Source organism: Gordonia sp. HS-NH1 (assembly GCF_001418765.1).
In the GTDB taxonomy this organism is placed as follows: Bacteria; Actinomycetota; Actinomycetes; order Mycobacteriales; family Mycobacteriaceae; genus Gordonia.
This window is the reverse complement of the sequence record NZ_LIYC01000008.1, coordinates 114,214-159,283: the sequence shown is the minus strand read 5'-3', so window position 1 is coordinate 159,283 and position 45,070 is coordinate 114,214. Positions and strand designations below refer to the sequence as shown.

The window sequence follows — 45,070 nt, the reverse complement described above, 5'->3', positions numbered from 1 at the left end:
TCGTCGACTGTGCGTCGATTGTCGTCGCCTGTGCGTAGACCGTTGACAGTGGTGAACTACCGTCACACCCGTTTCGCCAAACCGGCCCGAATGGGGGCGCATTTCAGGGTGAGTAGCTCCGCCGGTTGCATCGGTGTGCTTCTCTCTGTCGAGCGCGAAAGCCTTCCGGTGTCCCGGGTGGCCGTGTCCGCGCCTCGGGGTTGTTTCGCCCGGCCGTCGAGGCTCATCGACCTGGATGCGCTCCTTCGTCGCCTGCTCGGCCCGGCGGCTTTCGATCCTCGCGCCCAAGGGGCTCAGCGAATACGAACTCGCGGGTGATCAGTCGGCGACAAACTACGCACAGTCGACGACAAACGGCGCACGGTCGACGGGTGGGCTCAACGGAACGTCGCAACACTCCTAGTGAACGGGGTTTGTGATGAGAGGGTTGAGGCGCGGGCAGGCCATGCCGGAGGTGCCGGTGTGGGAGTTCTGGCAGGCACGGGCGGCGGGGATGACGACGGGGCAAGCTGCCCAACACGCCGGGTTCTCGGTGCGGTTGGGGCAGAAGCTGATGGCCAAACATGGTGGTGTGATACCCGTTGTGAGCAGGCCTGCGGTGATCGACGAGCATGGTGGTGGTCCGCAGTCGCGGTATTTGTCTGTTGATGAGCGTGATCTGATCGCGAACAAGTTCAGTGCCGGCATCTCGATCCGTCAGATTGCGCGTGACTTGCTGCGTTCGCCCTCCACGATTAGCCGCGAGCTGCGGCGCAATGCTGCCGTGGGTGGCGGTTATGGCGCTGCGTCGGCCCAGCGGCATCGGGCGCGGCCCAAGCCGCGCAAGCTTGAGGTCAACGATGTGCTGCGCGCCCACGTGTGGGACAAGCTCACCTGTGACGAGCATTGGTCACCCGAGCAGATCAGTGCCCGTCTGGTGGAGGATTTCCCCGATGATGAAAGCATGCGCATTAGCCATGAAGCGATCTATCAATCGTTGTTCGTCTTCCCGCGTGGGGAGATGAAAGCCCAGGTCAAGGCGTCGTTACGGACCGGGCGGACCGCGCGACAGAGGAGGACAGCGCACCGCGGGTCGAGTATCGTGCCGCGGGAGTTGCTGATCGCCAACCGCCCGGCCACGGTCGCTGACCGTGCGGTGCCCGGCGACTGGGAAGGTGACTGCATCGTGGGTCGGGACGGACAGTCCCAGATCGGCACGTTGGTCGACAGGTTGACCCGGTTCACGATCCTGCTGCACTTGCCGACCACGCGGACCGGTGAGGATCTGCGTGAGGCACTCAAGATCGGAATCGGGGACCTGCCCGCGCACCTGCGTCGTTCGATCACCTGGGATCAGGGTTCAGAAATGCGTGGGGTGCACGCCGACATCGCGTTGGATCACGAGCTTCAGGTGTGGTTTTGCGATCCGCATTCGCCATGGCAACGTGGAACCAACGAGAACACCAATGGCCTTCTGCGGCAATACTTCCCGAAGGGAACGGACCTGTCGGTCCACTCCAGGGAGCACCTGGACCACATAGCTGGGGCATTGAACAATCGGCCCCGAGCTGCACTGGGATTCCGCACGCCCGCCGAAGCCTTCACCGAAATGCTAGCCTCCGCCCATCAGCCATAGGTGTTGCGTCGGCTGGTTGAATCCGCCACGAGAAAAGACGCACGGTCGACGGATATCGACGCACGGTCGAAACCGTCGGGTGTCGCCGAAGCCGCCACGCAGTGTCTGCCCCTGGCGACTCCTGACCCCTGCAACTGAAGAAACCCCACGCCAGAAGCACATCGCGCCCGATTCGTATGCATCCGGCGGGAGTTTTCCTCTCGACGAGGAAAACTCTGGTCGCGGGGGATCGCGATGTCTAGACATGCACGGTGACCTTGTTTGTGGACATCACCCCGGAAGAAGCGGGTGGTGGGGCGGAGCGCACGTCGCCCGGCGGTTCGTCTCGCGTGCGATCACCGCTGACACGGGTGGGCCTCCCGCTGCTCTCGGTGGTGGTGTTCGCCGCGGCGTGGCAGCTCGTCGCCGTCAGCGGGATCTGGAGTGAGACCTTCGTGCCGCGCCTGGGCACCGTGTGGCAGGCCTTCGTCGACATGTCCACTACGCACGACGGAGTCCGTGGTTACGCCGACTACTACTGGTGGGAACACCTGTACATGACGCTGCGCCGTGTCTTCGCGGGTGTCGCGATCGGCGTGATCCTCGGCGTACTGCTCGGATTGGCGATGGGAACCGTGGGGTGGCTTCGACGCCTGCTCGAACCGTGGCTCACGTTCCTGCGCGCACTGCCGCCGCTGGCCTACTTCTTCCTGCTGGTCATCTGGCTCGGCATCGACGAGGCTCCCAAGATCACCCTGCTGGCACTCGCCGCGCTGCCGCCCGCGGCCGTGGCGACCACCGCCGCCGTCAGTGCCGCGCCGGTGGGTCTCATCGAGGCGGCACGCGCGCTCGGGGCGTCGCGGTCGGAGGTGATCCGCGACGTCGTCGTACCGTCGGCCCTGCCCGAGACCTTCACCGGTGTACGGCTTTCGGTCGGCATCGCCTATTCCTCGGTGGTCGCGGCCGAGCTGTTCAACGGCATCCCCGGAATCGGTGGCGTGGTCAAGGACGCCAGCAACTACAACAACACACCCGTCGTCCTGGTCGGCATCATCGCCATCGGTCTGTCCGGACTGATCATCGACGGGCTCCTTCGAACAATCGAGCACCGAGTGGTGCCGTGGCGCGGAAAGGTCTGACAGACATGAGAATCACACGTGGGGTGCCCGGTTCGGGCCGGTTGCGCCGCTCGCGGTTCGGTGCGGTGCTCGGGGTGATCGCCGCAGCGACGCTGGTGCTCGCCGGGTGCTCGGTCGACAACTCCGAAGACGACAGCAAGCCGACGATCCGGCTCGCCTACCAGTCCTTCCCGAGCGGCGACCTGATCGTCAAGAACAACGGCTGGCTCGAGGAAGCCCTGCCGGACTTCAACATCAAGTGGACCAAGTTCGACTCCGGTGCCGACATCAACACCGCGTTCGTCGCCAAGGAGGTCGACTTCGCCGCCATCGGTTCCAGCCCGGTGGCCCGTGGACTGTCCGCGCCGCTGAACATCCCGTACCAGGTGGCCTTCGTCCTCGACGTCGCCGGTGACAACGAGGCACTCGTCGCGCGCAACGGAACCGGCATCGACACCGTCGCCGATCTCAAGGGCAAGCGGGTGGCGACGGCGTTCGCCTCCACCGCCCACTACAGCCTGCTCGCCGCGCTCGACCAGGCCGGGGTGAACCCGAAAGACGTGGACCTCATCGATCTGCAGCCGCAGGCCTCCCTGGCCGCCTGGCAGCGAGGCGACGTCGACGCGGTGTACACCTGGCTGCCCACGCTCGACGAATTGCGCAAGGACGGAAAGACTCTCATCGCCAGTCGACAATTGGCCACGGCCGGCAAGCCGACGCTGGACCTCGGTGTGGTCTCCAGTGAGTTCGCCGCGGCGAATCCCGAGGTCGTGAACACCTGGCGCCAGGTCCAGGCCCGGGCGCTCACCCTGATCAAGGACGACCCGCAGGCCGCGGCCGACGCCGTCGCCGCACAGCTGGGTACGACGCCGAAGGATGCGGCCAACCAGCTGAAGCAGGGCACCTTCCTCACCGTCGCGGAGCTGACCAGTCCGACCTGGCTCGGCACACAGGGCAACCCGGGGAATCTCTCCGAGAATCTGCACAGCGCAGCGGTGTTCCTCGCTGAGCAGCAGCAGATTCCCGCCGCCCCGCCGATCGAGACGTTCCGCGAGGCCATCTACACAGAGGGATTGCCGGGTGTCCTCGAACAGCAGTAGTCCGCCGGCCGCGGGCCGCTCCGCTGCGACGACCGAGGTCCGACCCGCGGGGCAACGCGGCTCGATCCGGCTGCGCAACGTGTCCCAGAGATACGGGACGGGTGCGGGCACGGTGACGGCGGTCGGTCCGGTCGACCTGGACGTCCCGCCGGGGGAGTTCCTGGTGCTGGTGGTCGCATCCGGGTGTGGCAAGTCCACACTCTTGCGACTCATCGCCGGCTTCGAACCCGCGACGGTGGGCGACGTGGAGGTGTCGGGCGGTGCGCCGGTGCCGGGGGTGACCTCCGGTGTGGTCTTCCAGCAACCGCGCCTGTTCCCGTGGAAGACCGTGGGCGGCAACGTCGATCTCGCACTCAAATATGCGAAGGTCCCCAGGTCCGAACGGGCGGCACGCCGGAACGAACTCCTCGAACGAGTCGGCTTGGACGACACCGCCCATCGGCGCATCTGGGAGATCTCGGGTGGGCAGCAGCAACGCGTGGCGATCGCCCGGGCGCTGGCCGCCGAGACATCCCTGCTGCTGCTCGACGAGCCGTTCGCCGCGCTCGACGCGCTGACCCGGGAACGGTTGCAGGAGGATGTGCGGGCGGTGAGTGCGGGCAGTGGACGCACCAACGTCTTCGTCACGCACAGCGCCGACGAGGCCGCGTTCCTGGGCAGTCGGATCATCGTGCTCACCAAGCGTCCGGGACGTGTCGCGCTGGACCTCTCCTCGACGTTGCCGCGTACCGGCGTCGAACCCGACGAACTACGCGGCTCCCCGGAGTACGCGGCGCTGCGGGCCGAGATCGGCGCCGCGGTCAAGGAAGCCGCGGTGGCATGACGCAGCGGGTCTTTTCCTCAGCGTGGGCTCAACCCTGTCCGGTGACCCGGTGGACGGTTAGACAGTAGGGGTGTATTCCGTCCCCGCGTCTCCCGCCACGATGGCGGCTTCGACTCGGCTCGTCGACCTCGACGCGCTCCTTCGTGGCTTGCTCGGCCCGGCGCCTGCGAGCCTCACCGGCTCGGTCAGCGGGAAAGCCGGGCTCGTCGCCAGGCACGACAGCGGAACCACGGGCACTCTCCACTCGATGAACTGGGCGGACGGATCGCATCACGGTTCGCCGCCGGCGCACCCCGCTCCCGCCCCCGCCTGCTTCGACCTGGAGAACAACCCTTATGACAACCACCTCGCAATCCGTCGGCTCCGCAACCCGTCCTGACACGGCACTTCGCCCGGACGCCGGAACCATCTCCGGCGGAGTCGAATTCGATGTCGACGAGTTCGGTCCGCACTTCGGTGCCGAGATCCGCGGCGTCGACGTGGCCACGGCGTCCGACGCACAGATCGCCGCGCTGCGCCGGGCGCTGATCGACTACAAGGTCATCGTCCTCCGCGATCAGCACCTCGACGACGAGGCGCACATCCGCTTCGGAAACCGGCTGGGCGACCTGACCTTCGGGCATCCGGTGTGGAACAGCGGCGACGTCCCCGGTGAGGTCTACTCACTCGACAGCGCCGACAACGGATTCGCCGATGTCTGGCACACCGACGTCACGTTCATGCCGCGCCCGCCGATGGGCTCGATCCTGCGTCCGGTTGTGTTGCCGCGCAACGGCGGTGACACCAACTGGGCGGACGCCGAACTCGCGTACCGGTCGCTGTCGGAGCCGGTCCGCCGGATGATCGACGGACTCAGTGCGGTGCACGACGGGAACCGCGAGTTCGGCTACTACCTCAAGCAGCGGCGCAACGGGCGCGGCAACACCTGGGACGGCGAAGAGGTCACCGAGCTGGTGCCCGTCACCCACCCGGTGGTGCGCATCCACCCGGAGACCGGCCGCAAGTCGTTGTTCGTCAATCCCGGATTCACCTCGCACATCGACGGTGTCTCCGACGCGGAGAGCCGCGGCATCCTGGATCTGCTCTACGCGCATCTCACCAAGCCCGAACACATCGTCCGGCACCGCTGGCGCCTCGGCGACCTGGTGCTGTGGGACAACCGGAACACGCTGCACTACGCGAACCGCGACTACGGTGACGCCCGCCGTGTGATGCACCGGATCACCCTGCGCGGTGAGGCACCCATCGGGCCGGCCTGACCCCGCCCCGGCGACGCCCGGACCCCCACCCGACTCCCGGACTCCCACCCGACTCCCACCTCGGCTCGCCCGCCGACGGTGGGAGTCGTCGTCGTGGGGCCGTTCCACCACGCCGAGTTGCGGAACCAGCGTATTCAACCAAGGGGTTGACAACGGCCTCGGCAGGGCGCACGATCGTATTCAACCAATCGGTTGAGGAGTTCGAATGGCAGATGAGTTGTCCAAGGTGTTCGCCGCACTCGCGGACCCCACGCGGCGCGACATGGTTGCGCGGCTTGCGGTCTCGGATGCGACGGTCAGTCAACTCGCCGAACCGTACGACGTCAGCATCCAGGCCGTCTCGAAGCATCTGAAAGTGCTCCAGGATGCCGGTCTGGTGACCCGAACCCGGGAGGCCCAAACCCGTCCGGTCCATCTGGAAGCAGAGGTGTTCGACCTCATGACCAAGTGGATCGAGCGGTATCGCAAGCGGGCGGAGGAGCGCTACCAGCGCCTCGACACGCTGCTCGCCGAGATGAACGACGGCCCCGAGGCCCAGCATCCGTCGGAACCCGAGGTCGAACAACCACTCCACCAGGAAGGAAAGGTGTCATGACCGCAACCCAGACCCGCTATCCCGAGGCTGCCATCGAGGCCGACAAGGAGGTGCCCGTCATCCGTATCACGCGGGACTTCCGCGGGACGCCCGCGCAACTGATGAAAGCCCACACCGACCCCGAGCTCTTCGTCCGGTGGATCGGGCCGGACGCCATCAGCAGCCGGATCGTCGAGTGGGACGTCCGCGACGGTGGCAGCTGGAGCTATGTCTCCACCCACGATGGGCAGGAGTTCGGATTCCGTGGCTGCTTCCACACCGTGGGCGAGGACAAGATCGTGCAGACGTTCACCTTCCTCGGCATGCCGGACGCGGTGTCGCTGGAAACCCTCTGGTTCGAGGACCTGGGCGACGGCACGACGCGGCTCCACGCCCAATCCCTGTGCGACAGTTTCGAAGCGCGCGACGGTTGGCTCGCCTCCGGCATGGAGGTCGGCGTCAACGAGGGCTACGCGGCCCTCGACCGCATGCTGTCCGACGGCACGGTCTGAGCCGTCGGACATGACCATCGCAGATCTGAGTGCCGGCGCACGGCATCGCGAAGTCACCGCAGGCTTCGCCGACGTGATCGCCGACGTCTCCGACTGGAACGCCCCGACGCCGGTCGACGGGTGGGTGGCGCGCGACGTCGTCGCCCACCTCGTCGACTGGTTCACCGGCTTCCTCGCCGCCGGTGGCGTCGAACTCCCGGCCGGTCCGGCCGTCGCCGACGACCCGGGCGCGGCGTGGTCGGCGCACACGGCGGGGGTACAGGCCCTGCTCGACGGGCCGCCGGCCGAGAACGCCTTCAGCCATCCCATGGCCGGGGAGCACCGTCTCGCCGATGCGATCGACCGGTTCTACACGGCCGACGTGTACATGCACACCTGGGATCTGGCCCGATCCCAGGGCGCGACCCCCGCCCTCGACCCCGGATTCGCCGAGCAACTGCTCGCGGGCATGGCGCCGATCGACGACATCCTCCGCAGCTCGGGTCAGTACGGTCCGAAGGTCGAGGTGGGCGCCGACGCCGACGCGGTGAGTCGCCTCATGGGATTCATCGGCCGCGACCCGACCTGGACGCCGGCGGCGGCGGACAGTGACGACGCGCACGCGCTCCGCAACGCGGAGTAGCCTCGATGAGGTGCCAGAGGACAACTTCACCACACATGGCTCCCAGTCGACCGAAACCCGGCATCCGTCACCCCGCACCTTGGGTGAACTGCGTGCCAGCGGTCATGTCCAACGCAGTGTGCGCGACGAGATCCGCAACAACCTCCTGTCCGCACTCCGCGAGGGACGTGATCCGTGGCCGGGCATCGTGGGCTTCGAGGCCACGGTCATCCCGCAGCTCGAGCGGGCGCTGATCGCCGGCCACGACGTCGTCATGCTCGGGGAACGCGGTCAGGGCAAGACGCGAATCCTGCGCACCCTGGTCGGGCTCCTCGACGAGTGGACGCCGGTCATCGCCGGTTCCGAACTCGGCGAGCACCCGTACGAACCCATCACCCCGGGGTCGATCAGGAAGGCCGCCAACCTCCTCGACGATCTGCCGATCGAGTGGCGGCACCGTTCGCAGCGTTACAGCGAGAAGCTGGCCACGCCGGACACCTCCGTCGCCGACCTCGTCGGCGACATCGACCCGATGAAGGTCGCCGAGGGCCGCAGCCTCGGCGACCCGGAGACCATCCACTTCGGACTCATCCCGCGTTCGCACCGCGGCATCGTCGCCATCAACGAGCTGCCCGACCTCGCCGAGCGAATCCAGGTGTCCATGCTCAACGTGATGGAGGAGCGCGACATCCAGGTCCGCGGTTACACCCTGCGACTGCCGCTCGACGTCCTGGTGATGGCGAGCGCCAACCCGGAGGACTACACCAACCGCGGACGGATCATCACCCCGCTCAAGGACCGCTTCGGCGCCGAGATCCGCACCCATTACCCACTCGAGCTCGACGACGAGGTGTCGGTCATCGAGCAGGAGGCGGATCTCACCGCCAGCGTGCCGACGTTCATCACCGAGATCCTGGCGCGTTTCACCCGTTACGCCCGCGATCACCCGTCCATCGACCAGCGGTCCGGTGTGTCGGCCCGCTTCTCCATCGCCGGTGCCGAGACCGTCGCGGCCGCGGCGCTCCACCGGGCGACGGTGACGGGCGAGGATCAGGCGGTGGCCCGAGTGGTCGATCTCGAGTCGGTGATCGAGGTGCTCCGCGGCAAGATCGAGTTCGAGTCCGGCGAGGAGGGGCGTGAACTGGAGATCCTCGAGCACCTGATGCGCAAGTCCATCGCCGACGCGGTGCGTGCCCACCTCGGTGGCATCGACATGGCTCCGCTCGTCGACGCCCTCGAGAACGGCGAGCCGGTGGTCACCGGTGACCGGGTGCGCGCCGCCGATCTGCTGGGTTCCATCCCGTCGCCGGACGCCACCGCCGGCGTCCTCGACCAGATCGCCGAGCGCCTCGAGGCCGACACCGAAGGGGAGCGCGCCAGTGCCGTCGAACTCGCGCTCGAAGGGCTCTTCCTCGCCCGCCGGATCGGCAAGGAAGCCGACGAGAGCGGTCAGACGGTCTACGGCTGACAACAACTAGGAGAACACATGGCGCGCAAGAGCTTCCATCGTTCGCGCTACCAGCGTTACAGCGGCGGCCCCGATCCGCTCGCGCCTCCGGTCGACCTGCGCGAGGCGCTGGAGACGATCGGCGAGGACGTCATGGCCGGAGCGTCGCCGCAGCGGGCGCTGCGGGAACTGCTGCGCCGCGGCACGCCGGACATGCGGGGGCTCGACAAGTTGCGCGAGCAGATCAACCGCCGCCGGCAGGAGCTGCTCAAGAAGCGCAATCTCGACGGCACGTTCGCCGAGATCCGCGAACTCCTCGACCGCGCGGTACTCGAGGAGCGCAAGCAACTGGCGCGTGACCTCGACGACGACGCCCGGTTCGCCGAGATGCAGATCGGGAGTCTCCCGCCGTCGACCGCGCAGGCCGTCGAGGAACTGTCGGAGTACAACTGGCGCAGTCCGCAGGCGCGCGAGGACTACGACAAGATCAAAGACCTGCTCGGGCGGGAGCTGCTGGATCAGCGCTTCGCGGGGATGAAGGAAGCCCTCGAGGGCGCGAACGAGCAGGACCGACAACGCATCTCGGAGATGCTCAAGGACCTGAACAAGCTCCTCGAGGCGCACAATCGGGGTGAGGACACCACCGAGGCGTTCGACGAGTTCATGGACGCACACGGCGAGTTCTTCCCGGAGAACCCCCGTAACACCGAGGAACTGATCGACTCCCTCGCACAGCGGGCGGCCGCGGCGCAGCAGTTCTACAACTCGCTGACTCCGGAGCAACGGGCCGAACTGGACCAGCTGGCCCAGCAGGCTTTCGGTTCGCCCGACCTCATGAACCAACTGGCACAGATGGATTCGCAGCTTCGGGCGGCACGACCGGGTCTCGACTGGGACGACGCGCAGTCGTTCTCCGGCGATCAGCCGATGGGACTCGGTGAGGGTGCCGCCGCGCTGCGCGACATCTCCGAACTCGACGCACTCTCCGAGCAGTTGTCACAGCAGTACGCGGGCGCGCAGATGGACGACATCGACCTCGATGCGCTCGCCAGGCAGCTCGGCGACGACGCGGCGGTCGACGCCCGGATGCTGGCCGAACTCGAGAAGGCGTTGTCCGAACAGGGATTCTTCGATCGCACCGCCGATGGTCAGCTGCGGCTGAGTCCCAAGGCGATGCGCCAGCTCGGCCAGTCGATCTTCCGGGACATCGCCGAACAGCTGTCGGGGCGTCGAGGCGACCGCCAGACCCGCCAGACCGGACTACTGGGCGAACCGACCGGCGCCTCCCGTGAGTGGGAGTTCGGCGACACCGATCCCTGGGATGTCACTCGAACGGTCTCGAATGCGGTGCTGCGCACCGTCTCCGAGACCACCGAGCCGTCTCTGGCGACCTCGGAGATGGCACGGTCGGGTGTGCGCATCGATGTCCGCGACGTCGAGGTCTCGGAGACCGAGAGCCGTACACAGGCGGCGGTCGTGCTTCTCGTCGACACCTCGTTCTCGATGGAGATGGAGGGGCGGTGGACGCCGATGAAGCGCACCGCGATCGCCCTGAATCACCTGATCTCCACCCGTTTCCGCAGCGACGAACTGCACCTCATCGCCTTCGGCAGGTATGCGCGTTCGATCGACATCGCGGAGCTGACGGGTCTGCAGCCGCGCATGGAGCAGGGCACCAACCTGCACCACGCGTTGCTACTCGCGCAGCGGCACCTCCGACGGTTCCCGAATGCTCAGCCGGTGGTCCTGGTGGTCACCGACGGAGAGCCCACCGCGCATCTCGATCCCAGCGGAGAGCCGTTCTTCTTCTATCCGCCGCACCCGCAGACCATCGCGCTCACGGTCCGCGAACTCGATCATGTCGCGCGAATCGGCGCACAGGTCACGTTCTTCCGGCTCGGCGAGGATCCCGGGCTGGCGCACTTCATGGACCAGATCGCCCGCCGGATCGGCGGGCGCGTCGTGGCACCGGACGTCGACGGTCTCGGCGCCGCCGTGGTCGGCGACTATCTTCGGGCCCGAAAGGGGCGTCGCCGCGGCTGATCTCGGCTCAGCGGAGAGGTTGCGGGGTCGAGGCCGTCAGACCGTCTTCGGTTTCCGGCCGGCGATGATCCAGAGCACGATGCCCACGATCGCGAGCAGACCGCCGAATCCGCCGCCGAGGACCGCGAGCAGCACACCTCCGACGCCGCTGAAGATGCCGGACGCGTCGAGCGATGCGACGACGGCGGGCGAATCGCATCGGAAGGAGTAGGTCCCGGATTCGACGACCTCGAAGGAGTCGAACGACTCGACTCCGGAACCGTCGAAGGTGAACTCGGTCGTCGTGTTCGTTCCGGGTGACAGCGCGGCGGGGCCGGTGATCTCACAGCCCGGCACGCCGTTCGAGGCGCTGGTACTGAACAACTGGAACTCGTCGCCCGCGTCGTAGTACTGCTCGGCGGTCGGATTCACCTCGAACGCCTTGTCCGCCTGGTCGACCACAGTGCCGATGCCGGCGACTGCGAGAACCACTCCGACCGCGACCGACAGGACCAGGATCAGGACGCCGACCATGGTCAGGATCTTGCCCCACCGTCGCATCCCGGCCCGGTCCTTGCGCGGGGGAGGAGGCGGTGGATAGCCGCCGTATGACCCGGGTTGTCCGAAGCCTCCCGACGGTGCGTACCCGCTGTCCGGGAATGGCGACTGCGGGGGATTCGGCTGGCCGTACGGCGGCTGGTATCCCGAGGGTGTCGGTCCCGGCCGGCCGGCACCGGGCTTGCCCGGATCGTAGGGCTGGTTCATCTTCGCCTCCGATGTACGCCGGTCGGCTGTCCCGCCCGGACGCGATGAATTATGCCGTTCGGCGCGGTCTTTCGTCGGGCAGTTGCGCAGAGGGTCGTCGAAACGAGATCGCAGATGAGCGTCTCTCGGGGTCGACTCCGGGGGAAAGATCAGGGTGGTTCAGCCGGACTCGGCCAACTAGGGTCTGCAGACGTGACCCAACCCGGTGAACCATCGACTCCCGACGACCGTCGAGCCCGGCTCCGTGCCGCGGACGCGGACCGCGAACTGGTCCACGAGATCCTCTCCGCCGCCATGGCGCACGGCAGCCTCTCTCCGACCGAATACGAGGAGCGTGCCGGAAAAGCGGTGCTCGCCAAGACTTTCGGTGACCTCGATCTCCTCACCGACGACCTCCCGGTGGCTCAGCTCGGCGTCGCGATGCCCGCGGCCAGCCTGTCCCCGGGGCCGCGCGTCACGGGCGGGAGCGGGGATGTGGCCGTTCGCCACCGATTGGCGATCATGTCCGGCAGCGAGTTGTCGGGGACCGCGGTGGTCGCCGATCAGCTCACCGCCACCGCCATCATGGGCGGGGTCGAACTCGATCTGCGAGAGGTGGAGTTCACCGCGCCGGTGCTGACTCTCCAGTGCGTGGCGATCATGGGCGGCGTCGAGATCAAGGTGCCCGACGGGGCGACCGTCGAGATCGGGGGACTGGGCATCATGGGCGGTTTCAGCGGCAGGTCGCAGAAGGCATCCCGGCCCGGCGCACCGGTCGTGCGGGTGACGGGACTGGCGCTGATGGGTGGCGTCGACGTCAAATACGTGTCCCGAGACGAGCCGGACGTCTGACCGTTCAGGCCAGCACGAGGGCGATGACCATGATGGTCGGTATCGACGCGAGCGTCGTGATCAATGCCGTGTCCCGGGCGAGGATCTGGCCGCGCCGATAACGGGTGGCGTACACCAGGACATTCTGTGCGGTGGGCAACGCCGCGATGACCACCTGCGCGAACAGCGCCTCGCCCGTCTGTCCGAAGCCCCAGCGGGCGACGGCGTACACGGTGAGCGGCATGGCGACCATCTTCAGGATGCTCGCCAATGCGATGTCGCGGCGCGGGCTCTGTCCCTTCTTGAACACCGCCACACCGGTCAGGGACAAGCCGAACGCGAGCAGGGCCGCCGGCACCGAGGCATCGCCCAGCATCTTCAGCGGTGACATGACCGCGGCCGGAGGCGTCCAGCCGATCAGCGAGATCGCCAGACCGGCGAGTCCGCCGACGACGATCGGATTCGTGATCGGGGCGACGAGGGAGTCCCTCAGCAGTGAGCGTCCCGAATCACGGTCGAGCGCGGTGAGATCGAGCGCCAGCAGTGCCACCGGTGAGTAGATCAGGATCTGGAACAGCAGCAGCGGAGCGATGAACGACGCGTCGTCGAGGACGAAGATCGCGATCGGCAGTCCGAGATTCACGCTGTTCACGTACGACGCCGACAGTCCGCCGATCACGAGTTCGGGGACCGCGCGCCGGAGCCAGAGCCTGGCGATCACCACGTAGACGGCACCCATGAGGAATGCGCTGCCACCGGCGATCACGGGCGTCGCCGAGAAGATGACCGACAGGTCGGAGGTGACCATCGAATGGAACAGGAGTGCCGGGGTGAAGACGAAGAACACCAGGCGGGACAGGACTTCGTGGGCATGGTCGCCGATGACTCGCGTGCGCCCGAGGACGTAACCCACCCCGACTACAATGAAGATCACCGTGAAGCCGGAGATGACGCCAGACACCGGTCGAGTCTAGTCGTTAGGCTGGTGAACACATCGTGTCGGACCTACATGGGGGTTGTGCGTGAGTTATCCACCGGGACAGGGCTCGGGCCAGGGCCAGGACGACTGGGGGACGGTGCCGAGCTCGGGCTCTTCGGGTAACTCGGGTCCCAACCTCAGCAAGGGTGACCAGGGCCAGGGCGCCGCCCCGGAGTACGCGCCGACCGAATACGGCCAGACCTACCAGCCGGGCCCGTCGTCGGACCCCTACGGCCAGAATCCCTACGGTCAGAATCCGTACGGGCAGAGTGCCTATGGCCAGGACCAGTACGGCCAGAGTCCCTACGGATCGCCGTCCGGCAACCAGGGATACGGGACGCCGAGCCAGGATCCCTATGCGCAACCCCCGGGCGGGTCCTACGGGCAGTACAACGATCCGTACCAGGCCGGCCAGGCTCCCGCCTACGGCAGTGCTTACGGGTCGCAGAATCCGTACGGCGCCGCACCCTACGGCGGCGGTTACGGATACCCGGCGCCGCAGAAGAGCACCAACGGCAAGGCGATCGGGGCGTTGATCTCGGGAATCGTCGGTCTGGTCATGCTCGCCGCGTGCTTCCTGATCTCGTTCCCGGTCGGCATCGCCGCGGTGGTCCTCGGCTTCATGGCCCGACGCGAGGTCGAACAAACCGGTGATACGCAGACGGGATCGGGAATGGCGCTCGCCGGGATCATCACCGGCGCGCTGGCCATCGTGGGCGCGATCGTGTGGGTGGTCATCTTCATCGTCATCATCGCGGCCGGCAATTCGACGGACTCCGTCTACTACTACTGAACGAATATCGGGCCGATCGAGCGCCATGATCATCGACTTCGGCCCAGTTCGGAGCCCTTTTCACTAGGCTGTGCAGAATGCACGGCCGGGTGTGCGTGCACGCATCCACCCTGCGTCGCCCCGCTGCGCGCACAGCTCGTGAAAGGCACCTGATGACCACTCCGACCGGAGGTGGCGATCCGACGGATCCGGCCTCATCACCCACCCCGCCGTCGGACGCCTCGGCAACCGACCCGTCGCCGTGGGAACCGACCCAGAAGTCGGCCGTCCCCGATGCCGAGCCGGACTCCGTACCGGTGACCTCGACACCAGGGGCCGGACCCGACGACACGGAGATTCCCGAGTCGCACAGTCCGGCCGACGGCGTCACCCGTGTCATCCGTACCGGACCTGCCTCGAATCCCCCCTCTGCGCAGCCGGTTTCGCCGCCGCCGGGGACAGGCGCTCCCGGGGCGGGTGGTGGTCGCGGGCCCGGTGGCCCGCCCCCGTCGGGTTACGACTCCACGCGCGTGATCTCGACGCGGCCGCCGGCGGGACCGCCACCCGGGCAGGCGCCGCCACCGCCTCCCCGGCAGGGCCACGGTCCGCAGCAGGGGTTCGGTCAACCGCAGGGATACGGTCAGCAACCGCAGGGCCCCGGGCAACGTCAGGGTTACGGCCAAGCGCAGGGTTACGGGCAACCGCAGGGCCATGGGCAACCCGGCTCCGGCCAACCGGGGTACGGCCCACCGCAGGGATACGGTCGACCCCCTCAGGGTCCGATCCCGGGCCGGCAAGGCCAGCAGTTCACACCGCCCGGCGAGGGCCGCCCTCCTGGATCGGAATCCGCTGAACCCGGCTCCGCCGAGACCACCGGCGACGACGCCGGCGGCTCGTCGACCAACACACTGGCCGTGGTAGCGCTCGTCGCCTCGCTGCTGGGCCTCCTGTGCAGTGGGATCGGCGGCCTCATCGGGCTGGTGCTCGGGATCGTCGCACGCAAACAGATAGCGGCGTCGGGCGGCAGGCAGACCGGGGACGGTGTTGCGCTGACCGCGATCATCATCGGTGCGTTCATCATCGTCGTCTGGGTCGCGTACTGGCTGGTGATCGCGCTGACCGACCTGCAGTCGCCGTGGAGTTACCTCTGAGAAGTGCGCTCACGGATGTCGCCGGATCGGCCATTTTGGAGCTGGACGTCCCCGCCAGGTAGTCTGGTCGGGTTGTGTGCCACGGCCGCGTCGGGTCGAGGGGTGCACTGATGGGGCCGACCCAGTGATGCATGGCGTCACCATCGGCCACGCAGACCACAGTAGGAGAAGGGCTCAACCATGGCTGTACCGAAGCGCCGGATGTCGCGGGCGAACACCCGTAGCCGTCGTTCGCAGTGGAAGGCGGAAAACCCCGCACTGCAAGAAGAGAAGGTGAACGGCGTCCCCGTGCGGATTCCGCGTCGTCTGGTCAAGGCGGCCCGCGCCGGTCTCATCGATCTGGATCGTCGCTAGCCTCGTCCGGTCGCCGTTCCGGCACCGCATTGACGTACCGATGACCGCCTCCGGTCCGACCGGGGGCGGTCATTCGTGTGCCGGCGGTCTTCCCCGTCCCTGATCCTGAGGTGATCCGTGCTGCTCGACGTGCTCAACTTCGCGGGTATCGCGGTATTCGCGGCGTCGGGTGCCATGCTCGGGGTCCGCAAGGACTTCGACATGTGGGGGATCGTCACCGTCGGCGTGCTCACCGGTGTCGGCGGTGGCGTCTTGCGCGACGTGCTGCTCGGCATCACCCCGCCCGCGTCGATCAACGGATGGGGTCCCATCGTCACCGCGACCGTCGCCGGCCTCGTCGTCTTCTTCTTCCATCCCGCATTCACCGCGCTGCACCGATCGATTCTGGTGCTCGACGCGTTCGGGATGGGGCTCTTCGCCGCGACCGGCGCGAGCATCGCCCTCGACGTCGGAGCGAGTGCCTTTGCCGCGACGACCGTCGGTCTGCTCACCGCGGTCGGCGGTGGGGTGCTCCGCGACGTGATCGCCAACGAGGTCCCGCTCCTGCTCCAACCGTTCGACCTCTACGCCGTGCCCGCGGTGCTCGGTGCCGCCATCGTCGCGGTCGGCGCCACCTATACGTCCGCGCCGCACTGGATCTGGCTCGTCGTCGGATCGGTTCTCGCGACCGGACTGCGCCTGGTGAGTCTGCGGTACGCGTTGCGGCTCCCGACCGCACGACGCTGACCGCCACGTAAACCCACCCCTTTTCCGTGAACCCACCCGGTCCGAGCGCGGTGGATTTGCGGAAAAGGGGTGGGTTTGCCGGTCACTCGATGCCGCCGAATCGAAGCGCCTTCTTGATCTGCGCGTAGAAGCGCGCCTTGTCGGCGAGGTCCGGCCATGTCCACCGCACGACGATGTACCCCTGCGCGCGAAGCTTGTCCTCACGCGCCTTCTCCTTGACCACCGTCTGCCAGGCGGGCTCGGTGCCCAGGCCGCCGCTGTACTTGACCATGCCGTCGAACTCGCCGATCACCCTGTTCGCCAGCAAGAAGTCGACGCGAGCGATGAACCTGCCGTGGTCGTCGACGATCTTCACCTGTTGTCGCGGTACCGGTAGGTCGGGAAACTCGAGCATGACTGCACGACTGAGGGACTCGCCGACACTTTCCGACGATGCGTTCGCGTGCGCCAGCGCGCGGCGAAGCATCTCGACCCCTTTGAACCCTCGGCACGAGTCGAGGATCTGTCTCATCCGGTCGGGATCGGCGTCGCGCTGAAGCGCGGCATCGAGCACCGCGAGGGCCTGCCGGTTGGTTCCCAGGCGGGCGACATCACACGCCGTGCGCTCGATGGATGTCACCGTGACCCCGTCGACGACCTCGATGTCCGGCGGATCGACGATGGCCTGATGTCTGACGATGTTCGTGGCCCGTTTCCCGACTCTCGGCGACGTCACATGAACCTTCGACAGGTCGGGCCACAGCATCGGCAACCTGTGCATGGCAGCCGAGGACACGTGACTGAAGATCCGACCGGGTCGTCCCGCCTTTGCCGCAGCGATGACGGTCAGACGGTGCCTCTCGATGGCGTGGAGTTCGCTGACCACGGTGAAGTCGGCCATCGCGCCCGGCCAGAGCCGGGCGAGGGTCTTGGTGCTGACCATGCGCCGCAGCTGTTCGTCGCTGATGAGGGTGCCGGCGGTTTCGCTGCGCAGGATCAGGCCGTGCGGGTCGGTGGGTAGGTCCATACGAGTCAGACGCACAAACGCCCCGTCCGGACCCACCTACCGACAAACCCACCCTTTTTCCGCAAACCCACCGAGTCCGAGCGGGGTGAATTTACAGAAAAAGGGTGGGTTTGCGGGTTCGGGACTACTGGGCGATGTACTTGTTCACGGTCCGGTTCAGGAAGTTCGGGATGAACTTGGCGGCGTTCTGGAGGACGAGGGTCTGCGCGCCGACGGAGTAGCTGGTGCGGTGCAGCAGCTTGTCCTGGCGGGTCGGGTGGACCGACTCCCAGATCTTGTCGGCGACCTGCTCGGGGGTGATGCGGATGCCGAGGGTCTTGGTCGACTTCGCGCCGCCGGTCGCGAGTGCGGTCTTGGCCCAGAGCGGCCAGATGCTGACCACCCGGATGTCGTCATGCTCCCACTCCAGCTCGAGCGCTTCGGTGAGGCCGGCGACGAAGAACTTGGTCGCCGAGTAGACCGCGATACCGGGCTGGCCGTAGATGGCCGACGCCGATCCGATGTTGACCAGGTGCGCGCCCGGCGTCTTCTTCAGGTAGGGGTACGCGGCCTGGGCGCCGAGCGCGACGCCGAGGGCATCGATGTCGATCTGCCGCTTGATCTGATCCGGCGAGATGTGGTCGATCTGGCCCTCGTGCAGGATGCCGGCGTTGTTGTCGAGCACGTCGAGCGTGCCGCCGGTGTGCGAGGTGAACTCCGCGAGGGCGTCGGCCCACTGCTCCGGCTCGCGGACGTCGATGGTGCCGGTGATGAAGTCGGGATGATCTGCCTTCACCTTCGCCAGCGCATCGGCGTCGACGTCGTAGACGCCGACTGTCCAGCCCTCACGGCCGAAACGCTCCGCGGTGGCGAGACCGATCCCGGCGGCGCCGCCGGTGATGAAGATGGATGGCATGCGAACTCCTAGTCGATGAACGGGACAACTCCGACGCGATGACCTGCGACGATCGGCCTGTGAGCCGAACTTACCGGTGAGTATATTCGCCGATTCGTTTACTCGGTCACACAGCGGTGCTATCTTGACAACACGCATTGTCATTACATCGATCATTGTCACGATCGACGACGACCGGAAGCGAGTTCTCCATGACCGCCGCGATGGAACGCACAGAGAATGTCATCAGCCTGCGTGACGAGGGCACCGAAGAGGTGTCCGCACGACTGCTGGCGTCAGCTGCCCGGCTCTCACGTAACGCGATGACCGAGATCGACTGGTCCAGGCCGATGGACCCGACCAAGTACGGCTGCAGCCCGGAATGGTCGTCGCTGTACGGCACCGAGTACTGGGACGAGCTCACCGAGGAACAGCGCATCTCGGTGACGCGCCACGAGTTCGCCTCGATCATGAACATCGGCATCTGGTTCGAGATGATCCTCCAGGAGATGGTGATCCGCGACCAGTACCTCGGGGACTACCACGGCTCGGAGTTCCAGTTCGCCCTCACCGAGGTCGCTGACGAATGCCGTCACTCGCTGATGTTCGCCAAGGCGTCGGAGAAGATGGTCGGCACCTCCTACCGGCCGTCGAAGAAGGTCTCGCGACTCGGCAAGATCTTCATGCAGACCGCGAAGAACGAGGTCGCCTACGCCGGAATCCTGGTGGCCGAAGAGGTCCTGGACGTGTTCCAGCGCGGCTGCATGCGTGACGACCGGGTGCTGGACTTCATCCGCACCGTCAACGAGATCCACGTCCTCGAAGAGTCGCGCCACATGAAGTTCGCTCGCGAGGAGGTTCGCGATTCGCTGAAGGGCGTGAGCTGGGCCCGCCGCCAGTTCAGCGCATTCGCCGTCTCGGTCGGGGCCTACTACATCGTCACGAGCCTGGTGCAGCGCAAGGCATTCGAGGACGCCGGGCTCGACGCCGACCGCGCGGTCCGCGAGATGCGGAGCAACTCGCACTTCCATTCGATGATCCGCAGCAGCTGCGCCCACCTCATGGAGTTCCTCGACGAGGTCGGACTGCTCACCAAGCCCGCCATGCGGTACTACCGGAAAGCGCACATGCTCTGATGTTCGTCATCACCCAATCGTGTTGCAGTGACGCGGCATGCGTGTCGGTGTGTCCGGTCAACTGCATCCATCCGACACCGGAGGAGCGCGGCTTCGGCAGCTCCGACATCCTGCACATCGACCCGGAGGCCTGCATCGACTGCGGCGCCTGCGCCGATGCGTGTCCCGTCGACGCCATCTACCCGGCGGACAAACTCGGCACCCGCGACAAGGTCTTCATCGACATCAACGCGGACTTCTACAAGAACAACCCGGATGTCCGTTCGGGCTGGGCGCCCATCGGCGACGACTCCGAGTCCTCCGTCACCTATCCGAATGTGCCGAAACTCGATGCGGGACTTCGCGTCGCGCTGGTCGGCACCGGTCCCTCCGGCGGCTACGCACTGCGCACCCTGCTCGACCGCACCGAGGCGCGGATCACCGTGATCGACAAACTCCCGACCCCGGGCGGGCTCGTGCGTGCGGGCGTCGCCCCGGATCACCCGGGCACCAAGGGAGTGCTCCGCGGATTCGACCTGCTCTACCGTGACCCGCGCGTCACGATGCTCACCAATGTGACCGTCGGCGACGGCCCGGATGAGATCACGCCGGCCGAGCTCGCCGAGCACTTCGACGCCGTGTTCTACGCGGTCGGCGCGAGTGAGTCACGGCGACTGGGTATTCCGGGCGAAGACCTGCCGGGTTCGACATCGGCCACCGATCTCGTGGCCTGGTACAACGGAGTGCCCGGCGTCGATGCCGGGCCGCCGCTGCGCCGCGGAACGGCCGACGACCCCGCGATGGGACGCGCCGTGGTCGTCGGTACGGGCAATGTCGCTCTCGACGTCGCGCGAATCCTGGTGTCTCCGCCGGAACTGTTGGCCACCACCGACATCGCCGACCGCGCGCTGGACCTGCTCGCCGAGCAGAACGTACACGAAGTGGTACTGCTGGGTCGTCGGGATCAGGCGTCCGCGGCCTACACCGCGGCCGAATACCGTGCGCTGTCAGAGATCCCGGGTGTCGAGGTCGAGGTGATCGACGACGTCGACGGCGCCTCGAGTGCCGACCTCTCGAGATTCCGTGCGCCGGCCGATCCGAATCGTCGCAGGATCGTGTTCTTGTTCCACAGCAGGCCCGAAGAGATCACCGGGGATTCGCAGGTCGAGTCCGTCACGGTGCGTACCGGCGAAGGGCGTCATCACATCGCCACCGATCTCGTGGTCCGTTCGATCGGTTACCGCTCCACCCCGATCCCCGGTCTCACCTTCGACGACGCTCGCGGTGTCTTCAGCAACGTCGACGGACGGCTCGTCGACGAGACGGGCGCGATCATCCCGGGCGGCTACGTGCTCGGCTGGGCCAAGCGCGGACCCAGCGGCGGGATCGGCGCCAACAAGATGTGCGCGACGCAGACCGTCGAGGACTTCATCGCCGACGCCGCGGCGGGACGTATCCGACGTACCGAGTGTGCACCCGGCGCGTTCGGGGCCTTGGTGCGCAAGCGCGTCCGGACGGTGATCGGCTATCGCGGGATGCGTGCCATAGACCGTCACGAACGGCGCCGTGGCCTCGAACAGGGCCGTCCCCGGGTGAAGTTCACCCAGGTCGCCGAGATGGTGGGCGCGGCGGGGTGGCGTCGGACCTGAGGTCCAGCACCGAGCGCTCGCCTCGGGTCAGGGTGCGGGGTCGTCCGCTCTCCTCGTCGAGCTGGCTCGGTGAGAACCAGACAACGCCGCCGTAACACCGAGGCAAGTCGCATTTCATGCGCCTCGCGGATAGTGGCGGAATGTCGAGCACTCCACACTTCCTGCAGGGTGTCCATGCGTTCTCCGGGACGGGGCTGTCCAAGCCGGGACCGATCGACGCTTCGCTGTCTTTTGTCGTTCCCTCGGGAATGACTGCTCAGCCTTTGTACTTTCGTGGCGGCAACAGCTCCGACGAACTGATCTGCGTCACCTTGATGCGCGACGGGGCACCCATGCGGATGTTCCCGATGGGTGCGCGATCGTCGGTGAACGTGCCACTGCGGGTCGTCGAGGACGTGGACCCCGATTCCACGCTCGAACTTGTGCTGGCCGCGCCGGACGGGGCGAGCGGCGAGGTCGTCGTCGACTTCGGAATGGTTCTCTTCTGATGCCGGACGACACCACGACGGCGAAGCGGCGCCTGGTCGTCGTCGGCAACGGCATGGCCGGCGCGCGCACCGTGGAGGAGATCATCTCCCGGGGAGGCCGGGACCAGTTCACCATCACGATGATCGGCGACGAGCCGTACGGCAACTACAACCGGATCATGCTCAGCCACGTGCTGTCCGGTGAGACCGCGGTCGACGACGACGACCTCATGCTCAATCCGATGGCCTGGTATCGGGAGAACGACGTCACGCTCTACTCGGGCGACCGCGCCGAATCGATCGACCGGTTCGCGAAGACCGTGACCTGTGCCAGTGGCCGGGTCATCGAATTCGACGTGCTGATCATCGCGACCGGATCCCATACGTTCTTCCCGAACATGGATGGATTGCGAGAGCCCGACGGCAAACTGGCGCGGGGGGTGTTCGGGTTCCGCACCATCGAGGACACGAACGGCATGCTGCAGATGGCGGTGTCGCGTGACCACATGCGTGCGGTGGTGATCGGCGGTGGCCTGCTCGGACTGGAGGCCGCGTACGGGCTGCAGACGCAGGGGGTGGCCGTCGACGTGGTCCACTCGCCCGGGCACCTCATGAACCAGCAGCTCGACGAGCGTGGTGGAATGGTGCTGCGCAACAAGATCGAATCCCTCGGCGTGGGCGTGCACACCGGGAAGCGGACGACGTCGGTACTGCGCAACGACGACGGCACGGTGGCCGGTGTCGGGTTCACCGACGGAGAGTCGTTACCGGCGGACATGATCGTGGTGACCGCCGGCATCCGGCCGAACGTCGAGATCGCGCGCAGTGCCGGGTTGGTCGTCGAGCGCGGTATCGTGGTCGACGACCAGATGCGATGTGAGGACGAGGCATTCATCTATTCGGTCGGCGAATGCGCGCAACATCGCAGTGAGCTGTACGGACTCGTGGCGCCGCTGTGGGAGCAGGCCGTGGTCCTCGCCGACGTGTTGACCGGGGCGAATCCTCGTGCTGAGTACCATGGTTCGCGGTTGACAACGAAGCTGAAGGTCGCCGGCGTCGACGTCGCCGCGATGGGCGTCAAGGGTCCCGAACGCGAGGACGACGAGTTCGTCCAGTTCTACGAACCGCGCAACGGTGTCTACAAGAGCGTGGTGGTCCGCGACAACAAGCTGATCGGCGCCATGCTGCTGGGTGACATCTCGAAGGCCAACTTCCTCACCCAGGCCTTCGACGAGAAGGTTCCGCTTCCGGACGAACGCATCTCCATGCTGTTCGACATGGGGACACCGAGCGCCGAGACCGGCGCGGCCGAGCTCTCCGACGATGTGCAGGTGTGCAACTGCAACGGCGTCACCAAGGGTGACATCGTGGCCTGCGTGGCTTCGGGATGCACGAGCGTGGGCGATGTGTGTGCGAAGACCCGCGCCGGCAAGGGTTGTGGGTCGTGCAAGGGCCTCGTCGCCGACATCGTCGAACTGGCCGCGGGCGACGCGCTCACCGCCGACGCGTCCGCGGACTGGTACGTCCCGGCGATCCCGTTGACGAAACCCGAACTCATCGATGCCATTCGACGACAGAACCTGCGGTCGGTCAGTGAGGTGTTCGACAAACTCGCACCCGGCGGCGAAGACGCCACGGCCAAGATGCCGCTCGCGTCGCTGTTGCGGATCATCTGGGGTTCGGACTGGAAGCGTGAACCCGGCGCCCTGTTCGTCAATGACCGAGTGCACGCCAACATCCAGCGCGACGGCACGTTCTCGGTGGTGCCACAGATGAAGGGCGGGGTGACCTCACCCGATCAGTTGCGCAAGATCGCCGACGTCGCCGAGAAGTACTCGATCCCGATGATCAAGGCGACCGGTGGGCAGCGACTGGACCTCCTCGGTGTGAAGAAGGAAGACCTGCCGAAGGTCTGGGAGGATCTCGGCATGCCGTCGGGGTACGCCTACGGCAAGAGTTTCCGGACCGTGAAAACCTGTGTGGGTACCGACTACTGCCGTTTCGGACTCGGCGATTCGACGCAACTCGGCATCGACATCGAAACGCGCTATCAGGGCCTGGAGTCGCCGGCGAAGCTCAAACTAGCGGTGACCGGGTGTCCGCGCAATTGTGCCGAGGCGCTGTGCAAGGACTTCGGCGTGGTCGCGATCGGCGACGGCAAGTGGGAGATCTACGTCGGTGGCGCCGCCGGCGCCCACATCCGCAAGGGTGACCTCCTGGCGACGGTCGACTCGGCTGATGAGGTGATCCGGTTGTGCGGGATCTTCATCCAGTACTACCGAGAGCAGGGCAAGTGGCTGGAGCGGACGTACGCGTTCGTCCCCCGCATCGGCATCGAGGAACTCCGCGCGATCATCGTCGACGATCGTGACGGACTGGTCGCCGGGCTGCAGGAGGGGATCGACGCCGCGGTCGAGGCCTATGTCGATCCGTGGCTCGATCGCGCCGAGCCGAAATCGCCCGCGCAGTTCACGTCGGCGCTGCCGTTGCTTCCGCTGCCCCAGGTGCCGGTTCGATGACCAGCGTGTCGGTGGGCTCCGGCGTCGTCGTGGGCCCCATGGAGGATCTGCAGCTCGGCGAGAGTCGAGCATATGCGGTGCAGGACAAACAGATCGCGGTATTCCGGCTGACCGACGGGACCCTGCGAGCCACCGACGCCGTCTGCCCTCACCGCGGGGGGCCGCTGGCCGATGGGCAATTCGACCTCGGCAAGGTCGTCTGTCCGTTGCACCAGTACGCCTTCGGCCTCGCCGACGGTCGGTGCACGTCGGACGACGTCGGTTCGGTCGGTGTCTACCGGGTCGAGGACCGGGACGGCGAGATCGTGATCTGGCCCTAGGGAGCGTGGAGCTCCCTAGGGGTGCGAGGAGCGATAGCGGCCGCAGTAACCATTGCTCCCTGAGGTGCGAGGAGCGGTAGTGGCCGCAGCCATTGCTCCCTGAGGTGCGAGGAGCGATAGCGGCCGCAACCATTGCTCCCTGAGGTGCGAGGAGCGATAGCGACGAGCCTCGAAGGGCTGGCGACCACGCCGAACGACTTCTGCGCAGGAACTGTCAAGCTCCGACGCCGGGGTCGCGCGGGCGTTCGCTCCGTCGGCTGGCGCGGCTGCGAAGCAGATCGATGTCACCGTCGATCAATGCCTTCTTCTTTGCTCGAGACCAGCCGTGGATCCGTCGCTCGATCGCGTAGGCATCGTCGAGTGACAGTTCGACTGACCACGCCAGCGACACCGGCCGACGTCGAGCCGTGAAACCCACCTGTGCGGAGCTGTGCTGCCGTAACCGGTTGTCGAGGTCACGTGTGCTTCCGACGTAATACGTCCCGTCCGCGCACTCGAGGATGTACACCCATGCCATCGCATCATCATCGAGGATGCCGCAACGCCGTCACGGCCACCGATGTCGCATGTGGACAAGCTGCTCCCGGCTCAACTGGTTGTGGAAAGGAGTAGCTGAGTTGCGGCGCCCTTCGTGGCTCGTCGCTTTCGCTCCTCGCACCTCAGGGAGCATGTGGGGCGCGTTGCTTGGTGGGCAGGTCGCGGGGTTTGTGGGCGTCGGGTTGCGGTGCCCTTCGTGGCTCGTCGCTTTCGCTCCTCGCACCTCAGGGAGCATGTGGGGCGCGTTGCTTGGTGGGCAGGTCGCGGGGTTTGTGGGCGTCGGGTTGCGGTGCCCTTCGTGGCTCGACGCTATCGCTCCTCGCTCCTCAGGGAGCGGGGACTCGTCGCTATCGCCCCTCGGGGAGAATGTGGGGTGCAGCGAGCGGTGGGACGGCCGTCAGTACACGTCCCGCACGTACCGCTTGTCGGCCGCGAGTGCCTTGACGTAGGACTCGGCACTCGCGGGGGAGCGCCGGCCATACTGCGCGACAATGCCTTTCAGTGCGGCATCGACGTCCTTGGCCATCCGCGTCGCGTCCCCGCAGACGTACACGTGCGCGCCGTCGTGCAACCACTGGTAGAGCTCTTCGCCGTGCTCGCGCATGCGGTCCTGGACGTAGATCTTGCGGTCCTGGTCGCGGGAGAACGCCACGTCGAGGCGGGTCAGCAGTCCGTCGCCGAGCATGGTCGTCAGCTCGTCGCGATAGTAGAAGTCGGTGGCCGAGTACTGCTCGCCGAAGAACAACCAGTTCTTCCCGTTGTGTCCCAGCGCCTCCCGTTCGCGCAGGAACCCGCGGAACGGGGCGATGCCGGTGCCGGGGCCGATCATGATCATCGGCGTGTCGGGATCGGCCGGCGGCCGGAAGTGGGTGGTGGAGGTGACGAAGACGCCGACCTCGTCGTCGGCACGGTCGGCGAGGAAGGTCGAACAGACACCACCCCGCGGCGTCCCGAACCGGTTGTACCGCACCGCCGACACCGTCAGCTGCACTTCGTCGGGACTCTCCAGCGGGCTCGACGAGATCGAATACGACCGCGGCACCATCGGCTTGAGGACGTGCATCCATTCCTCGACGTCCGCGGAGACGGGATGATCGGCCAGGACGTCCACCGACTGTCGTCCCCATGCCCACTCGTTGAACTGTTGCTTGTTCCCGGCGGCGATGAGGGTCTTGAGGTCGGCGGAGTCGGAACGGTCGGCGACGAAGCGGACGAGATCGGGTGTCACGCGGGCGAACTCGATCCGCTCGCCCAGGGCCGCGTGCAGGGGTAGGTCCTCACCCGCCACGGTCACCGACGCGTCGGCGTCGAGGCCGGTGCGCTCGAGGAACTCCCCGACGAGTGCCGGATCGTTGCGCGGCCACACGCCCAGTGCGTCACCGGCCTGATAGGACAGGGTGTCCGCGGGGAGTCGGAACCCGAAGTTGCGCACGTCTTTTCCGGACCCCTCGGCGTTGAGCTTGACGTTCCGCACGAGCGAGGTGCGCAGCGGCTTCTTACGCGAGTAGGCCGGCGCGGAACGCACCGACGGTGCCGCTGCGGAGTCGGCCGGTTCGCTGACCACGGTCACGCGGTCGTCGGTCATCCCGGAGGTGGGTGCCCGGTTCGACATGCTGATCGCGCGGATGACCTCGGTCAGCCAACCGCCCGCCGTCTCCTCGAAGTCGGGTTCGCAGTCGACACGCTCGAGCAGTCGCCGACCTCCCAGTTCGCCGATGCGTGTGTCGAGTTTGCGTCCGTGTCCGCAGAAGTCGTCGTAGTTGGAGTCGCCGAGCGCCAGCACCGCGTAGTCCACCCCGGACAGGTCGGGTGCATCTTCGGAATTCAGGGCGTCCCAGAAGGACGTGCCGTTGTCCGGTGGGTCACCGTCTCCGGTGGTCGAGGTGACGAACAGGGCGGTGCCCTTCAGTTCGCCGACCTCGACGTCGTCCATGGACCGGGCATCCACCCGGAGCCCACTGGCCTTCACCCGTTCGGCCGTTTCCACGGCGAGCTCTTCGGCGTTGCCCATCTGGGAGGCCCACAGCACGGTCACGGTGTCGGTGTCGGTGCCGGGTTCGGACGGTGACGAATCGTCGTGGGGGAGGCCCGCATCGGGTGCCGCCGTGCCGCGGGAGTACAGGCCTGCGAGTACGCCCGACGCCCAGATGCGGAGCTCGGCGCCCAGTGGCGCATCGGCCGGCAGGACCGGAGTGCCCGAGGGGGACGCGCCCATCCCGGCCGCCAGCCCGGCGAGGTAGAGCCGCTCGGTCGGGGTCATCGCGGGCGCCGCCACGTCGGAAACCCCCAGTGCCTGAGCGAGTGTCGTCGACCCGGCGGCGGCGGCCGGCACCACGTCGGTGTTCCCGCGCGCACCCGGCACCCGGATCAGGGTCACCGCGCACACCTTCAGCTCCGGTTGCTGCGACAGCGGGTCCACCGCATCGGAGGTGACGGCGTTGATCGCGAGGTGCTCACCGAAGACGTCGTTCCAGTGGAACGGTACGAAGCAGTTGCCGGGCCGGACGCGGTCGGAGATCCGTGCGGGGAGTACCGCCCGGCCCCGCCGCGACGCGACCTCGACCTTGTCCTCGGCCGTGATGCTCAGCCGGGCGGCGTCGTCCGGGTGTATCTCGACGAAGGGTTCCGGATTCAGTTTGTTGAGCTTGGCCACCCGTCCGGTCTTGGTCATGGTGTGCCACTGATGGGGCAACCGGCCCGTGTTGAGCAGGAACGGATAGTCGTCGTCGGGCATCTCGGCCGCGTCGATGTGGGGACGGGCGAAGAACTGCGCGCGGCGGGTGGCGGTGGCGAAGGCCAGGCGCGGCACCGTTCCGTCGTCGAGGCGGTGCAGTGTCTGGCTGCGACCGTCGTTGAGATACCGGATCGGGTTGCGGGCGCCGGTCTCGGCCGGATCGGGTTCGTCGTCGGACGCCGGTGGGCACGGCCACTGCATGGGCGTCCGGCGCAGCCGGTCGTAAGTGACCCCGCGCAGGTCGTAACCGGTGTTCGGGTTCGCGAACCGCCTGATCTCCTCGAACACCTCCTCGGCGCTCGAATAGTCGAAGGCGTCGGCATATCCCATCTCGGCGGCGATGCGTGCGATCATCTGCCAGTCCGGGATCGCCTGTCCGGGTGCGTCGAGCGCGGGTTCGAACAGGGTGAGGTTGCGTTCGGAATTGACCATCACACCGGTCGATTCCGACCACAGCGTCGCGGGGAGAACTACGTCGGCGTACTGGTTGGTCTCGGTCTCGACGAAGGTGTCCTGGGTGATCACGAGGTCGGCGCGTTCGAGACCCTCGATGACCGTCTTTCGGTTGGCCACCGAGGCAACGGGATTGGTGCAGATGATCCAGCACGCCTTGATCTCGCCGTCGGCCATTCGCCGGAACATGTCGATGGTGCCGGCACCGACGTCGGCGCGCAACGTCCCGGCCGGGACGCCCCAGATGTCCTCGACGTATTCACGATCGGCCGCGGACACCACGGCGCGCTGGCCGGGTAGGCCAGGACCCATGTAACCCATCTCGCGGCCGCCCATGGCATTCGGCTGTCCGGTCAGCGAGAACGGCCCGCTGCCGAGGCGGCAGATCGCGCCGGTGGCGAGGTGGAGGTTGATGAGCGCGTTGGTGTTCCACGTCCCGTGGGTGGACTGGTTGAGGCCCATCGTCCAGCAGCTCATCCAGTTGGGTGCGCTCCCGATGAGCTCGGCGGCGGCCCGCAGGTCCGATGCCGGGATGCCGGTTATCGACTCGACGACGTCGGGCGGGTACTGCGCGGCGAACTCGGGTATCTGGTCGAAGCCGTCGGTGAAGGACGCGATGAAATCCTCGTCGGTGTGGCCGTTCTCGATCAGCAGATGCAGCAATCCGTTGAGGAAGGCGAGATCGGTACCGGCCCGGATCTGCAGGAACAGGTCGGCTTTGTCGGCGGTCGCGGTGCGTCGCGGGTCGACGACGATCAGCTTGGCCCCGGCCTTGACCCGGTCCATCATGCGCAGGAACAGGATCGGGTGACAGTCGGCCATGTTGGCGCCGATGACGAGGAAGACGTCGGCGTGATCGAAGTCCTGATACGACCCGGGCGGCCCGTCGGACCCCAGCGACAGCTTGTATCCCGTCCCGGCGCTGGCCATGCAGAGCCGCGAGTTGGACTCGATCTGGTTGGTGCGCAGGAACCCCTTGGCCAGTTTGTTCGCCAGGTACTGCGCCTCCAGGGACATCTGACCCGAGACGTACAGGGCCACCGCGTCGGGCCCGTGCTCGTCGACGACGGTGCGCAGGCGCCGAGCGGTGTCGGTGATGACGGCGTCGAGCTCGGCGGGCCGGAGCTGACCGCCGCGGTCGTCCCGGACGAGGGGAGTCGACAGCCGCCCACCGGCCGCGAGCATGTCCGCGGTGGTCGATCCCTTGGTGCACAGGCGCCCGAAGTTCGTCGGATGATCGGATCGTCCGACGGTCTTGGTGACCCGGTCGGAGTCGTCGTCGAGCTTCATCTCCATGCCGCAGCCGACGCCGCAATAGGCGCACAGCGACATCACCGATCGGGACACGACGGATCGAGTCGGGGCGGGGATGGTCACGGGTTCCAGCGTCGGAGGTCGATGTTTCGCGACCCGTAGCCCGGCGTTACGCATCCATCAACTTGACCTCACAGGACTCGGGCCCGGGTGTGAAAGGACGTGAGAACCGCAGGTGAGCGCCGACACCGTCACGTGAACGGACGGGTTTCGGCGTTGCTCAGCCGGATCTCAGCCGGGGTGGATAAGACTGTATCCATGCGCATCCTCGTGGTCGATGACGATCGGGCCGTCCGGGAGTCGTTGCGACGGTCGCTCACCTTCAACGGCTACAGCGTCGAGACCGCAGGCGACGGCATCGAGGCACTCGAGAAGATCCTGGCCGACCGGCCCGACGTGGTGATCCTCGACGTCATGATGCCGCGGCTCGACGGGCTCGAGGTGTGCCGCCGGCTCCGCTCCGCCGGTGACGACCTTCCCATCCTGGTGCTGACCGCACGCGACTCGGTGTCCGAGCGGGTGTCGGGTCTCGACGCCGGGGCCGACGACTACCTACCCAAACCGTTCGCGCTCGAAGAACTCCTCGCCCGGTTGCGGGCGCTGCTGCGCCGTGCCTCGCCCGAGGACGACGCGGATTCGGAGACCCTGACCTTCGCCGATCTCTCGCTCGACCCCGTCACCCGCGACGTCACCCGCGGCGAGCGGTCGATCAGCCTGACCCGCACCGAGTTCGCCCTCCTCGAGATGCTGATGGCCAACCCGCGTCGGGTGCTGTCGCGCAGCCGCATCCTCGAAGAGGTCTGGGGATACGACTTCCCGACGTCGGGCAACGCCCTCGAGGTCTACGTCGGATATCTCCGGCGCAAGACCGAGGCGGACGGCGAGCCGCGACTGATCCACACCGTGCGCGGTGTCGGATATGTCCTCCGGGAGACGCCGCCCTAGTGATGGGGAAGTCGTCGAACTCCGCGTCGCCGAAGGCGCGGGATCTCCTCCGCGACCGTCTGACCCGGGCGCTCACGGGGCACAGCGCCGGTGACGGATCCGATGAGAAGGAGATGCGGGCGCCGATGCCGCTGATGCGGGCGGTGTCGCTGCGCACCCGTGTGACGATCCTGTCCGCGACCGTCGTCCTGGTCTCGGTGAGCCTGATGGCGGCCGCTGCCTACTTCGTCGTCTACCGCGCGATGTACAACGACGTCGACCAGCAGCTGGAGAGTCGCGCGGACGGGATGGCGGCACTCGCCCGGGCGGGGGTGCTGCGTTCGCAGCCCGAACAGCTGGTGGCCGGAACGGTGTTCTCCACGAACATCTCCATCGCGCTGGTGACCCCTGGCGGCGAGACGTACCTGATCGGCCAGGTCCCGTTCGACGACGTGGAACGCGGCATCGTCCGATCGCCGTCGGTGCCCGGTTCCACACAGCAGAGTCTGCGCACCACGCGCAACCAGCGCGTCCTGACACGCAAGCTCGACGACGGCAACACCCTGGTGCTGGCGCAGAGCCTCATCCAGACCGACCGGGTGCTCAAACGCCTGGCCTGGGTGCTCTTCGTGGTCGGCTGTGGCGGGGTGGCGCTCGCGGCCCTGGCCGGCACGACCGTGGCGCGCGCCGGGTTACGCCCGGTGGCACGGCTCAACCGCGCGGTCGAGCGGGTCGCCCGAACCAACGACCTGACGCCGATCCCGGTCACCGGCAACGACGAATTGGCCAAGCTCACCGCCAGCTTCAACGCGATGCTGCGCGCGCTCGACGAATCGCGGGACCGGCAGGCGCGTCTCGTCGCCGATGCCGGGCACGAACTGCGAACACCGTTGACCTCGTTGCGGACCAATCTGGAGCTGCTGATCGCCGCGAGCCGGCCGGGTGCCCGGGCGGTGCCCGAGGACGACATGATCGAGTTGCGCGCCGACGTGGTCGCGCAGATCGAGGAATTGTCCACGCTGGTGGGCGATCTCGTCGACCTCGCCCGTGAGGACGCTCCCGAGGTGGTCTACGAGGAGGTCGACCTCGCCGAAGTCGTGGAACAGGCCCTCGAACGGGTTCGACGGCGCCGCAACGACGTCGAGTTCGAGGTGGATCTCTCCTCGTGGTTCGTGTTCGGCGAGGCGCACGGCCTGTCGCGTGCGGTGCTGAACGTGCTCGACAACGCGGCCAAGTGGAGTCCACCGGGCCGGACCGTCCGTGTCGGTCTCACGCAGGTCGGCATGTCGAGCGCACAGCTCACCGTGGCCGACGCCGGCCCCGGAATCCCCGAGGAGGACCGCGGTCTCGTCTTCGAGCGGTTCTATCGGTCGACCCAGTCGCGGTCGATGCCGGGATCGGGCCTGGGACTGGCGATCGTGCGTCACGTGGTCGAACGACACGGCGGCACCGTGGTGGCCGACACCTCGCCGCTCGGGGGAGCGCTGATCCGGATGACCCTGCCGGGCCGGGCAACTGCGGCGGAACCATCCCCGCAGGTGATTCGTCAGTAGAGGAGAAGCGGGTGACATCGGAGCCGACGCGCAGCTGCAGGCGACAGCGAACGGCAATGTACTCACCCGGTGCGACCACTAGGGTTGACCGAAGGCGCAGTTCGGGTGAGCGGCCGAGGTGATCGGTCCCGCCCATCGGAACACAGAGCAGCACCGGCCATGAGACGAGCCCATGGCCGGACCGACGAGGAAGAGACGAAGATGACGACTGGCGGTTCGCATGGTGACGGTTCCTACGGGGGCGGTCAACAGGGCGGTGGTCAACACGGTGGGGGTCAACACGGTGGGGGCCAGCCGGGCGGGGGCCACCGCGCGGCACCCGGGAACGAGTCGTCACCGGGCGGTTCCTACGGTCCGCCGTCCGGGTCCTTCCCCGCGCCGGGCGGCCAGCACGGCTACCCGGGCGGCACTGCGCCGACATCGCCCTACGGCCGGCCCGGCACGAGTCCGTTCCCGCCGCAGGGTCAGTACGGCCCGGGCCCCGCATACGGACAATCGGGTCCGACCCCGTTCGGTGCACAGCCCGGCTCCCAGCCCGGCTTCGGAGGCCAGGGCGCGGACGGGTCGCCCGCCGCACCCGCCAAGAAGAAGGGTGGCGGACGCCTCGTCGCCCTGGGTGTGGGCGCACTCGTCCTGGCGTTGGTCGCGGGCGGCGCGGGTGGTGTCGCCGGATACAACCTGGCCGATTCCGACGGCGGTTCCAGCACCAGCAGCGGCCCGCTGGGTGGCGATCCCGGCAACAGCAACACCGCACCGGTCGCCGCGCCGGCCGGCTCCGTCCAAGAGGTCGCGGCGCGGGTGACCCCGTCGGTGGTCTCCATCGAGGTCGCGTCCGGCGGCGCGATGGGCTCCGGTTCGGGTGTCGTCCTCAGCGACGACGGCGTCATCATGACGAACAACCACGTCGTCAGTGCGGGGGGTGACGGCCCGGCGTCGAGGGTCGCGGTCAACTTCGCCGACGGTTCCCGGTCCGAGGCCCGAGTCCTCGGCGCCGACCCCATCTCCGACATCGCGGTCATCAAGGTCGACCGCGATGACCTGACACCGATCACCGTCGGCAACTCGAACAACCTCGCCGTCGGACAGGACGTGATCGCCATCGGCTCGCCGCTCGGGCTCGCCGGCACCGTCACGACCGGGATCATCAGCGCACTCAACCGACCGGTGCTGACCTCGCGCGACCCCGGAACCAACACCACCTCGGTCATCGACGCCATCCAGACCGACGCGGCGATCAACCCGGGCAACTCCGGCGGTGCACTCGTGAACGCACGTGGCGCCCTGATCGGGATCAACACCGCCATCGCCACCCTCGGCGGTGCCGAGCAACAGGCCGGTGGCAGCATCGGACTCGGGTTCGCGATCCCGATCGACCAGGCCATCCGAGTGGCCAGGGAGCTCGAATCGACCGGCAAGGCCAGCCACGCCAACATCGGGGTGTCGGTGCGGCCGAGCGGAGCATCCGACGCGCCGGGTGCCGTCGTCACCGCGGTGACTCCCGGCGGCCCGGCGGCAAGCGCGGGCATCCCCGACGACGCGGTCATCACCAAGGTGGACGACCGCGTCATCTCCTCCGGGGACGCCCTCGTGGCCGCGGTCCGGTCGCACGCCCCGGGCGACACGGTCACCGTCACCTACGTGGACAACGGAGCGACCAAGACCGCACAGGTGAAGCTCGGGACGCTCGAGGTCGGCTGACCGGCGACAGCAGGCGGAATCGCGTCCGCCGGCCGAACAACTGCATCGAGGAGGCTGCACCGACGCCCCACCCGGGCGGCGGTGCAGTGCAGCACGAACAACCGTTTCGACGGTCACACCCATAGAAAGGGCCTGTCATGTCCGACGCCGCTTCGCGCACACCGGGTAACACCGCCGTCTCCGCCGAGACCGACCTCGACGAGAACGCACTCAACGTCCGTCTCGCGGGCGGTCCGGGTCCGGTCGACCCCGCGGACGTGGTCGCCGCCGACGCCGCGGCGCGTGAATTCGTCGCGCGTCACGAGCAGGCCACACATCGCCCACAGGGTGAGGAGATCGGCCGGGCGCTGGTCGTCGTGGTCGACGACGAGGCGGCTCATGGCGAAGACCAGCGTCTGCTCGGCCCCCTCGTGAGCGAGTTGCTGGCCGAGGCCGGATTCCACGTCGACGCCGCCGTGGTCGTCTCCGGGGACGAGGTGGAGATCCGCAACGCGCTCAACACCGCGGTGATCGGTGGAGTGGACCTCGTGGTGTCGGTGGGCGGGGTGGGCGTCGGCGCCCGGGATGTGACGCCCGAGGCCACCGAACCCCTCCTGGATCGACGTCTGCGCGGTATCGAAGAGGCCGTCCGCAGCTCCGGTCTCGCCGCGGGAGCCACCGACGGCGGACTTTCGCGCGGGCTGGCTGGAATCAGTGGACAGACTCTCGTGGTGAATCTGGCGAACTCACGAGCGGCCGTGCGCGACGGCATGGCAACCGCGGCACCCCTCGCCAAACACGTGATCGAAGCGATCAGCGAGTTCTGAGCGGGTCGTAGCGAGGGCCCGTTTTCGGCAGAAAAATCTGTTCAGCAATGCGAAGAAAATCCCAGGTTAACTCGTGACAAATCCCTCTCTTCTGGACGTCTGACCCGATGACGACCGAGCCTTCAGGCCCCGAAAAATCCGCGATGAGCAGCGATGATGACGCCGCGCAGCACCGAGCTGCGCGGCGTCGTCGACTCGACGCGGTGTTCGGAGACGACCTCCCTGAACTGACTTCAGATGAGAGTGACGAACATCACACAGGGCGTTCTAAGGAATGGTTCGAAGCCCAGCGGCCGCCTCACCACGGCTGACGGGCGGCTCTTGGCACGTATGCACAGCAGCGTGTTTTCCTGTCGTTAACTTTCGGTGTTCTATCGCTGGCGGATTGAACATTCACTATGGTGCGTGGCCTGTTCGTGACACGCTCGAGTCCTCCTGTTGCCCCACTTGAGACCGCTCCGATAACGTTCGGCTCGACGACACGCCGGTCCCCAGAGTCGGGGACCGGGGGTAGTCCTGCGATCTGTCTGCGAAGGCAACGCAGCAACGACCAGGAATTCGATGGATTCTTAACGACAGCTAAGACATGCGTAAGAGCACGCTTAGTGGTAACTGTGTGGAAGCCCATCGAACGTCGAGGGTCATGACTTGCGGGTGTGAGTGCATTCCGCGGGGTAACAGCCGAATCCTGTGAGAGGGAACGAATGAGCAAGTTCAGCAAGCTTGGGCTGCGCCGCGCCGCGGGCGCGGTCGCGATCGCCTCGGCCGCGGTCGTGGGCCTGGCCGGCATGGGCGTCGGCGAAGCGGCAGGTGCGCCGCTGCCGAACGGTTACAAGAACGCCACCGGCATCGACGGCGAGTCCATCCAGACGTGGCGGACCGGTGAGGCCTCCTACCCGATCCCGACCGTGGCGAACAACCCCGCGTCGCGTGGCTTCGTGATCTCGGGTACCTACACCGCCAAGGCATCTGCCGGCGTCGGTGGAAACCTGGCCGTGAAGTACATCGTCGGCTGCCAGGTCGACGTCAGCGGCATCACGCTGGACCTGAGCGGCGCGATCAGCCTGTCGGCCACCACGCTGTCCGGTGAGCTCGGCCTGCCGCTGGCTCCGGGCCAGGTCGCGGTCGTCGACATCACCGACAAGGACTTCTCCGATTCGGGCGTCGCAGCCATCCAGCTGTCGCAGCTGTCGTTCAACCTCAACAAGTGCGGCGGATACGCCTCGGCTCGTTCGGCCGTGAAGACCATCGGCGCCAAGGGTTACAGCACCGACGACGGTTCGCTGAGCGGCGAGGGCACCCTCATCCAGTCCACCCTGTACGGCAAGCCCTTCAGCATCGGTTGATCTGGGCGCAGATAACAAGCTCTACCTGACTTATCTGCCCTGAGCAGATCGATATTCCACGAAGGGGAATCATGAAGAAGAACATCACGCGTCGCGTGGTTGCGGCGGCCGGTCTTGCCGGTGCCGTCGCGATGGGCCTCACCAGCCTGGGTGCCGGTGGCGCCACCGCCGGTCCGCTGCCGGGCGGCACCATCACCAAGACCCTGGTCGACGGCACCCCCGTCACCGTCCAGCTGTTCGACGAGTACGTCAACGTGCAGCGTCCGATCAGCAACGTCCCCACCACCCGCGAGGTGTGGCTGTCGGGCAAGGTCCGGGTCACCGTCGGCGGTAAGGCCGAGGGCGGCTCGATCAAGGTCGGCTACGACGTCGGTTGCCAGGTCAACTTCGGCGGACCCGACGTCAGCGTTCCCGGTGTCTCGGGCGGCGTCGACTACAGCGACCCGTCGAACATCACCGCGGGCGGCGGTCTCGACGGCGACTCGGTCGGCGCCGGGGTCTCGCTCGGCCCGGGCGAGGTCAATCGTGTGTGGCTCATCAACGAGACCTCCGGCTCGGACACCTCCTACAAGGACTACGAGCTGAACGCCTACTCCTTCAAGGGACAGAAGGGCGGCGTGGCCTACAGCCAGCAGCAGTTCAAGGTCGAGAGCTGCGCCGGCTACGCCGCGGCTCGCGCCTTCGTCCAGGTGACGGTCAGCACCGACGCCGTGAAGGGTGTCGTTGTCCTCAACGGCAAGCACTTCAGCCTCGGCTGATCAACTCATTTCCACACCGCGGGGCGGGAATCCGAACGGGTTCCCGCCCCGCGGTGTTGTGTTGTCCGGCTGCTGCGGTGTCGCTGTGAGTCTCCTGTAACCGGCCGTCTCGCTTGGGTTTTCAACGGTCATCGGTCGTAGTCTCGGTCGCGGCGGTGCCATCCCGCCGGTGAGGAGCGAGGAGAGCAGTGTGCACCGCGACCGAATCGAGAACCGCTGACGATCTGTCAGCGGAGGAGTCGGGAGAGCGCGTGCCGGCGTCCGGTGCCCGGCCATCCGCACTGTCCGTGCCGGCGACCATACGTCGGTTCGCGCCCCTGCTCACCGGCTTACGGTGGCGACTTGCCGTCGCCGTCATCGCGCACCTCGTGCAGGTCGGCACCACGGTGGTCACCGTCGCGCTGTTCGGCCACATCGTCGACGATGTGCTCGTGGCCGGCGACCTGAGCGCGCTCGGAACGCCGATGATGGTCTGGGTCGGGATGTCGTTGCTCGGTGCGGTCTCGTCGTATGCCGGTGGAGTTCTCACCGGAGACGTCACCGAGACGGTTCTCCTGCGCCTCCGCGATCAGTTGTATACGCACACCCAGCGGCTCGCACCGCATGTGCGGAGCAGGTTCGGAGGCGGGGACCTGGTGTCGCGCAACACCGGCGACGTCGAGGCGATCGACAGCCTGTTGTCGTCGGGAGTGGTGGCCGGCGTCGTCGCCGCGGTGAGCGTGATCGTCTACGGGCTCGCCGCGTTCGTGACGAACTGGCAGCTCGCCCTGATCGCGGCGATCCTCGCGCCGCTGCTCTGGCTGATCGCGCGACGATTCGGTGGCGCGGTGAAACGTGCCTCGCGTCGGGAACGGGAGGCCGCCGGGCAGATCAGTTCGCTCGTCGCCGAGGGGATCGGCAACATGCTGGCGCTACAGGCCGACAATCAGACATCGAGTCATCGGCGCCGCGTCGGGGACCAGAGCCGACGATGGCGGGACGCCCGGATGTCGGAGTTGCGAGCGGACGCGGCGTTCGCAGAGGCGGTCACCGTCGTCGAGGTGCTGTGCATGATCGCGGTCATCGCATTCGGGGCGTGGCAGATCTCCGGCGGCGCTGCGCAATTGGGCACACTCATCGCCCTGACCGGTTATCTCGGGTACCTCTACCCGCAGATCCAGACGCTGGGCGGCCTGGCCGTCGAGGTCACCTCCGCGACCGCGAGCGCCGAACGGGTGGCCCAGGTCCTCGACGCACCGGTGGGGGCCGCCGAAGCCGGTGTGACCGAAACCCGGGTCACCGAGCCGACTCTCGCCGCGGGATGCTCAGGCTTGTCATCCAGCCCGGCGAGTCTGGTGCTGAGCGGAGTGTCTTTCACATACCCGGACAACGAGTTCCGGGTCCTCGAGGACGCCCACTTGGAGATCCGCGCGGGGGAGACCGTGGCGATCACCGGTCCCAGCGGTGCGGGCAAGAGCACCCTGGCCTACCTGCTGCTGCGTCTGTACGACCCCGATGCGGGCACGATCCGGTTGAACGGTACGGACATCCGCGAGCTCGACGTGGCCGGATTGCGGGCGCACATGTCGGTGCTGCACCAGCGGCCGGCCCTCATGCGCGGCACGATCGCCGAGAACATCAGCTTCGGCTCCGGATCGGCCACGCGGGCCGACATCGCCGCCGCGGCGCGGACCGCGGGTGCGGCCGACTTCATCGCGAGGATGAGCGGTGGCCTCGACGCCGAGGTCGTCGAACGCGGAGAGAACCTGTCCGGCGGTCAGCGACAACGGATCGCGCTGGCTCGCACGGTCCTCCGGAACCGGCCGCTGCTCGTCCTCGACGAACCGACCACGGGCCTCGACGACGACACCGTGGACGAGATCCTCGAAACCCTCGCGGGGGTCGCGTCCACCCGGACGACGATTCTCATCACCCACGACCGTCGGGTGCTCGAACTCGCCGACCGGCGAGTCGAGCTGCGCGACGGACGTTTCACCGATGTCGGACCGACCCGGATCGACGGGCTCGAGAGCTATCGCAGCGCGCGCTCGTAGAACGGCCACGAACGGTGCAACTGGTCCTGCCAGTAGAGCCATGAGTGGGTCCCGGCCGGCGGGAGGTCCACGGTCGCCGGGATGTTCAGCTGACCGAGACGATTGAGGAGCTGGACGGTGCATCCCAGCGTGGCACCCTCGATCACACCACCGACGACGATCTGGTCAGCCAGGGTGTCGAGGTCCTTCACGTAGCGCGGATTGTCGTACTGTCCGGGCAGGCCGCCGGCGTTGCTGATATAGAGGTTCTGGCCACGCAGTTTGGCGGCGTTGACCACGGGATCGTGGGCGCGCCAGCCGGCGCCGCCGTAGGGACCCCACATGTTCGTGGCGTCGCCGTCGCCGCGAACCTCCACGACGAGACGGATGTACTCCTGTCCGAACGGATCGGACGTCGTCGGACAGCCGCTGTAGGAGCCGACGGCCTCGTAGAGATCAGGGTGTTCGATGGCGAGATTGAGCACCGACGTCGCCGACGACGAGATCCCGCCGATGGCATTGCGGCCGGAGGTGTTGTAGGTGGCATCGACGACCGAGGGCAACTCCTTGCCCAGGAAGGTCGACCACTTGTGCACGCCGAGAACCGGGTCGCGCTTCTGCCAGTCGGTGTAGTAGCTGTACTGGCCGGCATTCGGGATCACCACGTAGAGGTTCTTGTTGCGGGTGAACTCGACGATGTCTGTCTTCTCCAGCCAGTTGGCCCGGTCCTCGCCACCGCCTGCACCGTTGAGCAGGTAGAGCACCCCGCGGGGCTTGGACTCGTCGGCCGGCTTGATCACCGTGAGCGGGACGTCGCGGTTCATGGCGTCGGAGTGCACCACGATGTCGGTGACACGGCCGGGCGAGCCGGCGTCGACCAGTCGTGGTGCCGCGCTCGCCCCGCCGGTCAGCGGGGCGACGAGCGAGACGCTGACGGCGATCACCGCGGCCATCCCGAGCCTGCGCAAACTGCTGTACACGTTTCCTCCTGATCGGGAGACGACGGACCGGTGATCCGACCCGCGCTGGCTCCTGCCTTCTGTCACGGGTTCGACCCCGTGTCCGGACCGTTCGGACTGCTGCCGTCCACACCCTCGTCGTCCCGGGTCGCGTCACCCGGACCGTCGTCCGGCGCGAACCCGCACCGCCGGGCATAGATCCCGCCCGCGGCGATCAGCTCCTGGTGGGTCCCCGCCTCGGCAATCACCCTATCGTCGAGCACCACGATCGTGTCGGCCAGCGCTGCGGCGGCCATGCGGTGGGTGATCAGCAAGGTGGTGGTCCCGGCGCGCAGCCGGTGCAGGGCGCGTTGGACGAGCAGTTCGGTACGAGGGTCGGCGGCACTCGTGGCCTCGTCGAGGATCAGGATCCTGGGCGACGCCGCGATCGCTCGCGCCACGGTGACCAGCTGTTTCTCGCCGGCACTGAGGTTCTCGGATTCCTGGCCGATGACCGTGTCGATGCCGTTCGGCAGCGCGGCGACGATCTGCGCCACGTGGCTGTCGTCGAGCGCGGTGTCCACCGCCTGGCCGTCGTCGATGCCGAAAGCGATGTTCTCGCGGACGGTACCGGTGAACAGCCAGGGCTCCTGGGTGACGACGGCCATGTCGGCTCGTACCTGTTGCGGCCCGAGTTCGGCGAGGTCGACGCCGTCGATGGTGATGGATCCGTGGCTGGGTGTGTAGAACGCCTGCAGGAGGTTGGTGAGGGTGGTCTTGCCCGACCCGGTGGTCCCGACCACGGCGGTGGTCGTGCCGGGTGCCATCCGGAAGCTCACCGAGTCGAGGACGGGGTTGTCCTCTTCATAGGCGAAACCCACGTCGTCGAAGACGACTTCGGGTGGGAGCTGATGGCGCCCGGACGAGGTGGGCACGGGCACGCCGGTGTCCACACCGGCGTCTTCGGGGGCCTCGAGCACCTCGCGGACCTTGCTCGCCGACACCGTTCCGGACTGCACCTTGGTGACGAAGCCGGCAAGTTCGCGGACCGCGCTCGTCAGCTGCTGCGCGAACACCACGACGACCTGGGCCGCGCCCAGACTCAGGTGCCCGTCGACCACCATGATTCCGCCGAGGACCGCGAGCACCAGGAACACCAGGGCGTTGACCGCGGTCAGAACCGAGGGCAACGAACCGCCGATCCACTGGGCAGAACGGATGGAGGAGAAGAGTCGGCCGTTCAGGTCGTCGAACCGGCGTGCCGCGGTCGGTTCGGCGTTGTACGCCTGCAGCATGCGCCGGGCGCTGAGCTCTTCTTCGATGTGACCCGTCAACGCGGCCGTGGTCGTCCAGCGGGCCTCGAGGTGCGGCCGGGCCCGGCGGGCGAGCAGGACCGCGGCCAGCGCCGACACCGGTGCCGCGACGAGGGCGACGCATGCCAGAACAGGTGAGATGACGAACAGCACGGCGGTGACGACGACGAGCGTCAGGGCGTTCGTCGGGACGGTCACCAGCACCGGCGCGATCACGGTCGCGGCGTTGTCGGTGTGGGCGGTCAGTTTGCTGACCAGCGAGCCGCGTTTGGTGTTCTCGAAATAGCGCAGCGGAAGTCGGTGGATCTTGTCCTCGATGCGCGCGCGGAGTCCGGCCACCGACCGCTGCACGGCGACGGTCAGCAGCTGGCCCTGGGCGAGTCCGAAGGCCGCCGCGGCCACGAAGACCCCGACCTGGACGGCCAGCAGGGTCCAGAGCAGTCCCCAGTTCATCGTCGCGTCGCCGACGGTGCCGTCGACGATGACGTTGGTGATCGCCCCGAACAGGATCGGCGCGACCACACCGGCGACGGCAGCCAGGATGGCGAAGAGGGAGATGGCAGCACCACGACCCCTGCTCAGGTCGAGCTGCCGGATGATCCAGCGCAGCGACCCGTCCCGGCCGGCGGGCTTCTGCGCGCCGGTGCGCGTCCGACCCCTGGCGGGTGCGACGGCCCGTGTCTGCGACCGCTGGTCAAGCATTGGTCACCGCCTGTGCGTAGGCGATCTCCCGATAGATCTCACTCCGCTCCCGCAAGAGGGCGTCGTTGCCGATGTCGACGATTCGTCCGGCGTCGAGGACGGCGATGACGTCCGCGCGCCGCACCGACGACACACGCTGCGCGGCGAGCAGGACCGTCGCGGCCGGATCGGCCCTGCGCAAGCGGTCGATGATCGTGGCCTCGGTGTCGACGTCGAGGGCGCTGAAGGGGTCGTCGAGGACGTACAGCGACGGGCGGCGGAGCACCGCGCGGGCCAGCGCGAGTCGCTGGCGCTGACCGCCGGAGAAGTTGCGGCCCTCTTGGGCCACGGTGGCCTCGAGAGCACCGGGGCGCGTCGAGACGAAGTCGGCGGCCGCGGCCACCTCGAGGGCGGACCACAGTTCCGCGTCGGTCGCCTCGGGGCGCGCGATCCGCAGGTTGTCCGCGATCGTCCCGGTGATGAGCTCGGCGCCCTGCCCCACGAAGGCGCTGCGTGCCCGAACCCATGCGGGCGCAAGGCCGGTCACGTCGTCGTCATCCCAGCGGAGGAGTCCCGACGTCGGGTCGGCGAACCGCAGGGGGAGGGACAGCAGCGTCGACTTGCCGCTTCCGGTTCCGCCGAGGATTCCGGTGACCGTGCCGGGTGCGCAGAAGAGGGACACCTGGTCGACGGTGGGGGCCTCGGCACCCGGGTAAGAGACGGACACTGCGTCGAAGACGATCGCGGGCGGCGTCGACGCCCCGCCGGTCTCGGGGTCGCCGGGGTCGAGGGATTCGGTGTCGAGCACCTCGGTGATGCGTCCCGCACTGGTCACGGCGCGCGGGATGACCCCGGCGATCATGGTCAGCAACGACACCGCCAGCAGGATCTGCGCGAGGTAGCCGACGGTGGCCGTGATCTGGCCGATCTGCATCTGCCCGCGGTCGACGAAGACCGCACCCAATGCGGTCACCGCGACCACGGCCAGGTTCGACACGACGGTGACCGTGGGGAGCATCAGGACTTGCAGACGACCCAGACGCAGGGCCACGTGGGTGAGTTCGTCGTTCTCGACCGCGAACCGGTCCCGCTCGCGGTCCTCGCGCCGGAAGGTCCGGATGATCGCGATCCCGCGCAACTGCTCACGCAGCACCCTGTTCACGACGTCCAGGCGACGCTGCAGCTGGGCCGCCCACGGCACCAGGCGCCGGACGAGGACGGCGACCAGGACGACCAGCACCGCGCCCGCGACCACGAGCACCGGAGCCATGCGCCACCCCTGCGCCAGCGACAGCACCAGGGCGCCGAACAGCATCAGCGGTGCGGTGACCACGACGGTGAGACTGATGAAGACGAAACCCTGGATCTGACCGACGTCTCCGGTGGAACGCGTCAGCAGGCTCGACAGGCCGATGGAGTGGACCTGCGGGTCGCTGAAGGCACTGATCCGGCTGTGCAGGCGGACGCGGAGGTCGCGCGCGGAGGTCGCCGAGATGTGGGACGCGAGGAAAGTGGCGCCGATCGACACCACCAGGTTGACGACGGCCACCACGACCATGAGGATGCCGACGCGTTTGATCGTCGCCACGTCGCCGCGCAGGATCCCGTCGTCGATGATCGCGGCGTTGAGTGCCGGCTGGGCGAGCGTGGTGAACACCGACGCGAGCTGGAAGACGAGGAAGCCGACACAGGCCCAGCGGGTTGTCCGGAGGGCGTCGAACAGGAGCGCGAGCAACGCGCGTACCTCATCCTTGCTCAGTGAGCGGGTGACGGGCATCTGGTGAGGCTACTCCGGGTCGTGGTGACGCTGGCGTACCGCGCGAAGGGGGATTGCGCCCCGACGTCCGGCTTCGGGGGACGCGGTCGTGAGTGGTCCGAAGTCTACATGCGACCGTTTCGCGCGGGACCGCACCGGAATCTCGTTGGCCGTTTCCTCCGCAGTATCGTCAATGGTGAATGAAGAACACTTAAATGCGTCGACTCATCCGGGAGATCAGGACCGACAAAAACCGCCCCGGGCCGGAGCTCGGGGCGGTTCGTCTCGGATCGAGATCTACACGGGAGCTTCTTCGGAACCCGATTCGATCGAACCCGTGACCAATTCGACGATTGCGTCGGTGATTGCGCCCTGGATGATGTCGGCCATGTGATCTCCTTCGTCGATGATGGACTGCCGGACGTGGGCGTCGATCGCATGCGAACGACGATCACGACGCCGACAATACGATATTCGATAATGCGGCGGTCAACAGGACATGGATTTTCCATGAACCGATTCGCAACAATCGGGTGCGACGAACCCGCATTTCTTTCAGATCTCGCACGCCCGAAAGCACACCGCCCCCGGCGCGGGCCGGGGGCGGTGTGGGAATCGGTGGATCAGTTCTCGGTCGGAGCTTCGTCCGACAGGCTGTCCAGGTCGCGGATGAGTTCGCTCAGGTTGATCTCGATACCGGTGGCCATGTGACTCTCCTTCTCATGGTGTGTCGATGATGGGGCGAACCCGTCTGAGGGGCACGCGAGTTCGCAGACTCCGCGGGGCACTCACGATCTGCTCAGACGGATGGTGCGGCCGAACGCGTCCGGCCGGTGTTCTTAGTCCTCGATCGGGACGCCGTCGCTGTCGAGCGACCCGGTCAGCAGGTCCTTGATCGCGTCGTCGATTCCTCCGCCGACTACTTCACCCATGGCAAACTCCTTCTTGTGTGGCGCTGATTCGTGTCCGTCGGCTTGTGCCGAAGGGCGGCGTGCGAACTCGTCGATATCGCGATGGCGATCCGGTCGACCGTGCACGCCTGAAATTCCGTTCTGGGAGCAAATCGCTGGTATACATGCAGCAATTCGCGTGGGGCAGAACTATTCGGCGGTGCCGTCCGAGCCGCCGCCTTCGTCGGAACCGGTGACCAATTCCTCGATGTAGAGGCGGATCCAGGAAATACTGATCGCGTCAGACATGCGAATCTCCTAATGGTTGTCGACGATCTGATTGTGTAGCGCGTTCGTTCCGTCCCGAGGACAGCAACGCGGCCGACATTACCGCACACCTCACCACCTGTCCTGACCAGAGACGGTTGAATTCTGGGTGAACCCATCTTCCGCTCGGAATGAGGAGCGGTTCTGCGAGCCGTGCCTGTGGTTGGCCGTTCGTCTCGCACCTGTGCTGGTATGAACCGGTGACGCAACGCCTGGAAGCTGCCGGCACGACGACTCGGCAGCTCGTCGAATCCGACCGAGAGGCAGCCCTCGACCTGCTCGAGGACGGTCTGCGTGAGGTGCCGGTCTACCGGTGGCTCATCGGCGACGATGCCCCGCCGGAGGCCTACCGCTGGTACGGGGAGATCCTCTTCATCGAGTACCTCCGCGGGTTGCACGGGGTGTTCGACTCCGACGGTGACCTGATCGCGCTGATCGCCGTGTCGGCCACCGACGATGAGGCCGGGCGGATC

At 67.2% G+C, this 45,070-nt stretch carries 37 protein-coding genes and 1 pseudogene (1 of these 38 cut by a window edge); 29 read left to right on the top strand and 9 right to left on the bottom strand.

Annotated elements, in window-relative coordinates; translation table 11 throughout:
• Window positions 1–418 precede the first annotated feature (418 nt).
• The 11 genes and pseudogenes from AMD30_RS08660 (at window position 419) to AMD30_RS08615 (ending at window position 11,071) form a co-directional block, all read left to right on the top strand.
• Window positions 419–1,635 (top strand): annotated as a pseudogene (locus tag AMD30_RS08660) (IS30 family transposase).
• Between the two features lie 231 nt (window positions 1,636–1,866).
• Window positions 1,867–2,733 (top strand): ABC transporter permease, encoded by an 867-nt coding sequence (locus AMD30_RS08655; RefSeq protein WP_055475352.1) that lies wholly within the window; start codon window positions 1,867–1,869, stop codon window positions 2,731–2,733.
• 5 nt (window positions 2,734–2,738) lie between these two features.
• The gene (locus AMD30_RS08650) at window positions 2,739–3,812 is read left to right on the top strand and encodes a taurine ABC transporter substrate-binding protein (protein WP_197282761.1); all 1,074 of its coding nucleotides are present in this window, start codon (window positions 2,739–2,741) and stop codon (window positions 3,810–3,812) included.
• Window positions 3,793–4,635 carry an ABC transporter ATP-binding protein gene (locus AMD30_RS08645; protein ID WP_055475350.1) on the top strand — a complete coding sequence of 281 codons (843 nt, stop codon included), beginning with the start codon at window positions 3,793–3,795 and terminating at the stop codon, window positions 4,633–4,635. The genes AMD30_RS08650 and AMD30_RS08645 overlap by 20 nt, the downstream gene beginning before the upstream one ends.
• Window positions 4,636–4,735: 100 nt before the next feature.
• Window positions 4,736–5,014: a hypothetical protein gene (locus AMD30_RS25235; RefSeq protein WP_231632664.1), complete on the top strand. Its 279-nt coding sequence runs from the start codon at window positions 4,736–4,738 to the stop codon at window positions 5,012–5,014.
• A complete protein-coding gene (locus AMD30_RS08640) occupies window positions 4,971–5,894 on the top strand; it encodes a TauD/TfdA dioxygenase family protein (protein WP_055475349.1) in 924 nt (307 codons plus the stop codon). Before AMD30_RS25235 ends, AMD30_RS08640 begins: the two co-directional genes overlap by 44 nt.
• Window positions 5,895–6,099: 205 nt before the next feature.
• On the top strand, window positions 6,100–6,489 hold the full coding sequence (locus tag AMD30_RS08635; protein WP_010843522.1) for an ArsR/SmtB family transcription factor: 390 nt from the start codon (window positions 6,100–6,102) through the stop codon (window positions 6,487–6,489).
• The gene (locus AMD30_RS08630) at window positions 6,486–6,980 is read left to right on the top strand and encodes an SRPBCC domain-containing protein (RefSeq protein ID WP_010843521.1); all 495 of its coding nucleotides are present in this window, start codon (window positions 6,486–6,488) and stop codon (window positions 6,978–6,980) included. Before AMD30_RS08635 ends, AMD30_RS08630 begins: the two co-directional genes overlap by 4 nt.
• A 10-nt stretch (window positions 6,981–6,990) precedes the next feature.
• Window positions 6,991–7,602 carry a maleylpyruvate isomerase family mycothiol-dependent enzyme gene (locus tag AMD30_RS08625; protein ID WP_055475348.1) on the top strand — a complete coding sequence of 204 codons (612 nt, stop codon included), beginning with the start codon at window positions 6,991–6,993 and terminating at the stop codon, window positions 7,600–7,602.
• Window positions 7,603–7,612: 10 nt separating this feature from the next.
• Window positions 7,613–9,049, top strand: a complete 1,437-nt coding sequence (locus tag AMD30_RS08620) for a sigma 54-interacting transcriptional regulator (protein ID WP_010843519.1) — start codon at window positions 7,613–7,615, stop codon at window positions 9,047–9,049.
• Window positions 9,050–9,067: 18 nt separating this feature from the next.
• Entirely contained in the window at window positions 9,068–11,071 is a 2,004-nt protein-coding gene (locus AMD30_RS08615) for a vWA domain-containing protein (RefSeq protein WP_055475347.1), read from the top strand.
• A gap of 36 nt (window positions 11,072–11,107) precedes the next feature.
• Here the strand turns inward: AMD30_RS08615 and AMD30_RS08610 are convergent, their stop codons facing one another.
• A complete protein-coding gene (locus AMD30_RS08610; protein ID WP_055475346.1) occupies window positions 11,108–11,815 on the bottom strand; it encodes a hypothetical protein in 708 nt (235 codons plus the stop codon).
• A 192-nt stretch (window positions 11,816–12,007) separates the two neighbouring features.
• Between AMD30_RS08610 and AMD30_RS08605 the strand changes: the two genes are divergently transcribed.
• On the top strand, window positions 12,008–12,646 hold the full coding sequence (locus AMD30_RS08605) for a DUF1707 domain-containing protein (RefSeq protein WP_055475345.1): 639 nt from the start codon (window positions 12,008–12,010) through the stop codon (window positions 12,644–12,646).
• A gap of 4 nt (window positions 12,647–12,650) precedes the next feature.
• On the opposite strand, the gene AMD30_RS08600 is transcribed toward AMD30_RS08605, so the two are convergent.
• On the bottom strand, window positions 12,651–13,586 hold the full coding sequence (locus AMD30_RS08600) for an AEC family transporter (RefSeq protein WP_055475344.1): 936 nt from the start codon (window positions 13,584–13,586) through the stop codon (window positions 12,651–12,653).
• A 61-nt stretch (window positions 13,587–13,647) separates the two neighbouring features.
• Between AMD30_RS08600 and AMD30_RS08595 the strand changes: the two genes are divergently transcribed.
• The 4 genes from AMD30_RS08595 (at window position 13,648) to AMD30_RS08580 (ending at window position 16,607) form a co-directional block, all read left to right on the top strand.
• Window positions 13,648–14,397: a DUF4190 domain-containing protein gene (locus AMD30_RS08595; protein WP_055475343.1), complete on the top strand. Its 750-nt coding sequence runs from the start codon at window positions 13,648–13,650 to the stop codon at window positions 14,395–14,397.
• Window positions 14,398–14,549: 152 nt separating this feature from the next.
• A complete protein-coding gene (locus tag AMD30_RS08590) occupies window positions 14,550–15,527 on the top strand; it encodes a DUF4190 domain-containing protein (protein WP_055475342.1) in 978 nt (325 codons plus the stop codon).
• Between the two features lie 180 nt (window positions 15,528–15,707).
• Window positions 15,708–15,881 (top strand): 50S ribosomal protein L32, encoded by a 174-nt coding sequence (rpmF, locus tag AMD30_RS08585; protein ID WP_004020060.1) that lies wholly within the window; start codon window positions 15,708–15,710, stop codon window positions 15,879–15,881.
• Between the two features lie 117 nt (window positions 15,882–15,998).
• A complete protein-coding gene (locus AMD30_RS08580) occupies window positions 15,999–16,607 on the top strand; it encodes a trimeric intracellular cation channel family protein (protein WP_055475341.1) in 609 nt (202 codons plus the stop codon).
• An 82-nt stretch (window positions 16,608–16,689) separates the two neighbouring features.
• Here the strand turns inward: AMD30_RS08580 and AMD30_RS08575 are convergent, their stop codons facing one another.
• Together AMD30_RS08575 and AMD30_RS08570 are read right to left on the bottom strand one after the other, a co-directional pair.
• A complete protein-coding gene (locus AMD30_RS08575) occupies window positions 16,690–17,613 on the bottom strand; it encodes a type IV toxin-antitoxin system AbiEi family antitoxin domain-containing protein (RefSeq protein ID WP_055475340.1) in 924 nt (307 codons plus the stop codon).
• A 124-nt stretch (window positions 17,614–17,737) separates the two neighbouring features.
• Window positions 17,738–18,508, bottom strand: coding sequence for an SDR family oxidoreductase (locus AMD30_RS08570; RefSeq protein WP_010843510.1), 771 nt, complete (start codon window positions 18,506–18,508; stop codon window positions 17,738–17,740).
• Window positions 18,509–18,699: 191 nt separating this feature from the next.
• Between AMD30_RS08570 and AMD30_RS08565 the strand changes: the two genes are divergently transcribed.
• The 5 genes from AMD30_RS08565 to AMD30_RS08545 all read left to right on the top strand — a co-directional run bounded on the left by AMD30_RS08565 (window position 18,700) and on the right by AMD30_RS08545 (window position 24,557).
• Complete coding sequence (locus tag AMD30_RS08565; RefSeq protein ID WP_055475339.1) at window positions 18,700–19,623, top strand: AurF N-oxygenase family protein; 924 nt, start codon at window positions 18,700–18,702, stop codon at window positions 19,621–19,623.
• Window positions 19,623–21,251: an FAD-dependent oxidoreductase gene (locus tag AMD30_RS08560; protein ID WP_055475338.1), complete on the top strand. Its 1,629-nt coding sequence runs from the start codon at window positions 19,623–19,625 to the stop codon at window positions 21,249–21,251. Before AMD30_RS08565 ends, AMD30_RS08560 begins: the two co-directional genes overlap by 1 nt.
• 140 nt (window positions 21,252–21,391) lie before the next feature.
• Window positions 21,392–21,739, top strand: a complete 348-nt coding sequence (locus AMD30_RS08555; protein WP_010843507.1) for a hypothetical protein — start codon at window positions 21,392–21,394, stop codon at window positions 21,737–21,739.
• Entirely contained in the window at window positions 21,739–24,237 is a 2,499-nt protein-coding gene (nirB, locus tag AMD30_RS08550) for a nitrite reductase large subunit NirB (RefSeq protein WP_055475337.1), read from the top strand. Before AMD30_RS08555 ends, nirB begins: the two co-directional genes overlap by 1 nt.
• Window positions 24,234–24,557: a Rieske (2Fe-2S) protein gene (locus AMD30_RS08545; protein WP_055475336.1), complete on the top strand. Its 324-nt coding sequence runs from the start codon at window positions 24,234–24,236 to the stop codon at window positions 24,555–24,557. The genes nirB and AMD30_RS08545 overlap by 4 nt, the downstream gene beginning before the upstream one ends.
• 214 nt (window positions 24,558–24,771) lie before the next feature.
• On the opposite strand, the gene AMD30_RS08540 is transcribed toward AMD30_RS08545, so the two are convergent.
• Together AMD30_RS08540 and AMD30_RS08535 are read right to left on the bottom strand one after the other, a co-directional pair.
• Entirely contained in the window at window positions 24,772–25,074 is a 303-nt protein-coding gene (locus AMD30_RS08540; protein WP_055475335.1) for a GIY-YIG nuclease family protein, read from the bottom strand.
• A 417-nt stretch (window positions 25,075–25,491) separates the two neighbouring features.
• Window positions 25,492–29,613, bottom strand: coding sequence for a bifunctional nitrate reductase/sulfite reductase flavoprotein subunit alpha (locus tag AMD30_RS08535; protein WP_055475366.1), 4,122 nt, complete (start codon window positions 29,611–29,613; stop codon window positions 25,492–25,494).
• 240 nt (window positions 29,614–29,853) lie between these two features.
• On the opposite strand from AMD30_RS08535, the gene AMD30_RS08530 reads away from it, so the two are divergent.
• The 7 genes from AMD30_RS08530 to AMD30_RS08500 all read left to right on the top strand — a co-directional run bounded on the left by AMD30_RS08530 (window position 29,854) and on the right by AMD30_RS08500 (window position 38,713).
• Window positions 29,854–30,540, top strand: coding sequence for a response regulator transcription factor (locus tag AMD30_RS08530; protein ID WP_010843502.1), 687 nt, complete (start codon window positions 29,854–29,856; stop codon window positions 30,538–30,540).
• Between the two features lie 2 nt (window positions 30,541–30,542).
• Window positions 30,543–32,072 (top strand): sensor histidine kinase, encoded by a 1,530-nt coding sequence (locus AMD30_RS08525; protein WP_231632663.1) that lies wholly within the window; start codon window positions 30,543–30,545, stop codon window positions 32,070–32,072.
• Between the two features lie 201 nt (window positions 32,073–32,273).
• The gene (locus tag AMD30_RS08520; protein WP_014925889.1) at window positions 32,274–33,770 is read left to right on the top strand and encodes a trypsin-like peptidase domain-containing protein; all 1,497 of its coding nucleotides are present in this window, start codon (window positions 32,274–32,276) and stop codon (window positions 33,768–33,770) included.
• Window positions 33,771–33,907: 137 nt separating this feature from the next.
• Window positions 33,908–34,576: a MogA/MoaB family molybdenum cofactor biosynthesis protein gene (locus AMD30_RS08515; RefSeq protein ID WP_010843499.1), complete on the top strand. Its 669-nt coding sequence runs from the start codon at window positions 33,908–33,910 to the stop codon at window positions 34,574–34,576.
• A 704-nt stretch (window positions 34,577–35,280) separates the two neighbouring features.
• Window positions 35,281–35,922 carry an MspA family porin gene (locus AMD30_RS08510; protein WP_055475333.1) on the top strand — a complete coding sequence of 214 codons (642 nt, stop codon included), beginning with the start codon at window positions 35,281–35,283 and terminating at the stop codon, window positions 35,920–35,922.
• Between the two features lie 71 nt (window positions 35,923–35,993).
• Window positions 35,994–36,680, top strand: a complete 687-nt coding sequence (locus tag AMD30_RS08505; RefSeq protein ID WP_010843497.1) for an MspA family porin — start codon at window positions 35,994–35,996, stop codon at window positions 36,678–36,680.
• A 188-nt stretch (window positions 36,681–36,868) separates the two neighbouring features.
• Entirely contained in the window at window positions 36,869–38,713 is a 1,845-nt protein-coding gene (locus AMD30_RS08500) for an ABC transporter ATP-binding protein (RefSeq protein ID WP_055475332.1), read from the top strand.
• On the opposite strand, the gene AMD30_RS08495 is transcribed toward AMD30_RS08500, so the two are convergent.
• The 3 genes from AMD30_RS08495 to AMD30_RS08485 form a co-directional block, all read right to left on the bottom strand.
• A complete protein-coding gene (locus AMD30_RS08495; protein WP_014925891.1) occupies window positions 38,692–39,672 on the bottom strand; it encodes an alpha/beta hydrolase in 981 nt (326 codons plus the stop codon). The genes AMD30_RS08500 and AMD30_RS08495 overlap by 22 nt on opposite strands.
• 62 nt (window positions 39,673–39,734) lie before the next feature.
• Window positions 39,735–41,645, bottom strand: a complete 1,911-nt coding sequence (locus tag AMD30_RS08490; protein ID WP_055475331.1) for an ABC transporter ATP-binding protein — start codon at window positions 41,643–41,645, stop codon at window positions 39,735–39,737.
• Window positions 41,638–43,401, bottom strand: coding sequence for an ABC transporter ATP-binding protein (locus tag AMD30_RS08485; protein ID WP_055475330.1), 1,764 nt, complete (start codon window positions 43,399–43,401; stop codon window positions 41,638–41,640). Before AMD30_RS08485 ends, AMD30_RS08490 begins: the two co-directional genes overlap by 8 nt.
• Before the next feature lie 1,396 nt (window positions 43,402–44,797).
• On the opposite strand from AMD30_RS08485, the gene AMD30_RS08480 reads away from it, so the two are divergent.
• Window positions 44,798–45,070, top strand: the 5' end (the start) of a protein-coding gene (locus AMD30_RS08480; protein WP_055475329.1) for a hypothetical protein. Its footprint extends 351 nt past the window's final position; 273 of the gene's 624 nt are visible here — the first part of the coding sequence; its start codon is at window positions 44,798–44,800; the stop codon falls past the right edge of the window.

Excerpts from the sequence above, each read along its gene's own strand:
- AMD30_RS08520 (WP_014925889.1), top strand. The coding sequence starts at position 32,274 with ATGACGACTGGCGGTTCGCATGGTGACGGTTCCTACGGGGGCGGTCAA.
- nirB (WP_055475337.1), top strand. The coding sequence starts at position 21,739 with ATGCCGGACGACACCACGACGGCGAAGCGGCGCCTGGTCGTCGTCGGC.
- AMD30_RS08560 (WP_055475338.1), top strand. The coding sequence starts at position 19,623 with ATGTTCGTCATCACCCAATCGTGTTGCAGTGACGCGGCATGCGTGTCG.
- AMD30_RS08505 (WP_010843497.1), top strand. The coding sequence starts at position 35,994 with ATGAAGAAGAACATCACGCGTCGCGTGGTTGCGGCGGCCGGTCTTGCC.
- AMD30_RS08570 (WP_010843510.1), bottom strand. The coding sequence starts at position 18,508 with ATGCCATCCATCTTCATCACCGGCGGCGCCGCCGGGATCGGTCTCGCC.
- AMD30_RS08575 (WP_055475340.1), bottom strand. The coding sequence starts at position 17,613 with ATGGACCTACCCACCGACCCGCACGGCCTGATCCTGCGCAGCGAAACC.
- rpmF (WP_004020060.1), top strand. The coding sequence starts at position 15,708 with ATGGCTGTACCGAAGCGCCGGATGTCGCGGGCGAACACCCGTAGCCGT.
- AMD30_RS08545 (WP_055475336.1), top strand. The coding sequence starts at position 24,234 with ATGACCAGCGTGTCGGTGGGCTCCGGCGTCGTCGTGGGCCCCATGGAG.
- AMD30_RS08515 (WP_010843499.1), top strand. The coding sequence starts at position 33,908 with ATGTCCGACGCCGCTTCGCGCACACCGGGTAACACCGCCGTCTCCGCC.
- AMD30_RS08650 (WP_197282761.1), top strand. The coding sequence starts at position 2,739 with ATGAGAATCACACGTGGGGTGCCCGGTTCGGGCCGGTTGCGCCGCTCG.
- AMD30_RS08630 (WP_010843521.1), top strand. The coding sequence starts at position 6,486 with ATGACCGCAACCCAGACCCGCTATCCCGAGGCTGCCATCGAGGCCGAC.
- AMD30_RS08565 (WP_055475339.1), top strand. The coding sequence starts at position 18,700 with ATGACCGCCGCGATGGAACGCACAGAGAATGTCATCAGCCTGCGTGAC.
- AMD30_RS08625 (WP_055475348.1), top strand. The coding sequence starts at position 6,991 with ATGACCATCGCAGATCTGAGTGCCGGCGCACGGCATCGCGAAGTCACC.
- AMD30_RS08540 (WP_055475335.1), bottom strand. The coding sequence starts at position 25,074 with ATGGCATGGGTGTACATCCTCGAGTGCGCGGACGGGACGTATTACGTC.
- AMD30_RS08530 (WP_010843502.1), top strand. The coding sequence starts at position 29,854 with ATGCGCATCCTCGTGGTCGATGACGATCGGGCCGTCCGGGAGTCGTTG.
- AMD30_RS08590 (WP_055475342.1), top strand. The coding sequence starts at position 14,550 with ATGACCACTCCGACCGGAGGTGGCGATCCGACGGATCCGGCCTCATCA.
- AMD30_RS08555 (WP_010843507.1), top strand. The coding sequence starts at position 21,392 with ATGTCGAGCACTCCACACTTCCTGCAGGGTGTCCATGCGTTCTCCGGG.
- AMD30_RS08525 (WP_231632663.1), top strand. The coding sequence starts at position 30,543 with ATGGGGAAGTCGTCGAACTCCGCGTCGCCGAAGGCGCGGGATCTCCTC.
- AMD30_RS25235 (WP_231632664.1), top strand. The coding sequence starts at position 4,736 with ATGGCGGCTTCGACTCGGCTCGTCGACCTCGACGCGCTCCTTCGTGGC.
- AMD30_RS08535 (WP_055475366.1), bottom strand. The coding sequence starts at position 29,613 with ATGTCGCTGTGCGCCTATTGCGGCGTCGGCTGCGGCATGGAGATGAAG.
- AMD30_RS08615 (WP_055475347.1), top strand. The coding sequence starts at position 9,068 with ATGGCGCGCAAGAGCTTCCATCGTTCGCGCTACCAGCGTTACAGCGGC.
- AMD30_RS08640 (WP_055475349.1), top strand. The coding sequence starts at position 4,971 with ATGACAACCACCTCGCAATCCGTCGGCTCCGCAACCCGTCCTGACACG.
- AMD30_RS08610 (WP_055475346.1), bottom strand. The coding sequence starts at position 11,815 with ATGAACCAGCCCTACGATCCGGGCAAGCCCGGTGCCGGCCGGCCGGGA.
- AMD30_RS08485 (WP_055475330.1), bottom strand. The coding sequence starts at position 43,401 with ATGCCCGTCACCCGCTCACTGAGCAAGGATGAGGTACGCGCGTTGCTC.
- AMD30_RS08635 (WP_010843522.1), top strand. The coding sequence starts at position 6,100 with ATGGCAGATGAGTTGTCCAAGGTGTTCGCCGCACTCGCGGACCCCACG.
- AMD30_RS08490 (WP_055475331.1), bottom strand. The coding sequence starts at position 41,645 with ATGCTTGACCAGCGGTCGCAGACACGGGCCGTCGCACCCGCCAGGGGT.
- AMD30_RS08510 (WP_055475333.1), top strand. The coding sequence starts at position 35,281 with ATGAGCAAGTTCAGCAAGCTTGGGCTGCGCCGCGCCGCGGGCGCGGTC.